The sequence below is a fragment of the Agrobacterium sp. A3-95 genome (genome assembly GCF_053521785.1).
Map to the genome: position 1 here is coordinate 57672 of NZ_JBNWDR010000002.1, position 57671 is coordinate 115342.

A 57671-nucleotide genomic window follows, 5' to 3' on the forward strand; every position below is an offset into this window, starting at 1 on the left:
CGCTCAGCGACACCGTCAGCTCCAGATCGACCAAGGGATAGAGGCGGATGAATTCTTCCAGAATGGCGGTGAGCCGGCTGGCGACGAAATCCTCGGAAACGCCGAGCCTTAAGCGCCCGCGCAGGCGATTTTCGCTGAACAGCGATGAAACCCTGCTGTCGATCTCCAGCATATTGCGGGCATAACCGAGCAGCGCCTCGCCTTCGCCCGTCAGCTTCACCTGATGGGTGCTGCGCGCAATCAACCGACGGCCAAGTGCCGCCTCAAGCCGCTGAATATGCTGGCTGACGGTGGATTGGCCGATGCCCAGCCGCTCCGCAGCCAGCGTGAAGCTGCCGGTTTGCTGAAGCATCACGAAGCTGGCAAGATGTTGAAGGTTCAGCATTTATCTCATATCGTGATAACTGTTAGTCTTTGCATCCGAATTCATGATGAGCGATAGTATGGGATATTTCAAGAAAAACCGATGTCGGAAAGACCTCCCATGACCCGCTTCCTGCCTGACCGTTTCACCATGATGCTGGTGGCCACCGTGATCCTGGCTTCCCTTTTGCCGATCAGCGGACAGCCAGCGGTGTATTTCGGGCTTGCCACGAAACTTGCAATCGCATTGCTGTTTTTTCTCCACGGCGCGCGGCTGTCGCGGGATGTGGTGATTGCGGGTATCTTGCACTGGCGCCTGCACATGGCGATCCTTCTCGTCACCTTCGGCCTTTTCCCATTGCTGGGCGTGGCGATCGGTTTCATTCCCGAGAGCATTCTGCCGGCACCGCTTTATATGGGTGTGCTGTTTCTCTGCGTCCTGCCGTCGACGGTGCAATCGTCCATCGCCTTCACATCCATGGCAGGCGGAAACGTGCCTGCCGCGATCTGTTCAGCCTCCGCCTCGAATATTTTCGGCATGGTGCTGACGCCGCTGCTGGTCGGGCTGCTGTTCACGGTCGGTGGCCATGGTGGTGGATTTTCGCTGGATGCGTTCCTGCAAATCTTCCTGCAACTGCTCTTGCCCTTCATCGCCGGCCAGGTGCTGCAGCCGTGGATCGGTGACTGGATCAGGGCACGCAAGAAATTGCTGTCGCCGGTCGATCGCGGTTCCATCCTGATGGTGGTCTATCTTGCCTTCTCCGAAGCAGTTATCGAAGGCATATGGCAGACGTTTTCCGTGCGCGATATCGGCGTTGTCATCGGCATCAATATCGTTCTTCTGGCGCTTGTTCTCTGCGTGACGATGTTCGGCAGCCGGGCGCTCGGTTTCGACAAGGCGGATGAAATCACCATCACCTTCTGCGGGTCGAAGAAGAGCCTTGCCAGCGGCGTGCCCATGGCAGGAGCGATCTTCGCCGGCCAGAGCATCGGCGCAATCGTATTGCCAATCATGCTCTTCCATCAGATTCAGCTGATGGTCTGCGCAGTGCTGGCCCAGCGTTATGCCCGCAAGGCCCATGAAAAAGCAGCGATAACGGAAACTGTCGCTGCGGAAGGCGCGGCAGTATCCACCCGCTGAGGGCTGAATTTTCGGCAAACAAAAACGGCCCCTTAACGGGGCCGTTCGTTTGATATCCGGATCGGCTTAGTTGACCTGGGCCGGCGTGATCTGTGCCTCGATCGTCTTCGGCGCATCTGCGCTGTCGGAGGAGATCGCGATACGGCGCGGTTTCATGGCTTCCGGAATATTGCGGACGAGATCGATGTGAAGCAGACCATTCTTCAGGGAAGCGGTCTGGACTTCGACATGATCAGCCATCTGGAAGCGGCGTTCGAAAGCGCGCGTGGCAATGCCGCGATACAGGAACTCGCCTTCAGACGACTTCTCATCTGCAGCCTTCTCGGCTTTCACCGTCAGCGTATTGGCACGGGATTCTATGCTGAGTTCCGTTTCATCGAAACCTGCAACCGCCATGGTTATACGATAGGCGTTTTCACCCGTCCGCTCGATGTTATAGGGCGGATAGGACTGGGCCTGTTCGGGCTGGCCGAGGCCGTCGAGCATCGAAAAAAGACGGTCGAAACCGACGGTGGAGCGATAGAGGGGGGAAAAATCGACGTGACGCATGGTGTCCTCCTTATGAAGCGACTGTTTGCGGTTGATCCGGCGTCCCTTTCTGGCGACGGCCGGACATATGGCGCGGCCCCGTTCTGGCGGCCGCATGAATGAGATGGGAATGGCTTGGCGCTCCGTCAAGGGGGCGCTTTAAAGCGGAAAGGGCGACAACAAGATGAACCATCGCTGAACATCCGGTTCCAGCATCGTTCAGTTTGAGAGCCATAAATATCCGTCATCGGAGACATGCTCCGTGGCAGAAGCAATAACGTCCCTTCTTCTTCTGTCCTATTCGCCGGAACCGCGACTGCTTTAACCGACGGTTCCGGCAATTTTTTCTTTGACCTTCCGCCGCCGCCGACCTATCCCGAAAAGGCAGAGAAGCCGGAAAAGACCGATGATCGAAGCCACATTACGCGAGAGCGAAGACAACCCGGTTCCCGGCAACCATACCGTCGGTTATTTCACCGGCCACGGCGGCAAACAGCTTCGATACGCGATCTTCCGCGCCAGCCGACACATTGCGCGCGGAACCGTGGTTCTGCTGCATGGTCGCAACGAATGTATCGAGAAATATTTCGAGACCGTCAGCGATCTGACGGCCATGGGATTCTGGGTCGCGACCTTCGATACGCGCGGGCAGGGCGGTTCCGAACGGCTGCTGAAGAAGCCAGGCGCCGGGCATGTACGACGTTTTTCCGACTACAAGCGCGATATAAGTTTGTTTCTCGAACAGGTGGTGCTGCCGGATACCCGGCTGCCATTCTTCATGATCGCGCATTCAACCGGCGCACTTGCAGCACTGGCCGCAGCACCCGGCCTGTCGAACAGGATCGACCGTCTGGCGCTTTGTTCGCCCTTTATCGAGCTGGACAGCCAGCAATCCGTTCCTTCGTCCGTCATCCGGCTGGTCGCGACCGCTTTAAGCCTGTTGGGTCTTGGAAAGCTTCAGCTCGGCAGGGATCAGCGCGAACGGGATTTCGATGGCAACCCGCTGACCTCTGACGCCAGACGTTTCGCCAGAAATCTTGCGCTGCATCGGCAATTTCCGGAACTCTTCATCGGCGCACCGACAGCGCGATGGGTTTATGAAGCGCTGAAAACGATGGGTCGGGTGACCCGTCAGGACCATCTAACGGACATAACCATTCCCACCCTCATTCTTGCGCCGATGCTGGATACGATCACGCCCTATAAGGCGCAGGAGGAACTCTCGCGCAACTTCCGCGCGGCGCAGCTTCTTCCCATAACCGGTGCTCGCCATGAATTGCTGCATGAGCGCGACGTTTTCCGCAAACAGGCGCTGGCGGCCATTGACGCCTTTTTCGCGCCGGAATGACGCGGCGATGACGGGGATGGCGCGGTTTGCGCCATCCCCGTCAGTCGTACCATCTACAGTTTTGAAAGAATGGCGAGCGCCTGTTCGTGCACGGCTTTGGAACCGGCTGCCAGAATGCGGCCGCCATTTTCCGGACGACCCCCATCCCAGGTGGTGATGATGCCACCTGCCTGTTCGATCACCGGAATGAGCGCGCCGACATCATAGGGCTTCAGGCCCGATTCGATCACCAGATCGACATGGCCGGCGGCAAGCAGGCAATAGGCGTAACAATCCACGCCATAACGGAAAAGGCGAACCTGATCCTGTACCTTGTCGTAAAGGGGCTTTTCTTCCGCCGTGAAGATATGGGGTGTCGTGGTGAACAGCACAGCATCCGACAGCGAAGCGCATTCGCGCGTGCGGATCTTGCGTTCACCATCCGGCCCGAAATACCATGCGGCCTCGCCGTCGGCGAAATAACGCTCTTTCGTGAAGGGCTGATCCATTATGCCCATCGAAGCGCGACCGGCCGACTGGAAGCCGATCAGCGTGCCCCAGACCGGCACGCCGGAAATGAAGGCGCGTGTGCCGTCAATCGGATCGATAACCCAGATATGTTCGCGATCGAGACCGACATTGCCGTGTTCTTCACCCAGAATGCCGTGTTGCGGGAAACGTGCCTCGATGAGGGCGCGAATGGCGCTTTCTGCTGCCTGATCGCCTTCCGTCACCGGATCATAGCCGCCGTCCTCCTTGTTGGTGACGGCAATGCCTGTGCGGAAGCGGGGAAGCGTTTCAGCGCTGGCGGCTTCGGCAAGTTTGAAGAAGAAATCCCGGTCGGGCAGCATGCGAAACCTCATTGCCTGAATTATTGGGCCTGAATTGTATGGCGAAATGCATAGACCGGAATTGCACCCGCCGTCCACACGTACGGATGCAAGCAAGGCCGATTCCAAATTTTCATCATAAGCCTAAAAAAAGTGCATAAAATAAAATGATTGACAATTGTGCATATAATGCGTAGCGTGACCCTGCAGTCTTTGACTGTAAATACCCTCCTTGGGTGTTTCCTCCCTAGACTTGACCGCGCCAAGGCGCGGTTTTTTTTGCCCGGCGCGTGGCCAGGCTGTCTGGAACAGAGGTCTGAAATATCCTGGAATTTGATGTGTTATTCGGCGGCGAGCGAGGTTTCGATCGCGTATTCCGAAACAAAAGCGCCGAGCTGGCGCATGAAGATTTCAAGCGATGCCTGAATGGCGGGAAAATCTGCTTTCTTCGAAAGCGTTTTTTCATCGACGTACAGCGCCCGATTGACCTCGATCTGGAGCGCGTGAAGAGAGCGGATCGGTCGCCCGTAATGTTCCGTGATGAAGCCGCCGGCATAGGGCTTGTTGCAGACCGCAACGAAACCCAGTTCTTCAAGAAAATGCAGGGCGGCGCGGGAGACCTCCTGGGAAGCACTGGTGCCGTAGCGATCGCCTATAATGACATCCGGCCGCAGGTTTGAGCCGGCAACGCGGATATTGCCCGGCATCGAATGGCAATCGATCAGTACCGCCATGCCGAAATTGGCGTGGGTGCGTGACAGCAGCCGGCGCAGGCAGGCGTGGTAGGGTTTGTAAATCGTCTCGATCCGTGACAGCGCCTCGTCGACCGGCAGGCGGTGGGCATAGATGTCCATATTCTCGGCGACGATACGGGGTACCGTTCCCAGGCCGCCGGCAACCCGCATGGAGCCGATATTGGCGTAGGGAGGCAGAGTGCCTTCGAACATGCGCGGATCAAGCTCGTAGGGCTCGCGATTGACGTCGAGATACGCGCGGGGAAAATTGGCTTTCAGCAGCGGCGCACCGATGTCGGGCGCAGCGGCGAACAGCTCGTCAACGAAATGATCTTCCGAGCGCCGGATCTCGTGCGAATCAAGCCGCGCCGATTCCAGAAAGGAGATGGGGTAACAGCGACCGCTATGGGGTGAATTATAGACGAATGGCAGGGTTTGAACGGCAGGTTCCGTTACTTCGAACAGCTCGTATTCACCCGTTATCCAGTCCATTCAGTGCCATTTACCATGTCGTAAACTATCAGGATGTTCATGTTGCCAGTTACGGTGCGGCAAGTCCATACTATCGACCATGCAGCGCTATACCGATTCTTGTGTTCACATGATATTTACCGTGAAAATCCTATAATCGGGCTAGGGTATCTCAAACATTGAGCAGTTACGGTCACTTATGATGAATCAGAAAATTCTTCTCGCTGAAGACGATAACGATATGCGCCGCTTTCTCGTCAAGGCGCTGGAAAAAGCCGGTTACAAGGTTTCTTCCTTCGACAATGGCGCAAGCGCTTACGACCGGCTTCGCGAAGAGCCTTTCTCGCTGTTGCTGACAGATATCGTCATGCCCGAAATGGATGGCATCGAGTTGGCCCGGCGCGCGACTGAACTCGACCCCGACCTGAAAGTCATGTTCATCACCGGCTTTGCGGCCGTCGCGCTGAACGCCGATTCGAAGGCTCCAAAGGATGCCAAGGTGCTTTCCAAGCCGTTCCATCTTCGCGATCTGGTGGATGAGGTCAACAAACTCCTTGTGGCGTAAGGGGTCTCAAAAAACCTTCACAAAACCGAAAAAAAGCAGTTGACGCATGAACCGGTTTTGTGGTCTATCCGCCGCCACGGAGGGCGTGTAGCTCAGCGGGAGAGCACTACGTTGACATCGTAGGGGTCACAGGTTCAATCCCTGTCACGCCCACCATCCGATTACCTGATTTATCAGGCGTTTGCGAGGTTGACGACATAACCCGCACTTCCTTTCCTATCGATTGCCCAAACTGTGCCCACGAAATCGCCTCTTGGCGTTCGGCATGGCGTCGGGGTGGTGGTGTCCATACACGTCACGAATCGTTTTCTCTGACGTGCCGGTGAAGCCTGCGACTTCCCAGATCGGAATGCCGCGTTGCATCGCCCAGGTGATGTATGTGTGCTTGAGGACGTGGGGCGTAACATCGTCGTCGAGACCAGCCAGAATGCGCGCCCGCTCGAAGCCCTTGCGCTCTTTCTGGATCAATCGCCCGTGATACTCGACAGGGCCGTTCACTGTGAGGCGGCACCAACGCTCAAGATGAGGTGCGAGGTTTTCCGCGATGGGAACCGCTGGCCTGCGCTTGTTGGTTTCTTTCTGGCCTTGGCCGCGCCGATACATGACGCCGCCGGCGAGATCGAACCAGCCGCCCTTTGTGGTTGCTTTCCAGCGCATGGCAAGGATGGCTTCGTGCCTCGTCGCCGTGTAGAGGCCGATCAGGATAAAACGCGCGACGTGATAGGAAGGGCGAAACATTCGCCCCCATTTGACCGGCTGGCGCGTTTTTACGTCGCAGGCGATCACAGTGAAGCCGAGCGCCCCGCCGATCAATCCGGCGACCTCTGAGCGTGTCAGCCAGCGTTGGCGCGCCTCCGCCTTCTCTGGAAACGTCAGATCGATATCAACCGAAAGTTTCTTCTCTTTACGGCAGAAGCGCAGCGCCGCTTGAAGCGTTTCCAGCTCGCGGCGCGCAGTCGTCGGCTGCACCTTGCGCCTGCCTATCTTTCCAGCTGCACGGCCAGCTACATATTGGCGGCAGGACGATGCGTCCAGCCAGTCGCACATGCTCTCCCCGAAGAATTCGAGCAGCGGGGTCATGTGGTATCCGACAAGCTCAGGATGCGCGTGAGTGACGGCCTTCTCAGTTCCGTAATAACCCAGCACATCCGCGATTGAGACTTCGTGAGGTTCGCCAGTGCGCCATTCCGGCTTGTGTTTGGCCGCTAGGTAATCTGCGAGGGATTTTTCAGCGCCTGTGCGATTAAGTTCGCCGCAGCCTGTGCTGATTTCAGGCTGTCCGCTGTCGAGGATGACCCAGATTGACGGCCTGCCCTTACGGCGGCGGAGGTAGAGGCGTGGCCCCTTGGATTTTCGCGGCATCTTGCCCTCATGTCTGCAATGTCGTTGAGCGTGACGTAGATTTTCCCCGCAATGATCTCACGCGCGAGATTGCCGCGCCGGATCTCCCGGCGCAGGCTGTTTTCCGTTATCGATCCATCGGGGAAAGCTAACTTGGCGGCTTCAGCCAGCCGCAACGGATCATTCGGCGCTGGACTGAGTGTCATTGATATCTCCCGCCTCCCTCATCCTGTCGCGAAATTCGAAAAGCTGCGAAGACAGACTGTTGGCAAGTTCTTCAAGTGCGCGACAGCGTTTAGCTGTGTCGTCGACCTGAAAAGTCAGATAGCGGCGCTCGTCACCAGAGATAAGGTGGTAACCGGCAAGCCGCTCATCTTTAGTAAACTTCGCAGCGTCACTGTTTCGAAACATCTGTTCGACAGAGTTTTCCAAGATCGTTGCCGAAGTGGCCGCATTGTAGACATCGCCCTCAAGAAATTCGCTAGCTGTAACGATCTCCCAAAGGTGATCGGCGGCACTTGCGCCACCGGCCATTTTCTGATTAATCTTCGTACGCATTATGTGACCTTTCCATAAGGTTAGGAAAAGCCCACGCTGGTTCTCAGGCCGTAGCGTGGGCTTTTTGCGTTTCAGGTTGCGCGTATGCGCGGCTCAACTGGAAAACAATCTCAGCATTCATCGACCGATTATTGCTGTCGGCCTCACACCGAATTTTGTCACGCATGCCATCCGGCAAACGTAAGGGGAATTGATCGCTCTCGCGGCCAGTCTTCATATTTGCGACTCCGATAGGACTACGGTGATATTAGTAGGACGGTAGTCCTATTGACGTCAAGCGAATAATATCACAGTGGTCCTATAGAGGTGCGATATGAAACAATCGACTGGCCGAGGATCTGACCAATTCAATCTGCGTTTCCCAGAAGGGATGCGCGACCGCATCGCTCAGGAGGCCGATAAGGCCGGACGTTCAATGAATGCAGAGATCGTTGCGCGCCTGAGCTTTACCCTCGACAGCAATCTAGGCGACAGGGAGAAACTGAACGCCGAAATTGACCGCTACCAAAAGATGATTCGTGAGTTCATCCAACAAATCGCGGGGCTAGTGACGACCAAGAACGCGTTGGCGCTTCTCAACGAACACAGCGAAGTTGCCCGAAAACAAAACCTGATTTTTCTCGAATCGCTTTGCCAAATGATCATCAGCGAACAGCAGGCACCGGAGAACTTGAAAGGATTCGCCAGCAAAACACTGGCATCCATCGAGTACCACAGCGAAACGGAGGATCTGAAGCAGGTTCTGCCGTCCGATGTGCCCAGCACGGAAGATGAGGTGCAGGCTATCATCCGCGATGTGACGGAGAACGCCGAAGAGCGCGCCAAGGGCGACCCTTGGGCTCAAGCTGTCGGCAATAACGGCTTTTACGCAACGGTCGATATTTCCCAGCGGGATCCGACAAAAATTCCTGATGCGCCCAAAGCGAAAAAAGTTAAGAGCAAAAAAGCAGATGACGCCGAGTAGGAAAACCGACGCGAAGCCAGAGCGCGCGCCTGGCTAAGTTGAAAGAGGATCTGAGGTAGTGGCGACAGCAGCCCTTGTGCGAAAACAAGACCTGATGCGCGCCGCCGAGGTGGCTAACGCCACTGGCTGCCGTATAGAAATAAAGATTGGTGATGTGACGATAACGGTCGTGCCCAAAACGGAAACAAAAGAAGCGGGGATCGATTACTCCCGACCATCCCTATGACAATCTTTTACCCACCTCGAGGAATGTCACGCGATGAAGCCGCCAGGTACATCGGCGTCGGCATAACGAAATTCGACCAGATGGTGAAGGATGGCCGCATGCCTAAGCCTAAGCGCGTTGATGGCCGCACTATATGGGACCGCATCAAACTGGACGACGCTTTCACCCGTCTTCCGGATGAAAACATGATCGACGCCATTCTGAATGGCAGATCATAACGTCATCAGATCGCCAACTTGGCGATCTGATCGAACGCAATGGGAACATTTGCTGTGTGAAACAGCGCGTGTATCGCAAAACGCCTGTGGATTGTTATCCTAGCTGATGACAAGCACAGCGATTCCAGAGTCATAATGTTCGCGTGCCGGAGAGCAGATGCGTTTAGAACCGCAACAAAGATCTGCTCCCCGTACACTGGCGACCCCGGAAGAGGGAGGACGGCGGCAACCGATCCTCCCTCACCTGTCCGGACAGGAACCATTCTTCAATAATCCGTCCGGCCTGCAAAGCCCTAGGCTACATTTTGCAAGCATTTTTGTTGAGAAACGAAACACGAAAGCGCCGTAGGCATAAGAATGGAAGATCCTGACGAATCCTTGTTGGTTGAGCATTGGACAGACGAAAAGCGCCGCGAGCGTTACCAGTACTATGCCCGTGAAAAGTACGAGTTTTATAAAGCTGCTCGCGAGGCGACGTTCAAGGCCAACATAGAATATGGCAAATGGCTGCTGGCGTCAGGCTTGGTAGTCCATGGCGGGGCTATTTACGCAATCAACACGATTAAAGACGCAGGCAAACCGCAACTCATGCAGGGACTAATGCTCGGGGCACAGTGGAACGTCGCAGGTATAGTCTTCATATTGATCGCTGGATTAGCAGCTTGGCTTAACTTTCAGGCTGCGACCTTGATTTATAACGAATGGGCCAATCCGCTGATGGTCTACAAGACAGATCAGTTTCCTACCGATCGAAAGAAGACGAATCCTGTCGGCGCAACCCGCTTGCTCTCGATTTTTTCCGGCCTATTTGCTTTGTGGGCCTTTATCGCCAGCGCGGCAACTGTGTTCCAAGCACTCAAGAATAGCTATTAATTCTTCATCATTAAGATCGCTAACACTGAAAAAGGGTTCGCAAAGTTTGCGAACCCTCAAACTGGTGGGGAATTTCCCCAGCAATCAACCGGGTATTTTCCCCAGTTGCGGCAACCGCAACACATGCGGATCTCCAAGCCTTCGCCTGACGATCAGATCGCCAGCACCCTCCGCCTTCAAGACCGCTGACATCGCCGTTGACTTGCCGACGCCGGCCAGCTGCGCCACCTCGATGTAGGAAAGCTCGCAGCGCCTGTTCTCGCGGATATGGGCGCGGATGACATCGAGGGCGCGGGTTTCGCCTTTGGTGTATTCAGTCATTTTTGCAGCCTCAAGGAAAAGGAATAGGTGAGAAAAAGGGTGCTCTAGCTGCCGGTCGCCGACCATCCGACTTGGATAGTTCCAGAGGTGAAATTGGTGTAGACCTTGAACCCAGTCTCAGTGATATCGTACGGCTTCACAACAACGGGTTCATTTGCTGCTCGATGCCAGCAAGAGACGATTGGGGCACCCACGAACCTGTGCGGAAACGTTATTGTTTCGCCATTTGCCTTATTGTCGTTCCCACCGATAGTCGTCTGATTACCCCGAAAGCCGCAGCCGGCAAGCAGCGGAGTGCTGATCAGCGTGGCGGGTCCAATGAAAAGTTTGTCGCGCAAGGCGGTTAGCGCGCCATGGCTTTCAACCAGGTTTCTCCAGTTGGCAAACTGCCCACCCTCGATCCTAGCCCAGTTCAACGCTGCTGCATCAGGAAACAGGAAACACGGCGCCGCCGTTGTGATGGTGTTGTAGCGCGTAAATGCGTTCGCTATCGAGGAGAAGCCATCGAGCTGCAGAAGTATATTGATGGCCGCTTCCAGTGGCGCAGGAGTAACATCCCCAAAATTCTGATGGAAGAAGTGGTTGAGCGCTAACCTCAGTCCACGAACTCTACCGGCTTTAATGCCCGCACGCGACGCATTCCAGTGGAAGTTAGAAATACTGATGCTATCGAAGTATTTTCCCGTGCCGCTCTCGACATCTTCGCGGATTGCATAAGCACAATTTACAGCTTCGCCATTTGTAAGCGTAAAGCCCTCTACAGTGCCATCTCCTATCCACGCATCCTTCTGTGAAATCAGGATGGCGTTCTGCGTTCGGGACGATCTGAAGTTATTCAGCTCAAACCCTGTAATGTTCGTGGCTTTGTCGCGGACGATCTCCAAACCTGCCACAGCCAAAGAAGCCTGATGGCCGTCCTGATTGTAAATATTGAGATTGCTTGCCCGGACCTGAGCGGCATCCACCAGCCTGACGCCCTTTTTCCACCATTTTCCGGGGCCTCCGCCTCTAACGACAACATCGTCCAGTACGATACGTTCAATTGTTCCAGAGCCGGTGTAAGACCACTCCGCCTCAAATCCCGTGCGGCCTTCACCAGCAGCAGAATGTACCTCTTCGCAAACGATAGACACCCCTCTGACATTAACCCGATGCGCGGAAGAGACCGTTTCGAGCGTATCAGTGGACAGAAATTTGAAGCCACCTTCTCCGGTGCACCGAATACGGGAGACGCCACTTCCGTCTCCCTCAATGGAAAGCGATCTGTCTTGTACGAAAATATTCTGGTCGAGAACGGTATCGCCAGGAGGGATTTTGAAGACGACATCCTTGCGAGGAAGCGCAGCAATCTTCGCAAGCCCTGCGGTATCCGAATTAATTCCGTCATGCGGAGAACCCGCTTGCTGCACTGATGGAACGGCCTCCGAAATTTCCCACCATCCACCGTTCACGGCATCAACAGTTCCATTCGGCACAAACCGGTCGACAGAACGCACCCTGAGACCGTGAGAAGGCTCTACTGCTACACGCACATACTGTGCGTGACCTCCGTCACCCATCACTGCATAGCCACGAGTTTCCAGCGAGTTCATACCGGCAGGAAATTCAATAGACTCCATCCCGTTGCGGGTGGCTGTGATCGGCACTTCCTTTTCCGACACGATATCGTTGACGTAGCCGGCAGCCTGATCCCGCGCAGACTCGGAGCCGGCGCGCGCCGCTTCCGACCGATCGGCCTCGACATCGGACCTGTCTGCATCCTCTTTACTTTTCGCAGCCCAGTGCTTCGCAGAGAAAGTCGTCGCGCCATCGCCGCCGAGGCTCGCTGGAAGCGGCGCATCTTCCTCGTTGTTCGCCCATGCCTTGGCGGACTGAAAATTGCGAAGCGAGTTCAAGTCAGAAATCAGACGGAATGTCGCTCCCGACACGAAGCCAGCAACCACGTCATTCTGCTGCATCTCACCCGCATCCGGATCTTCGCCGGTCCGCGTCTTGATGGTGAGCGCAGCTCCGCCATCGAAGGAAACTGTGACAGGCGACGTGATATTCGTGGTCGGTATGGCGAGGGTTACCAATGCGACTCCGTCCCCAGCCGGCAGACGCGGAGATGTCGATGCAATAATTGCGTTCGCCGTGCTGGCGTCAGTCGGAGAGGCCGTTACAAATTGGTAGCCTGGAAGGAACGACGTCAACTGCGTCCACGATCCAGACCCTGACGCACCAGTCTTGATGTAGAGGCCGTTGTTGGAAGCCGTTTCATCGTTGTAGACGATGGCAATGGTATTCGCTGCATAGACCAGCGTCATCGCTGCCCTTGTTGCAAACCATGGACCGGAAGACAGGACGCCCGATGTGACAAGAGTTTCCACCCAACCGGCCCAAGCGCGCGCATCTGCTTTTTTAGGATGGTTGAAGCCCGATGAGGGGATGCCGTCAGCGACGTAATCTCTCCAGACTTCCGAACCGCGAGGAGCATTCATTTTATTCTCCTAACAAGATGAGATTGTAATGTTGTCATCGGACGAACGCAGCGGCCTGTTTTTCAAGGACGGACGCCATAGCATGGACTGCGCTCTGTGCCTTTTTGTCGTCTCCTGCATCCTTCCTGATGCCTTCGGCAATTGCGCGAATAGTTGATGCGCCCTCGTTGGCCGTCAGAACGTTTTTTGCGACAAGGACATCTACCAGGCGAAACACGATCTCTGTTCCCAGATACATGTTAGCGGCAATCCCTCCCGCTAATACTCTTGATAATTCTGTCATTTTCAGATCCATTCGTTAGAGTAATGGCGGCCCCTGGGGGATCAGGAGCCGCCGCGCTTTCCCACCTTGACCCTTCGAGATTTCGGCGCAGGGAGGTGGTTTCCGTTATCGGCCGAGCGTCGGCCTCATAGGAGCGCGCCGAAATTACGGGTTGGCTGCAATCTTCATCAGGCGGATTGCGTTAGGATCCTTGACGCCGCCGCCTACCCGCTTCGTGATGTAGAACAGCACGTAAGGCTTGGCGGTGTAGGGGTCGCGCAGAACACGCTGGCCGATACGGTCATTGACGAGATAGCCCGCCTTGAAGTTGCCGAATGCGATCGGCAAGGCGTTGGCCGCGATGTTTGGCATGTTTTCATCGATCTCGACGGCGGAACCGAGCAGGGTTGCTGGCTGGCCGATGATGATACCAGGGCGCCAGAGATAGTTGCCCTGACCATCTTTCAGCAGGGCGATTTGCGCCGCAGTGCTGCTGTTCATCAGCCATGACGCGCCGTTACGGTAAGGAGCAGGCAGGCTGTAAGTGAAGCTGATAAGCGCGTCGGGAGAGATTGCCGCAGCCGATCCGCTATTCACCACTGTGAGATTTCCGCCCGGGTGCCTGTCAGCCGATGCGCCACCCTCGATGTAGGTGAGCAATCCACGCGGCTTGTTGACGCCATCGCCGGAAATGAAGGCAATACCCTCCTGCTTGGCGAAGGTGTCCGCTACTTCGTTCGCGACCCACTCTTCCACGTTAAATTGAGCGTCATCCAGAAGTTGCTGGGTGATAGCAGGGTTGGCGTAGATTTCGCCATTGTCGAAGATCAGGGGTTTCAGTTCTGTCGTCGATGTCTGTGGCCGGGCCGCAGTCTCGCCCACCCAGCCAGAACCCCATGCGGATGTATTCCAGACCGTCGAATAGGCGCGAACGCTTGTCGGAACAACATCGGCAATGCGCCGCATTGGGCTGACGTTTATCAGCGCCTTATTGACGCTGCGATCCCACTCTGTCGGTGCCAGATACCCGCCGTCGCCCGCCGATCCGGCAGACATTGCCGCATTGACGGAGGCTCGATGGCCGGAAGCGTTGGCGTTCTGGATCTCGTTTTCGCCCTGACCTTTGCGGACGAACGATGCAAACAGCTTGGAATATTCAGGATCCTCCGGCATTCCGAGAGAAACATTCATGCCTTGTCCAGCGATGCTGGCGCTGAGATCGTCGAGGGCCTTCTGCATGTTCGCCTGCAAACCATCGATACGGCCATCATTTTTCGTTTTGAAGGCTTCGAATGCCGTTGTCAGTTCGGCCAGCACACTCGCTGGGCCGCCGCTCGCAAGAACTCGGTTCGAAATGCAGCGCGGCGCGGCCAAAGGCGCAAGGCCGACCATGGCCGTGACAGTGTGGTGAATATCCGGCGCATACGCACCTACCATCATTGCTTCGGCGGGCGAGCCGAAAAAAGAGAAAATCAGGAAAGCGGACAGGAAAAGCAGAGCCGCAGCGCAAGCGAATTTAGGCATATGAGCCTCCAAATGGCCCACGAGATCGCGCAATAGCGCAGACACACGTCGAGCGATTAGATTGGGGAAAACTTGGAGGTAGCGCCTGGCGTACCTGTCCGCGCAGAGTAACTCATGCGCGCTGCTTATGCTTCGCTGATCCAGCCTGGCAGAGTAACGCTGCATACCAGGTGTCGCTTTGACGTGCCGGAAAGACGGCGAAGCAAGTAACGATACAAAAGCTGTCACAGGTCGTTCCCTTGGTCAAGCGTGGAAATAAATCTTCCGCTGTTTTCCAGCAATCGACCGACATCAGGCGCAGAAACACCGGCCGCCATCATCGCGGCGGCCGCGCCGCGCACGGCGCCCTCAAAAACGATTTCAGGCTCAAAATCTAGCTTCGAGAACAGGTTTGCCACGGCTCTTGCTACAGCTTTTGACTGCTGAGCACGAACCTCGTCAGTGAGTGGAATATTCATCGCATTTTCCTTGTTTTCATTGGGTTTCGGGTTGGCCAGATCAAACAAATCTCCGGCTTGATAGGGTTGATTTTCAGCGGAGAGTAAACAGCGGCGCGAGCAGTACTGCCGCGCTCGACCGGGGCCAGCGGCACGAATTTCGAGGGTCTGAGCGCAGCGACGGCACGCCGTGACTGGGATTGGCGGCGAGGCAGCGTTCCACTCCCGCCGCTGGCCGGCGGCATGAGCGCGGCGGCATTCTTCGCCGCAAAACCTCACGGGCCGACCCATTCGATGGACGCGCTGGAAGCCCAAGCCGCATTCCGCGCAGCGGTCTAGTGAAACCGTTGGCGCATCGGGCTTTTGAGCGATTTCTTTGCCGAAGAGGTCGCGGAAATTTAATGGCTCTAAACCGGGAATAATTCGGCCCAAATCACGCACTCCTTCGGTTTAAGCTATTGAAAATACTAGCATTTGTTTTCGGTGAGGTGTGGAATTGGGGGGCAGAAACGGGTTGACCGGCAAAAAACTCGCGCCGAGAATTAAAAATCTCCGAATGAGGGGGACGCGGGTGCGGGAGGAAGCGGGTTTCCAGACTTTTCATGCCCCCCCTCCCTTCGGCATCTGGGACACGCGCTCAACCACCACGGCGATGCCGCCGCCTTGGCGTTTCACTTCCGCAACGATGGCCTCTTGCTGGATCTCGGCTGTCATGCGCTCGTCGATGAAGCCACGCATGGTGTCGCCCAGTGCCGCAATCGCATCCTCAAGCCGATGCCTCGCCGCTTCCTGTGCTGCTACAACCGAAGGTAGTTGAGGCTTCGGGCGATGGGCTTTCCGCAGACTGTCTCTCAGAAGCCCTTGAACCCTATCCGCTGACACAGGTCTGACGGGTCTTGGCGATGAAAGAGGCTCGGCCCTTCCACTTGCTCCGTCGCTATCAGTTAGTTCCTTTAGTGAGTTTCTTATATTAGTTAGGGTGAACGTTTGTTCACTGTCTAAGTGAACGTTTGTGCACTGAGTATGTGCACGTTTGTTCACTATCTCAGCGGTCCCATCGTCCCTCGCAAACGCGTCAACAATCTCTCTCAGTTTGGTCCAGTTGGGCTGATAGCTGCTGCGAAAACCGTTCCCACCGTGACGCGTCTTTACAACCAGTCCGCTCTGGTGGAGGGCATTGGTGGCCTTCACAACGTTACGAGTGCTGATGCCAGCCTTGGCCGCAATGCGGTCCGTTCCGGGGTCGCACTGTCCGGTCTTGGCATTGAAATGTGCAAGCAGAACCGCGCCTACGGTCTTCGCATCGCCTGACAATCCACGGGCCAGCGCGATAGCTTTGAAGGCCATAGCGAAGTCATTCTTGCCGGGAAGTTCCGGCCTGTCATTCATCGATACGTCAGCCTGTGTGCCGCGTTGGCAGCGTCTGTTGCCTCGATGATAGTGAGGCTGAACTTTCGGCGCAGCGCGACCAGGACGTTACCTGACACAGTCGAGCGATTGAGATACAGCCACATCGCTGCCTCTCTGACACGCGGCTGATACTCGTCGAGCAGCCTTATCAGATCGTCCGTGGGCGCGTGTTGCCCGCCCAAACTACGCCCATGATATGCGTGATCAGAAAGAGAACATGCACCAGATTTGTCAAATCCCGTTCCCTGCGCTACAAGGGTGTCCGGAGGTTTCAACATGGTTGACATCGTAGGGGTCACAGGTTCAATCCCTGTCACGCCCACCATCCGAATTCTTAAATATCAAGGCCTTGCGAGAAATCGCAGGGCCTTTTTGCATAGTGGCCCCAGTGTCAATCGAACCTGTCCCCTATGGAGTACGCGTCAACGGTCCCATCACAGGAACACGCTGCGACACCGTCATAAATACCACTCCAACTAGGGCAAAGAGGATCGGCAGGAGGACTTAGCGGCCTTCCATGCGGCATGGACATGGAGAAGGGCGTGATGAACCGAAGCGTTTGCGCGCTACCCGCCATTTGGCGTCCTGAGTGCATCGCGCCTTGCCATCCCTTGGTCTTAAGACATCCGACTGCCGCCAGCTGATTGGTATAGGCACGCTGATTGACTGCCTATTCGATCCGCGGAGTTCGCTCGAGCGACGGGCTATCCTGTAGCAGCCTCCAAACTATCCATGCGCTCCGCAATAAATTTCACTCAAAAAAATAAAATGCAAACCGGATTGACGCTTGCCCGGTTTCCCGATATCTCAAACGTCGTGCAATAAATTACACGACTTAAAATTTATTGCGGATTGGTCATTGTCCTTGGGAGGGGAATATGTTGGCTTTTCTGAAATCGACCGTTGCCGCGGGTGTTTTAGCCGTGGCGATTTCCGCAGGCGCCGGCTCTCAGGCCGCTGCTGCGGGCAAATTCGCCTGTGAACCGGGCGAGACCTATGTGATGAACGTCATGGTTTCCAGCCACCCCTATTGGGTGCCGGTCTTTGAGGGTTTCAAGCAGGCCGCGAAGGCCTTGGGCTGCGAGGCCGTTTTTACCGGCACGCCCGAATACGACATCACCAAGCAGATCGCGTCCTTCGAGCAGGAGCTGGTGAAGAAGCCGAAAGGCATATTGCTGCATCCGATGCAGGCCGATCCCTTTATTGAACCGATCAACAAGGCGATCGACTCCGGTGTTTCGGTGACGACTTTTGCGGCGGATTCGCCCAAGTCGAAACGCACCGCCTATATCACCTCGGACAATGTTGCCGAGGCGAAATTTGCGGCTGACGAGATCGTCAAGAAGCTGGGCAAGAAGGGCGAATATGCCGTTCTCGAAAATCCGGGCCAAAGCAACCATGATCTGCGCGTCACTGCACTGATCGATTACATGGGGCGCACTTATCCGGAAATGAAGCTCGTCGGCCGCCAGGCGACCAACCAGGATGCAAACGTCGCCTATCAGGCGGTGGGTGCCCTGTTGCAGGCCAACCCCAATCTCGGCGCATTGTGGATTCCTGAAGCCGGCTCGGCTGAAGGCGCAACGACCGCTGTTCTCGAGGCCAAGAAGAAGGTCCTGATCCTGCATGCGGATATTACCCCGGCGACGCTGGAGCACATCAAGCAGGGCAACATCTACATGTCCATCAATCCCAATCAGGGCGTTCAGGGCTTCATGGGTTTCATGAATACCTTTCTGGGTGCCCATTCGGATCTGATCGACCCCTTCAACGACTACAAGGTATCAGGCTTCAACCCGATGCAGGTGCCTTCGATGGACAATGGTTTCGCCGTGATTACCAAGGCGAACGCCGCTTCCTTCGATCTCAATGACTATATGAAAGGGCGCTGACGCGCCGCCCTGAAACCGGCGAGGTTTACGCCTTGCCGGCAAAGGGGAGCCACGTTCGGGAGGGGCGTTATGGGCGAGGTCATCCTCAACATGACGAATATTCACAAGGCGTTCGGGCCCGTGCGGGCGTTGCGCACTGCTGCCTTTGAGCTGCGGCGGGGAGAAATCCATGCGCTCGCGGGTGAAAACGGCGCCGGTAAATCGACGCTGATGCATATTATCGATGGCATTTTGCAGCCTGATGGCGGCGAAATCCTGCTGGACGGCAAACCGGTCAAGATATCCTCGCCCAATGCGGCGAACCGGCTCGGTATCGGTTTCGTGCATCAGGAGATTGCGCTTTGCCCGGAAATTTCGGTTGCCGAAAACATGTTCATGTCGGAGACCGGCCAGAGCAAATCCTGGTTCATGAATTATCGCGATCTTGGCAAGCGGGCGGCAACCATCCTCAAGGAAATCGGCGATATCGATCCTGCCAGCCGTGCCGGTGATCTGTCGATTTCGCAACAGCAGATCGTCGAGATTGCAAAGGCGCTGACGCTGGACTGCCGTATCCTGATCCTTGATGAGCCGACGGCGGCTTTGACCGAAACCGAGGCCCAGACCCTTTTCCGGATCATGCACCGGTTGGCGGAACGCGGGATTGCGATCATCTATATCTCGCACCGGATGGCGGAGATTTTTGAGCATTGCGACCGCATTACGGTGATGCGCGACGGTTGCCACATCAGGACGGAGAATATCTCGGAGATTTCCCCGGAGGAAGTCGTCAACAGCATGGTGGGACGGGTGCTCGACAAGCTCTACCCACCGAAACTTGCAGAAGAAGAGAAATCGAGTGACGTCATTCTCTCTGTTCGGGGACTGAACGAGGGAAAGCGCGTTTTCGATGTCGATTTCGATCTGCGCCGGGGCGAAATCCTCGGGCTCGCCGGCCTGATCGGCGCAGGGCGAAGCGAAATTGTGCGGGCGGTCTGCCGGCTGGAGGGAAAACCAAAAGGCGAGGTCACGTTGCGCGGCCGGCCGCTGAGGCTCAAGGACTATCGCGACAGCATCCGCGAGGGGCTGGTCTATCTGTCGGAGGACCGCAAGGGCGACGGGCTGTTTCTCAACATGTCCATTGCCGCGAATGTCTCGGCGCTTGATGTCGGCAGGATATCAAACGGCATGGGCTTTATCGAACGGCGCAAGGAAATGAAGCGCGCCGACGAGTTGGGACGCCGGCTGAAATTGCGGGCAAACAGCGTCGGTGACGCTGTCTCTACCTTGAGCGGCGGCAACCAGCAGAAGGTGGCACTGGCAAAGATGCTGTCGGTGGAGCCACAGGTCGTCTTTCTCGACGAGCCGACACGCGGGGTGGATGTGGGCGCAAAGGCCGAAATCCACCGCCAGATCCGGGAACTGGCACGCGAGGGTGTGGGCGTGATCGTCATATCCTCTGAATTGCCGGAACTCATCGGTGTCAGCGACCGCGTACTGGTCGTGCGCGAGGGGCGCATTGCCGGCGAGGTTGAGGGTGAGGACATGACGGAAGAAAAGATCATGCAGCTTGCATCGATCAATATTGCAGAGAGCCCGGCAGGGGCCTGAGGGAGCGGGAAAATGGCAACATCGGAAACACCTTCGGGCATTGCAGAAGTGGCGGTTCGCCGCACAGGCTGGTGGGAACCGGCGCTCAAGGCACGGGAAACCGGACTTATCGTCATCATCCTCGCCCTTTTCGCGGTGATGTCTTTCATATCCCCGTATTTCCTGACGGTCGACAATCTGCGGGCCATGGCGATGGTTTTCGCCATCGAAAGCATCGTCGTGGTCGGCATGACGATCCTGTTAATCTCGGGCGGCATTGATCTATCCGTCGGTTCCGTCACGGCGCTTGCGATGGTTGCGGCTGGCTGGCTATTCCTCAACGGTGTCGATCCCTGGGTCGCGGCCGGGCTGGCAATCTGCCTCACCACGTTGGTCGGCATGGCCATGGGATTTCTGACAACGGTCATCGGCCTGCATCACTTCATCGTATCGCTCGGCGTCATGGTGATTGCGCGCGGCGTCTGCCTGCTCGCAACGGGCGGCCGGCCGCTCGGTCTCTACTCGCTGCCGCCGGAATTCAAATTCATCGGCCAGGGCGCGCTTGGCGGCATTCCGCTGGTGCTGATCATATTCGCGGTGGTGGTCGTCTGCTTCGATCTCTTGCTGCGGCGTACGACGGCATTCCGTAAGGTGTTCTATACCGGCAGCAATCCGAAAGCGGCGGCTTATTCCGGCATCCGCGTCGGCCGGGTGGTGTTTGCCACCACCACACTTTGTTCGATGCTGTGCGGTGTCGCAGGCGTGATCTACATGGCCCGCTTCGGGTCAGCACAGCCGAGCTTCGGAGTCGGCATGGAACTTAACGTGATTGCAGCCGCGGTCATCGGTGGCGCCAGCCTTTCGGGCGGCTCGGGCACCATTCTCGGCGCAATCCTCGGGGCGATCCTTCTGTCGGTCGTTTCCAGTTCGCTTGCCTTGCTCAATGTGTCTGTCTACTGGCAGGACATCATCAGGGGAAGCATATTGCTGACGGCGGTCCTGTTCGACCACTATCTTGTCAAGCGTCGCCGCTGAGCGCCTGTGGTAATTGGAGATATACGATCATGCTGGATACCAAGGACGATTTCGATCAACAGAGGCAGATGTACTCCGTCCTGGTGCTGCATTTCATCGAGGGCGTGAAGCAGTCGGAAATTGCCGAGCGGCTCAATCTTTCCCACACCAAGGTGAACCGCATGATAGCGGCGGGCCGCAAGGCAGGCATGGTAAAGATCACTATCGCCAGTCCCTATCAGAGGCTGGTGGACCTCGAAAACGAGATCACACGCCGCTTCGGCCTCAGACAGTCGGTGGTGACACCGACGGTGTCCGACAATCCGGAAACCGCGCTGCAGATGGTCGGACGCGTGGCCGCCAACCACTTGCTGGAGACTATCCGCGACGGCGACGTGATTGCGATTACCGGCGGCAAGGCGGTGAGTGCCGTCGTCGATAATCTGGAGGCCGAGCGCCGTTTCGATGTGCGGGTAGTGCCGCTGACCGGCGGTGTCCAGGGCAAGCACTATACGGATGTCAATCATCTGGCCACGCAACTGGCGGAGAAGCTCGGCGGCAGCGCGTCGCTCATTCATGCGCCGCTATTTGCCGAGGATGAAGAACAGCGTGATCTCCTGATGAATGTCGCTTCGATCCGCGAAGTGTTCGACTTAGCGCGACAGGCGCAGGTGGCACTGGTTGGCATCGGTTCCGTGGAGGCGCCCGGTTCCGGTTATTACGATCTGCTGCCGGATGCGGCCCGTGGCGGGCAGGCGCTGGTGGATGCGGGCATTGCCGGGGAATTCCTTGCCCATCTCACCATGGCGGATGGGCAGCTGGCGCGGATCGATCTCAACTCGCGCGTGGTGGCGCTGGACCCTGGGCAGCTTGCCCGGTGCCCGAACATCATCGGCGTGGCGGCCGGGGCCATCAAGGCCGGACCGGTGGCAGCCACGCTTGCCGGCCGCTATCTGACCTCGCTCGTCGTGGACGAGGCGATCGCCGGCTATTTACTGGATCAGGAAGAGGGGGAAACTTCGTGACGGACAATTCAATATTGACCCGGACGATTGGCGGCAGCGGTATCAGCGCATCAGCCGTGGGGCTGGGCACCTGGGCCATCGGCGGCTGGATGTGGGGCGGCACCGACGAGCGGCAATCCATCGCCGCTATCCACGCCTCCATTGACGCCGGCATTTCCCTGATAGATACCGCGCCAGCCTATGGCATGGGTCTTGCGGAAACCATCGTCGGCAAGGCGATTGCCGGCCGGCGCGACAAGGTGGTGCTGGTCACCAAATGCGGGCTGGTCTGGCATGTGAACGAGGGCGCCTATTTCTTCCACCAGGATGGCAAGCCCGTTCACCGTTATCTCGGCGCCGCTTCGATCCGGCATGAGGTCGAAGAGAGCCTGAAGCGGCTCGGAACCGACTATATCGACCACTATGTCACCCACTGGCAGGATGCGACGACGCCGATTGCCGAGACGGTGGAAACGCTTGTGCGCCTGAAGGATGAGGGCAAGATCCGTTCGATCGGCGCGAGCAACGTCTCGCCGGAGGATTTGGTAGCCTATATCGCCACCGGCGCGCTGGATGCCATCCAGGAAGAATATTCAATGGTGCGGCGGGACATCGAGACGACACTTCTGCCGCTTTGCCGCACGAGTGCTGTTTCGGTCCTGAGCTACTCGTCGCTGGCGCTCGGTCTTCTGTCCGGCAAGGTCGGACCTGAACGGGATTTTGCAGGGGATGATCAGCGCAAGGGCAACCCGCGTTTCAGCCAGGCAAACCGCGAGAAGATCGCGCGGCTGACGCGGGGTCTGGAGCCGGTGGCCAAAGCGCATGGCGCGTCGATTGCGCAGGTCGTGATTGCCTGGACGATTGCCCAGCCCGGCATAACATTCTCGCTGTGCGGGGCGCGCGATCCGGCTCAGGCGGTTGAAAACGCTGCTGCGGCCCGCCTGCGCCTCGCGGAAAATGAACTGGCTCTTATCAGCGCCGGCGTTGCCGAGCATCTCGTGGGGCTCGATGCGTAAATCATGTAGCTGAGACGGGGCTTCAGGCGAATATCGCATAATTTTCGCCACCCCTCTCTCTCGTCGCTTTAAACGTTTAACAACATTGGGACGCTGGTTGTTAGCCAGCGAACGGTATTCCTATGCCCAGTTTTCGCGAGGACGCTCTACGCCGCATCCGGCAAGACGGTGATTTCGACGCCGTCGTCATCGGCGGCGGTATCAATGGTATCGCCGCCTATCGCGATCTCGCTTTACAGGGACTGCGGGTGCTTCTGGTAGAGCGCAACGACTTCTCGTCCGGTTGCAGTGCTGCACCCTCGCGCATGATCCACGGCGGCCTGCGGTATCTCGAAAATGGTGAATTCGGCCTTGTGGCGGAATCGCTGCGGGAGCGTGATGCGCTTCTGACGCTGGCACCGCATATGGTTCATCCGCTGCCGACGACGATCCCGATATTTTCAACCTTCAGCGGCCTGTTCAATGCGGCTGCGACCTTTGTGGGTTCCGGCGGAAAACCCGCCAGCCGGGGGGCACTGGCCATCAAGGCGGGCCTCATGCTCTATGATTTCGTCACCCGCAAAAATCGCATCCTTCCCCGACACACCTTCCGTAACGCACGCAAGACGTTGCAACGCTGGCCGGGCCTGACGCCAGGCATCAGATATTCGGCCACCTATTACGATGCGTGGATCAGCCAGCCCGAACGGCTTGCGCTGGAGCTTCTGATCGACACCCGGGTCGATGCGCCGCAAAGCATTGCGCTGAACTATGCCGAGTTTCTCCGTGCGGGCGACGACTATCGTCTTAAGGTGGAGGGCACGGACGAAACCTTGCCCGTCCGGCCACGCATCATCGTCAATGCGACGGGCGCCTGGATCGATGAGACGATTGGAGCGCTAACGACCACACAGGTTGCGGGGAGGGCGAAACCGACCGTTTCCGGCACCAAGGGATCGCATCTGATCCTCGCCAACGAGGCGCTCTTTAAGGCCTTGAACGGCCATATGATTTTTTTCGAGAATGCCGACAACCGTGTCTGTATCCTCTTTCCCTATCTTGGCCGGGTTCTCGCTGGTTCGACAGATATCAAGGTGGATCGTCCCGAACGGGTGCGATGCGAACCGGAAGAGCGTGATTATATTCTCGATGCGGTCCGTCAGGTCTTTCCGCATATTTCCATCGACCATTCCGACATCGTCTACAGTTTCAGCGGCATACGCCCGCTGCCGCGCAGCGACGCGGCCTTTACCGGAAGAATATCCCGCAGCCATTTCATCCACCGCGTGGAGGGCGATCCGCCGCAGCTCTGCATGATCGGCGGCAAGTGGACGACGTTCAGAGCCTTTGGCGAACAGGTGACCGACGAGGCTCTGGCCTTTCTCGGACGCAAGCGGCTGACTGGCACAATGAACCGCCCGATCGGCGGCGGCAGGAACTTCCCCAGCGGTGCCGGGCGCCTGCCGGCCCTGCTGTCGGAGGAATTTTCGATCGACCGGGACCGGGCTGAGTATCTGGCATCGGCCTACGGTTCACGTGCCTTCGAGTTGATGGGTTTTTGTCGGGGCCGCCCGGATGACAGTCCGCTTTGCGAAAAACCGCCGATCACGGCGGCAGAGGTGGTCTGGCTGATCCGCTGCGAACATGTCCGCCATCTGACGGATCTCATCCTGCGCCGCACGACGCTTGCCATTACCGGCGTCATCGATGCCGATCTGATCGATGCGATCCTTGGCGTCGCAGCGCGCGAGCTGGGATGGGCGCCACAGCAGGCGGCGGACGAACGGCGGCGGCTCGTTGATGAATTGGAGACCTTTTACGGGGTCACGACGGCAATGCTTAAACACAGATGCAAGGAGAATGCATGATGATGCGGATTTCGAAAAAGGCGCGTATGAACCGGCTGTTCCGCAATGGTGGATGCTTGGACGTTGCCATTGATCACGGGGTTTGCAACGAGCCGAGCTTCCTCGTCGGGCTGGAGGATATGGCTCAAACTGTGGACAGGCTGGTCGAAGCAGCTCCCGATGCCATCCAGATGACCTACGGACAGGCGGACCTGTTGCAGCAAAGACCGCAGCGCGACAAGCCGGCGCTCGTCATGCGTATCGACATGGGCAACCCCTATAATTCAACGCGCCACAGAACCATGTGGTCGCAGCTCCAGAACTATCACGATCCGATCATCGGCGCGCTGGAGATGGACGCCGCCTGCGTCGTCGTGAACCTGTTCATGTTGCCGGACGAGCCGGAACTGTTTCGCCAATGCGTCGAGAATATCAGCCGCGTGCGCGCCGATTGCCATCGTTACGGCATGCCGCTGATGATCGAACCGCTGGTGATGTTGCCCAATGACGTGCGCGGCGGTTACCAGGTGGATGGCGATGCTGAAAAGATCGTCACCCTGGTGCGTCTTGCTTCGGAAATGGGAGCCGATATCATCAAGGCCGATCCCACCAGCAATCCGCTGGATTTTCACAAGGTCATCGAGGCAGCGCGGTGCCCGGTTCTGGTGCGGGGCGGGGGGCGTGAGGACTTGCGCAACGTGCTGGCGAAATCAGCGGCACTGGTGGCCGAAGGTGCGAACGGGATGGTCTATGGACGCAATATCTACCAGCATGACAACCCCAAGGCCGTCGTTGCGGCCTTGATGGCTATCATCCATCAGGGTGCGGGCAGCGAAGAAGCATGGGACATCTATAATCGTGGCTGATAAAAATCATATATTGGGTCTGGATGTCGGCAACACGGTTATCAAGGCGGTGCTGTTCGACACGGCCGGCCGGCAGGTCGCGCAACACGCCATCGACGGCCATTCGACATTTCCGCAGCCCGGTTACGTCGAGCGCGATCTGGAGGAGTTGTGGCGCAACGGATGCGAGGCGATCCGCCAGCTTCTGGCAAAATCGTCCGTCGATCCCCGGAGCATCCTTGCCGTCGGTTGCGCTGGCCACGGCAACGGTCTCTACCTGCTGGACAAGGATCAGCAGCCCCTGATCGGTATCCAGTCGCTTGACAGCCGAGCCGCCGATGTGGCGGTAGAGCTTGACCGGAAAAGCGGCGCGCAACTACAGAACCGTTGTCTGCAACGGCCTTGGCCCGCGCAAACGCCTACCCTGCTGGCCTGGGTGAAAAGGCATGCGCCCGATACATATGCCCAGATCGGAACGGTGCTGTTCTGCAAGGATTTCCTGAACTTCCGCCTGACCGGTTGTCTTGCCAATGATATTTCCGATCTCAGTGGTGCGGGGTTGCTTGCCTTCCCCGAAGCGAAGCTCGACCGGGAACTCCTGTCGCTCTACGGGCTTGAGGATGCCGTCGCCTTTTTTCCGCGCCTCGTAGAATCGGCGGATATCGTCGGCCATGTGACAGCTGAGGCTTCGGCTCTGACGGGGCTTTCCGAGGGCTCACCCGTTATCGGTGGTTTTTTCGATGTCGTCTCCAGCGCCATGGGGTCGGGCGTCATCAACGCCGGGGAGGCTTCTATCATCGCCGGCACCTGGAGCATTAATCAGGTTTTCGCGGATAAACCGGTCATCAGCCCCGATGTCTTCATGGTCACGACCTTTGGACGTGGCCGCTATGTCAATATCGAGTCCAGCGCCACCTCTGCGGCCAATCTTGAATGGTACGTGCACCGTGTTCGCGGTGACCATGGTGACCATGCCTTCGAGCGCTGCAACGATCTGGTCGGTTCCGTTTCGCAACGCGCCGACGATCCGTTCTTCCACCCGTTCATCTTCGGCTCGCGACTGGGCGCGGAATTTCGGGGCGGGTTTAATGGTCTGGCGGGATGGCATGGCGAAGGCCACATGCTGAGAGCCCTGTTCGAGGGTGTGTGTTTCGAACACCGCCGCCATATCGGCGTTCTCAGGGAAGCGGGGCTGCCGGTCGACAGTGCCGTCATGTCCGGCGGCGGTTCCCGCAGCCAGCATTGGCCGCAGATCATGGCGGACGTTCTTGAAATCCCGCTGCGTGTCGCGGAGGCCCGCGAGACCGGCGCGCTTGGTGCGGCCATCGGCGCGGCCGTGGCGGTCGGTCTCTATCCCGGCTATGAAGCGGCGGTCGCAGCGATGACCCGCGTGGCCAGTGCCTACCGGCCGGATGCGGGGCAACTCCCGCATTATAGGCGGCGCTACGGCCTCTACACACAATTGACCGACCAGTTGCGCGGCTTCTGGAGTGATCTGCGTTTGCAGGACTAAAGGCTCCCGGTTTTCCTGATCAGCGGCACGCAATGATGCGTGCCGCATGAGCTTGCTCGTAGCTTGCAATATATGCTGGCGTTTCGGAAGGTTCGGATATCGCGTAATATTTTGTTTGTACTGTAATATTACGGTTTTATAATTTATTTCTGTTTTCTTAATTGCGCTAAAAATATGAATTAAAGTAATTTTTAAGCATAGTTTTCTAATATTATCGTCTGGTCTGGTTGCTGACATTTTGGGCTTGCGCGCAGCGACCTCAGCCGTCGCGGCCGGGATTTTTTGTGGGGATGTGACATGCTGTTTAAATCGACAACGGGCCGTAATATCTTCGCAGTCGCCGCATGCGGCGTCGTTGCAACGATCGCGGCTTCGGCCGTGCTGTTTTATCGGTCCTTTGAGGATACAAGGGCCAACAGTATGGAGCGTATGCAGCAGATCGCGCAAGCCGAAGCCTTGACGACCGAGAAAAATATCGGCGGCATGATTCACATCGTCAATAGCCTCGGCTCGGTTCTGGAATCGATGAAGCAGTCGGGCGATGCCGATCGGAGCAAGGCCGATCAGCTTATCCGGCACATGCTGGCGAACAATCCCGATTTGCTTGGTCTCTGGACCGGATGGGAGCCCAATGCCTTCGATGGCAAGGATGCGGACTTCGTCAACAAGGAGGGATATGATGCGACTGGTCGTTATGTACCCTATTGGGTGCGGAGCGGAGGCAAAATAAGCAACACCGCATTGACGGATTATACCACCGCGGGTCCAGGCGATTATTATCAGTTGCCCTTCACATTGAAGAAAACAGTCGTCATCGAACCCTATTCTTACGCAATCGATGGCAAGGAGGTTCTGATTACCTCGGTCGCGAAACCTGTCATCGTCGACGGTAAAACTCTGGGCGTCGCTGGCCTCGATCTGTCGCTGGAGGAAACGAACAAGGCGTTGTCAGCCGTCCGGCCGATGGGAACGGGCTTCATGAGCCTTGTGAGTGGCGGCGGCAAGATCATCAGCCATCCCGATGCGACGATAATGGGTAAGAACCTCGCAGATGGCGGCGCACAAACCGCAGGCTGGGATAAACTGATCGCCAATCCCGGAAAAGAGCTGGAAATGACGGCACAGGACGGCACGGTTTCCCTTGCCGTCGCCTTGCCGGTCATGCTCACGGGCGACATGAAATGGTACGCAATCGTCTCGGTTCCGGAAGACACGGTCTTTGCGCAGCTGCATGCAATGATGCGTGACGCCGTCCTGACGATCGTAACGGCGGCGGTGCTGCTGGCGATGGCCGGCTGGTTTATTGCACGGCGGTTCATCAACCGCATCACGAATGTCATCGATGAGACCGCCCAGATCGCTCGGGGAAATCTCCAGCTGACATTGAAGGATATCGAGACCAGGGACGAGATCGGCGATCTTGCCCGCTCGCTTGACGTTTTGCGCGAAAACAATCGTGAAAAAGCCTTGCTGGAGCAGGAAGCGGAAGCCAACCGAACTCTTGGCGAACAGGAGCGGGTGGCCCGCGAACACAAGGCGGCCGATGAGGCGAGCGGCATCCGTTTCGCAGTTGACAGTCTGGCTCAGGCGTTGGCCAGGCTCGCAGATGGCGACGTGTCCTGTCGTATCAACGATCCCTTTGTCGAGCGGTTCGATGCCGTGCGTAACGATTTTAACGGTTCTGCCGGGAAGTTGCAGAACGCGCTTCTGCGGGTATCGGATAATGCCGCCGGTATTGATGCCGGCGCTAATGAAATCAAGGCAGCCTCCGATGATCTGGCAAGGCGGACGGAACAGCAGGCTGCTGCCGTGGAGGAAACCGCCGCAGCTCTTGAAGAGATCACAATAACCGTGAAAGATGCCGCGAACCGTGCGCATGAGGCGGGCCGTCTGGTTTCCCGCACGCGCATCGGTGCGGAACGATCGGGCGAAGTCGTGCGTCAGGCCGTGATCGCGATGGAGCGGATCGAAAAATCCTCGAACGAGATTTCCAGTATCATCGGTGTGATCGACGAGATTGCATTCCAGACCAACTTGCTAGCGCTCAATGCCGGCGTGGAAGCCGCGCGAGCCGGCGAGGCGGGTAAGGGTTTTGCCGTGGTGGCGCAGGAGGTGCGCGAACTTGCGCAGCGTTCTGCCGGCGCGGCGAAGGAAATCAAGTCGCTGATCACAAAATCGAACCAGCAGGTCGAAGAGGGTGTGCATCTTGTCGGCGACACCGGCAAGGCACTCGACGCGATTGTCGCCGAAGTGCAGGAGATCAACCAGCACGTCGCCGCGATCGTCGAATCCGCGCAAGAGCAGTCGTCCGGCCTTCAGCAGATCAATACCGCCGTGAACCAGATGGATCAGGACACGCAGAAAAATGCCGCGATGGTGGAAGAAATGACCGCCGCAAGCCACAATCTTGCAGGCGAGGTCGATGCGCTGAACCGGTTGCTCGGCCAGTTCGAGCTGGGTTCAGGCGCACTTGCTCATCGGGGGGCTCTCAAGGCGGCTTGATCGGCCGCCACGGGGTTTAGTTCGCTTCACGTCCAGCGCCGCCAACCACAGGAAGCGGCCTGACAAAGCGCTGTTCCAGAACCTCGCTTCCCCACTGGCTGCCGGGACGTTCTTCTACACACGTAAAACCCTGGGCCTCGTAAAGATGCCGTGCCGCCAAAAGTCCGTTGAAAGTCCATAGATGGGTTTCGGCGAACGCTTTTTCGTCCGTGAACGCAAGGGCGGTTGCCAATAGCCTTCGCCCGACGCCGCCGCCACGCACGCCATCATCGACGATGAACCAGCGCAGATGCGCGGTTCCCGGTCCCAGATCTTCACCGTCGATTGCGATGGAGCCGATGACATCGTCTCCACGCATTGCCACCCAGATCGCATTTTGCGGGCTTTTGAGGCGGTTGCAAAAGGAGGCGAGACCTTCGGCAACAACGGATTCGAAGCGCTGGCCGAAGCCTGATGTCCGGCCATAATAAAGCGCATGCATTTGCGTGATACGGGCAATAAGGCCGGGCCTGTAGCCCCTGACGATTTCGATCGGGGAAGCCGCGGCGTCGGCCCGGTCCCCCAGCGCGTCGGCATAAAGGCGAAGCCCGTCAAAGATTTTTTGGCCATCCGCAGGCGCGAGCCGCGACAGTGCGTTTGATACCTGTCGGTTGGCAAAAGTGTGGATGGCTTCGACCCGCTTCTGTCCTCGCCCGGCGAGGCGCAACCGCTTGATACGACTATCCTCTTCGTCCGTTTCTTCCAGAACATCGCCCGAAAGAACCAGTTTGCGAAGCATGCGGCTGATGCTCGACTTTTCAAGCCGAAGCATCTTTCCCAGATCGCGTGCGGTAATGCGTGGGCATGCCTCGATCTCGATCAGGGCGTGCACGGCGGAGGGCGGCAGATCGGTGCCGGCAAAGTCTCCACCCATGAAGCCGAGTTCGCGCACGAGCCGACGCGAGGTGGAGCGGATATCGTTTATGGGAAAGGGTCTTTCGGACATGCCAAAATCCATTATGGTTGCATCATGCAACCATAATCATATTCGATCGGTCTTGCCAAGGTCACCACTGCGCAGCGCCGATAGCGTGAAAACCTCTCGAAACCGCTGTGGTGGTTTCAAAGGGGTCATTCGGTACGGGTGATTATCCGACTATATTGTCGATAAGCTCGACAGGCCTCGATTTTCTCGCGCTGACACCGCTCTAGTTACGAAACCGCAGGTTCCGGCGTGTCAGTTGGTCGACGGTGGTGCAGCCCATCAGCTTCATGCCGCGCTCGATTTCGATGCGCATCAGCTCGAGCGCCCGCTCGACACCCGGCTGTCCGGCGGCGGCAAGCGGGAAAAGGTAATAGCGGCCAAGCCCGACGGCCTTCGCCCCCAGAGACAGGGCTTTGAGGACGTGCGTTCCGCGCTGAACCCCGCCATCCATCATGACATCGATACGGTCACCGACTGCGTCGACAATCTCGGCCAGTTGGTCGAAGGCGCTACGCGAACCATCGAGCTGGCGACCGCCGTGATTGGAAAGCACGATGCCGCTGCAACCGATATCGACGGCGCGTCTGGCGTCCTCCACGGACATGACACCCTTCAGACAAAAAGGGCCGCCCCATTCACGCACCATCTGTGCGACGTCGTCCCACGTCATGGATGGGTCGAGCATTTCGGTGAAATAGCGACTGATGGAGAGCGCGCCGCCGTCCATTTTGATGTGGCCGTCGAGCTGGGGCAGGCTGAAGCGCTCATGCGTCAGATAATTGATCCCCCAGGCCGGCTTGATGGCGAATTGCGCAATGCCGGAAAGATTGAGCTTGAACGGAATGGCAAAACCGGTGCGCTTGTCGCGCTCACGGTTCCCACCCGTGATGCTGTCCACCGTCAGCATCATCGTCTGCACACCCGCAGTCTTGGCGCGCGCCATCATATCGCGGTTGAGACCACGGTCCTTGTGGAAATAAAACTGATAGACCTGTGGGCCGCCGCTGATCCGGCGCGCTTCCTCGAGGCTGGTGGTGCCGAGTGAAGAAACGCCGAACATCGTGCCGAATTTTCCGGCTGCGGCCGCAACCGCCCGCTCCCCCTGATGGTGGAAGAGACGCTGAAGCGCCGTCGGGGAACAATAGACCGGCATCGCCAGCTTCTGCCCCATGACGGTGACAGACATGTCCACATCGGCCACGCCCCGCAGCACGTCGGGAACGAGATCGCAATTCTCGAAGGCGGCCGTGTTTCTCCGGTACGTCACCTCATCGTCGGCAGCACCGTCGATGTAGTTGAAGATCGGTCCGGGAAGACGCTGTTTTGCCATTCGGCGAAAATCGTGGAAATTGTAGCAGTCTTTAAGTTGCATTTGTTAGTCCACCGATCCGCTCTGCAAACGTTAAAAGATGAAACCTGTCCCGGGAATTCTGCGTCTCATACGTCCGTCAAGCTGCCTCAGCTGCGCAGGCCCGGCGCTTCCTGTCCGGTGCTTTCGACATATTCCGTATATCCGCCGCCAAATTGGTGGATACCGTCAGGCGTCAGTTCCAGCACCCGGTTGGAAAGGGCGGCCAGGAAATGGCGGTCATGTGAAACGAAAAGCATCGTGCCTTCATATTCCGACAGGGCCTTGATCAGCATTTCCTTGGTGTCGAGGTCGAGATGGTTCGTCGGCTCGTCCAGCACGAGGAAATTCGGCGGGTCGAACAGCATGGCAGCCATGACCAGACGGGCCTTCTCACCGCCGGACAAAACGCGGCAGCGCTTCTCCACATCGTCACCGGAAAACCCGAAGCAGCCGGCAAGGGCGCGCAGCGGTGCCTGCCCGGCTTTCGGGAAACGTTCCTCCAGCCATTCCAGAATGGTGCTGTCGCCGTCCAGAACATCCATGGCGTGCTGGGCGAAATAACCGAGCTTGACGCTGGCGCCGAGAGTGACATTGCCGGAATCCGGCGTGGTCGTGCCAGTCACGAGTTTCAGCAAGGTGGATTTTCCGGCACCATTGACACCCATGATGCACCAGCGTTCCTTGCGCCGCACCATGAAGTCAAGTTCGCCATAGATCGTGCGGCTGCCATAGGCCTTGTTCACTTTCTTCAGCGCGACGACATCCTCGCCGGATCTCGGCGCCGGCGCAAATTCGAAAGCGACCGTCTGGCGCCGCTTGGGCGGCTCGACGCGGTCAATCTTTTCGAGTTTCTTGACGCGGCTCTGCACCTGTGAGGCATGCGAGGCACGCGCCTTGAAGCGCTCGATGAACTTGATTTCCTTGGCGAGCATCGCCTGCTGGCGTTCGAACTGCGCCTGCTGCTGCTTTTCGTTCTGCGCACGCTGCTGTTCGTAAAAGCCGTAGTCGCCGGAATAGGTGGTGAGGTTGCCAGCGTCAATTTCGATGATCTTGGTAACGATGCGGTTCATGAATTCGCGGTCGTGCGAGGTCATCAAAAGCGCGCCGTCGTAGTTCTTCAGAAAATCTTCGAGCCAGATCAGGCTTTCGAGATCGAGATGGTTCGATGGTTCGTCGAGCAGCATCACGTCCGGGCGCATCAGAAGGATGCGGGCGAGCGCTACGCGCATCTTCCAGCCGCCGGAAAGTTTGGCGACATCGCCATCCATCATTTCCTGACTGAAGCTCAACCCGTCCAGAACCTCGCGCGCGCGGCCCTCCAGCGCGTAGCCGTCCAGTTCTTCATACCGCGCCTGCACTTCGCCGTAACGCTCGATGATGGCATCCATTTCGTCCATCCGGTCGGGATCGGACATGGCGGCTTCCAGCTGCCGGAGTTCGGCCGCGACTTCGCTGACCGGGCCGGCGCCTTCCATGACTTCGGCCACGGCGGAACGGCCAGACATTTCGCCGACGTCCTGGTTGAAATAACCGACTGTCATGCCCTTTTCGACGACGACCTGTCCCTCGTCGGGCTGTTCCTCGCCGGTCATCATTCGGAACAGTGTGGTCTTGCCAGAACCGTTGGGGCCGACAAGGCCGATCTTCTCGCCGCGATTGAGCGCAGCGGAGGCCTCGATGTAGAGAATGCGGTGACTGTTCGACTTGCTGATATTTTCGATGCGGATCATGACAGGGGCCTGTGAATGGGAGCGGCTCTCCTATGCCATGTGTCGCCGGCGCTGTCACCTGCCGCGCACGCCGTGCCAGCCATGCAACCCGGCAAGGTCGCCCCGGGAACATCGCTCCCCGGAAGCGGGGTCGTTTCCGGGGGATGCTGGCTTGATTTTCCGTTAATTGGTCAGCGTTGCCAAACTGCCGGCAGCCTTGCGGGCAATTTCCCCGAAGGCGGTAACGATCTGCTCCATGTTTTCAGGCGCGTAATAATTGTCGAGACTGGACGCACAATGTTGCAGCAGCGACTTGCCCTTGTCCGGCGCCATGAACGCGACGCTGAAAATCTTGATACCGTCTTTCTTGGCCGTATCGCAGGTATTGCGCACAGTCTGGTCGATGCTGGAACTCCAGGAGGAGCTGTTCCCCGTCATTTCGCCATCCGTCATGAGAACGATGTATCGCTCGAAGGATTCGCTTTTCTTGTCCTTGTGTTCTTTCGCTTCAACGGTATTCGCTTTTTTAAGGGCGTTGTATGCGGCATTCAGACTGCTGCGGGCATCCGTACCGCCAGACGGAAACTCCGGGATCTGTTTGTCGACATAGGTGGCAACGCTGCTAGTACCCCAGGTGATAGGCTGGGCCGCGTAGGTCTCATGCGTATAGACCGAGGCTCCTGTTCGAACCAGTTCGGAACCGCCGTTGGCGGTATAAGTGGGATCGGCCTTGTTCAACGTCGCGACGAGATAGCCGACCGCGGTTTTTAGCGAAGTAGCCTTGTTGACGTAGCAGGGCGATGTATTTTTGAGATTGGGATAACTCCCCCAGTTATCGACCGTGTAGTTCTGGCAAGACGTTTTCTTGGTGTTGAGCGTATCGGTCTTGAAGGACATCGAACCCGAGCGGTCGAGCACCAGATACATGGAGATCGGCGCGCCCTTGTTGACAGTGCTTACCGCGGTGCCTGTCGCGGCAAGGTCGAGTGTTTTCGCCCCGAAGAACCCAAAGAGCGGATTAAGCTGCATCTGGTAGTTTATCGTGGTCTGGATGGTGTAGGTCTTGCCGCGCGCATCGTCCGTTGTGCCAATATTGACTGGAGAGTTTTTCTCGAGCGCCTTCTTCTCCTCCTCGGTCAGGGTCTTTTCCATCTGGCTGGCGATGAAGGCCTTGGCGATTTCCTTGATTTGTTCGTCCGTCAGAGCGCCTTCTTTCAAGCGGGCCTCGGTCGCCGCCGCGAGAGCCGCCGAATCCGCCGTGTTCTGCAGGTCCGCTTTCACCTGCATCACATTCGCCAGCTCCATGCCGGCTCCGGCAAAACCAAGCAGCACCGGCAGCAATATTGCCGTCATCATGCCAAAATTGCCGCCCGTATCGGCAAGGAAACGGCGCGTCATTTTTTGATATGCGGAGGAGATCATAACGGGCTCACTAATTAGAACATTAGACTGAGCGCAGGAAACCCGCAAACGATGTAGAATCCACTAATGTAGACGGTTAAATTTTATACGTCGTTCAAATTGGTGCAGTTTTTCAAGTATTAATTCGAGTATGCTCATAATAACACGTAATGTATCATTACTGGACGGGAATGACGTCGACGGCCTGTTTGATCTGCTGGTTGCCGTAGCTCTTCAATACGCCGATCACCGGCGCGACATCGGAATAGTCCCGGCCATAGCCAACGACGATATGGTCGCTGCCGGCAACGATATCGTTTGTGGGGTCGAGCTCCAGATAACCGGCGGCCTCACCGCACCATACGCGAACCCAGGCATGCATCGCATCGGCACCTTCCAGACGTTCCTTGCCCGGCGGGGGGATGGTGCGCAGGAAGCCGCTGACGTAACCGGCGGGAATGCCGAGGCTGCGCAGCGCCATGATCATGATATGCGAAAAGTCTTGGCATACGCCGCGTTTCAGCTTGAAGGCTTCCGACGGTGTCGTATCGACAGTCGTCGCTTCACCGTCATAGGTGAAGTCCTTGTGTATGCGTTTGCACATCGAGAGTGCGATTTCGCGAATGGTCATTCCGGGCTTCAGCAATTCCCGCGCATAGGCCGATATCGCCGTATCCGTCCCCAGTCTCGGGCTGGCGCCGATGAAGTGATGCGGTGACTGGAAGTCAACCGACCAGACGTCGGCAAGGTCTTGCGGCAGGCGTGAAAGCTCGGGTGAAAAATCTGCCGTCAGCGCAGGTGCCTCCACCATCACACGCGCCTGCATGCGGATATCCAGCTTTTCGTGCGGCGCGCGCAGATGCACTGAGGTGGCCGATTGATGAAAGAAATCTTCAAAGACCGCCCGTTCTTCCGGCACCGGCGAAACATCTATGGTGCCGGCGATGAAGCGCTGACGGCCCGGGATCGACAGGGGCAGCACGCGGATGATGTGACGCGCGCCATGGGCCGGCGTGTCGTAGGTGTAACCCATATGCAGGGAAAGGTCATAAAGCATCGGGTTATCCGAGATATGTCTGGGCCAGAACATCGGAGAGATGTTCCATGTCCGTTTCGAGCTGGCGGTAGATCGCGCCGTTCATGTTTTCCGGCGTCATGACGGCAAGGCCGGAATGCAGCCGCATTGCCTCGCGGTAAAAGGGCGACATCTGGCCGTTCGTAAAGGCGTTCGGCAGCTGCTCCACCTCGGTACGAATCTCGTTCAGCTGAAACAGGATGGACCGTGGGTTGAGCGGATCGAGCGCCAGAAGATCGGTGACGGTCAGACCCGCCGTGCTGACATTGTAGCGGCGGCGATGGGTCATGACGCTATCACCGATTTCGAGCAGCATGTCATAGGATCCATCTGGCGCATCCGGTCCGGTCATGTGGCCGAGAAGCCTTGTCATATGCAGGCCACGTTCGAGATAGCGGCCGATCGACAGGAAACGCCAGCCGGTGAAACGATACATGTTTTCGTGCACGAGACCGGCGAAGCCTGCAAGTTTGCGAAGGAGGATCGTCATGGCATGGGTCGCGTCGTCGCCCGGCGAAACCTTTGCGTGGAACCGACGGGCAGTCTTGGCAAGGTCATTCAGCGCAAGCCATCCGTCCGGCGAAAAACGGTCTCGGATGTTGCTGGCGGAATAAAGCGCGCTGTTGATGTTGTTCAGCAGGCTTTCCGGCACGGCATCGTTCATTTCCACATCCAGCGCTTCGAGATAACGCGTCACATGCGCAAGCAAGGGCTGACGTGGGTCGGCGGATTCGGCATAACGTCCGTGCCAGGCGCGCAAGATGCGCAATGCGCCTTCCGAACGTTCGATATAGCGGCCGAGCCAGAAGAGATTGTCCGCCGCACGGCTCGGCAGGCTGCCCGGCATATTTCGGGTGAAGCTTTCTTCCGCCGGTAAAAGCGTAGTGCGTTCCACCGGCTTGTCGCTGACGATCCAGACATCCGCGGCACTGCCGCCTGATTGCATGGCGATGGCCGATACATCGTTGCTGCTGCCGATCCGCGCAAAGCCGCCCGGCATGATCTGCCAGCCATCCTGGGTGCGGGCGGCAAAAACGCGAAGGCTCATCGGGCGCGGCACGAGCTTGTTGTCGATATAGGCCGGCGTGGTGGAAAGCGTCACCACCTCTTGGCCGACAAGCCTGTGGCCATCGGAAGCGAGCCAGTCGCTGATCGATTCCTTCGCCGTTTCACGCAAGGACGAGCCGAGCACGGACTGACCGTTGTCTTCGAAGAAGGGCAGCCGGGAATAGGCCGGGCCGATGACCATGCCCTCGATATTGCCGGCAACGTGGCGGCGCTCGGATTCCTGTCCGCACCACCAGGTCGCGATGGACGGCAGTTTCAGGTCTTCGCCAAGCAGGTGGCGACAGACGCGCGGCATGAAGGACAGCAGGGCCCGTGTTTCGAGAATGCCGGTGCCGAGCGCGTTGACGATTGTCAGTGCTTCATTGCGCAGCGCCTGGACCATGCCGGGCGTGCCGATGTGGGATTGCTGGTTCAGTTCCAGCGGATCGGAATAGGAGGCATCGAGGCGCCGCCAAAGCACGCCGATCGGTTTCAGTCCGGCCACGGTCCTTACCATCACGCGGCCGTTGACCACGGTCAGATCCTCACCCTCTAGCAGCATGAAGCCGAGATAGCGGGCGATATAGGCGTGTTCGAAATAGGTTTCGTTGGCGGGGCCGGGCGTCAGCACCGCGATGCGGTCATCCGGATGTTTTCTGTGCGACTGCAAGGTGTCGCGGAAAGCGCCGAAAAATGAAGCGAGACGGTGAACATGGGTTTCGGCATAGATGTCGGAAAGCGCGCGCGTGGTCGCCACCCGGTTTTCCAGCGCAAACCCTGCGCCGGAAGGCGCCTGTGTCCTGTCGGCCAGTACCCACCAGTTGCCATCAGGTCCGCGTCCAATCTCGAACGAGCAGAAATGCAGATAATGGCCGCTTGCCGGTTTTACGCCGACCATCGGCCGCAGATATTCCGGATTGGAGGCGATCAGTGCCGGCGGTACGTAACCTTCCTTCACCAGCCGGTTTTCGCCGTAAAAATCGGCGACCATGGCTTCCAGAAGATTGGCGCGCTGTTTAAGCCCTTCGGAAAGAACCGTCCATTCCTTGTCGTCGATCAGCACCGGGATATGGGAGATCGGCCAGTTTCTTTCGCTGCTGCCCTTGCTGTAATCGCGGTAAAACACGCCCGCATCGCGCAGATAGCGGTCGGTGCGGGCAAAGCGCTCATGCAGTTCGCGTTCCGACATGCGCGACAGGGCACCGAGCAGGGTTTTCCAGACCGGTCTGACCTTGCCGTTGGTATCGAGCATCTCATCGGCCACGCCGGGCAAGGTGGAGTAGTCAAGCCCGCGCGATTGCGCGCTCGTTTCCGTCTTGCGTTCCGTGGCCGGGGCTTTGGACAATTTATACTCCGTATGGCCGGCGCAGATCGAGCGTCAGCGGAAATTCTGGCGACACGGTTTCCGCCATCAACGGATATTGCCCGGCCGTATGTCCCCATGGTTCGAAACGGGCAAGGCGGCGTGCCTCGGCCTCGTTGCCGTTGACGGGAAAGGTCTCGTAATTGCGACCGCCCGGATGAGCAACATGGTAGATGCATCCGCCGATCGATCGTCCCGACCATGTATCATAAATGTCAAAGGTCAAGGGCGAATTGACCGGCAGAACGGGATGCAGGCCGGAAGAGGGCTGCCACGCCTTGAAACGAACACCGGCCACCGCAACGCTTCGGTTTTCCGTCGGAGTTAGCGGAACGGCGCGACCGTTGCACGCCACGGTATAGCGCGCAGGGTTGGAGGTTTCGAGGCGGACCTGCATACGCTCGACGGAGCTGTCGACAAAACGCACGGTTCCCCCGATGGCACCCTGTTCGCCCATAACATGCCAGGGCTCCAGAGCCTGGCGCAATTCCAGCTTCGCGCCTTCGTATTCCACCTCACCGAAGAAGGGGAAACGGAACTCCTGCTGGGCTGTGAACCATTCCGGCTTCAGGTCGAAGCCATTTTCCCTCAGGTCTCCGAGCACGTCCATAAAGTCCGCCCAGATGTAGTGCGGCAGCATGAATCGGTCTGCAAGTGCCGTGCCCCAGCGCACGAATTTGCCGGCGGCGGGGTTTTTCCAGAAACGGGCGATGAGGGCGCGCACCAGCAATTGCTGGGCGAGCGACATGCGGGCATTCGGCGGCATTTCGAAGCCGCGGAACTCCACAAGGCCAAGGCGGCCGGTCGGCCCATCCGGAGAAAACAGCTTGTCAATGCAGATTTCGGCGCGGTGGGTGTTGCCCGTCACATCCGTCAGGAGGTTGCGGAACAGGCGGTCGACCAGCCATGGCAGCGGCGGCGCACCCTGGCCAGGGGCAGGCACCTGCGCCAGCGCGATCTCCAGTTCGTAAAGACTGTCGTGGCGGGCTTCGTCGATGCGGGGCGCCTGACTCGTCGGTCCGATGAACAGGCCGGAGAACAGGTAGGAAAGCGACGGGTGCCGCTGCCAGTGCAAGACAAGGCTTTTCAGAAGGTCGGGACGGCGCAGGAAAGGGCTGTCATTCGGGTTGGCCCCGCCCACGACCACATGGTTGCCACCACCGGTGCCGGTGTGACGACCATCGATCATGAATTTGTCAGCGCCCAGACGCGTCTGTCGCGCCTCTTCATAGACCGCCGTGGTGATGTCGACACAATCCTTCCAGCTTGCGGCCGGGTGGATGTTGACCTCGATGACGCCGGGATCGGGCGCGACACGGATGACATTGATACGCTCGTCATGCGGTGGAGCATAACCTTCGATATGGACGGGCAGCCCGAGCTCGGCCGCTGCCGCTTCTGCCGCTGCGACCAGTTCCAGATAATCCTCGATGCGTTCGACAGGCGGCATGAAGACGCAGAGCCGTCCATCGCGCGGTTCCACCGACATGGCTGTGCGCACCGCGCCGCCGATTTCACCAAGCGTCTGCTCGATGCGTTCCTGGCCGGATGCCTCATCCGCATGGAAAGACGCTTCCGGCATGGTGCGTCCGGAGGGCTGGAATTTCGCGGGAAGCGGCCCTCGCGGGATCCAAGGGTCAGCTTCATGGATATAAGGATAAGCGGATGGCGGCACATGGGGCAGGGTGCCAAGCGGCAGGCGGTAGCCTACCGGGCTATCACCCGGAACGAGGAAAATCTTGCCGCGCCGTGTTTTCCATTTCTCGCTGACCCAGCGTTTGTCTGTGGTGGGCTTGGCGTTCCACGCCTGCACCGGAAGAATATAACCCGTCGGTGTCGTCAGCCCGCGTTCGAACACGCGGGCAAGGCGATTGCGTTCTTCCGGGTCTTTCAGTTTCGAGTTGGACGGATCGACATTTTCGGGAAGACTACCTTCCTTGATGATCCATTCGGCCGGATCCTCATAGGCCGGAAGCACAAGATCCGGCTCCACACCGAGATGAGTGGCGATACCGCTCAGTAGCTTTTGCGCGTCGTCGGCCGCAACACCGGTATTTGCGCCTTCTTCGGCAATCAGCGCAGGGTTCTGCCAGATCGGCAGACCGTCCTTTCGCCAGTAGAGCGAAAATGTCCAACGCGGCAGGCTTTCGCCCGGATACCATTTTCCCTGCCCGTAGTGCAGGAAGCCGCCGGGCGCGAAACGTTCGCGCAGGCGGCGGATCAACACGTCCGCTTTTTCGCGTTTCGTCGGTCCAACCGCGCCGGTATTCCATTCCTCGGATTCGAAATCGTCGATGGAAACGAAGGTCGGCTCGCCGCCCATGGTCAGCCTGACGTCATGGGCGTTCAGAACCTGATCGACCTTTTCGCCGAGTGCATTGAGGCTCTCCCAGCTCTCATCGGAGAAGGGTTTGGTGATGCGCGGGGTCTCGGCAACGCGCCGAACCTGCATGTCGAAAGCGAATTCCGTATTGGCCTCGCCGAAATAACCGCCGGAAATCGGTGCGGCATTGCGGAAATGCGGCGTTGCCGCCAGCGGAATATGGCTCTCGCCGGTCAAAAGCCCCGAAGTGGGGTCGAGACCGACCCAGCCGGCGCCCGGCATATAGACCTCGGCCCAGGCATGCAGATCGGTGAAATCGACCTCTGTCCCTGACGGGCCATCCAATGCCTTGAGATCCGGTGTCAGCTGAATGAGGTATCCCGACACGAAACGTGCGGCAAGGCCAAGATGTCTCAAGATCTGGACGAACAGCCAGCTGGTGTCGCGGCATGAACCCTTGCCGGAAGCCAGCGTTTCTTCCGGCGTCTGAACACCCGGCTCCATGCGGATGACGTAACCGATTTCCTGCTGCAGACGGGCGTTGAGGCCGACGACCATATCCACCGTTGGCTGTCCGGGTGTGTGGTCCACGGTGGCCATGAAGGCGGAAAGCAGGGGGCCGGTCGGTTCCGGTTTCATGTAGATGGACAGATCTTCCCGCAGCTCTTGCGGATAATCGAACGGCCACTTGGTCGCCTCTTCCTCAACGAAGAAATCGAACGGATTGTAAACCGTCATATCGGCGACAAGATCGACCTCGATCTTGAATTCCGTCGCCGGCTCGGGAAAAACGAAACGGGCGAGATAATTGCCGTATGGGTCCTGTTGAAGGTTCACGAAATGATTTGACGGCGAAACCTTGAGAGAATGGCTGATAACATGGGTTCTGGAGTGCGAGGCGGGCTTCAATCTTATGATTTGCGGTCCAAGGCGAACCGGATTGTCGTATTTATAATGCGTCAGATGATAGATGCTCGCTTTGATCGCCATTAATCTGCCTTGCCCGGTTTTCCGGTTTATGCGGTTTGTCCGCCCCTCTGAAATTATTTGGATTTTGTGCAATGCAGGAAAAGAAAGCAAGGATCATTTCCGGAGGCAACCGCATTGTTGGCGGAGGCGCCGATGTTTGCCGGCGCGAAGAATTGCCGCGGCTTTTTAATTGTCTCCCTGAGGATTTCTCCGCGGTTGTGGACAAGGTCGAACGGCGTGTTATTGCTGGGCATCGCAAGGTGCAGGATCGCAAACCGCTTTCTTTGCCGACTGACGTTTCGGAATGGAATGAATGGCAACAACGGTGACCGACGATCAGCGCAAGAGTGCGGCGAACCTTTCGGGCTTCGATCTCGATTTTCGTTCGCAACTGCGCATGATGGGCAATGCCTTCTGGACGTCGCCGGTTCGCAACCGGCTGATATTGCTGTCGATTGCCCTGCTCACGGTGATATTGCTCACCGCTTACGGGCAGATCAGGCTCAATGAGTGGAACGCGCCGTTTTACAATGCGCTGGAGCGGCGCGATCTTGACGCCTTCCTCCACCAGCTCGAAGTCTTCGCGATCATTGCCGGGCTGTTGTTGCTTCTTAATGTCATTCAGACTTGGCTTAACCAGATGACGGCGCTGAACATGCGCGAGGGTCTTGCCAAGGATATGGTGGACCAGTGGCTGAAACCGGGGCGCGCCGCCCGCCTTGCCGGTTTCGGCACGATTGCGATCAATCCGGACCAGCGTTTGCACGACGATGTCCGCAACCTTGCGGAAAGCAGCACGGCGCTTTCCATCGGCCTTGTGAATGCGACGATCCTGCTCATCAGCTTCATCGGCGTTCTGTGGACATTGTCGGCAGGCTTTTCCATCACGATCAACGGCGATCCGGTTGCGATTCCCGGATACATGGTCTGGGCGGCGATCCTTTATGCGGGCTCGGCGTCCCTGCTCAGCAACCTTGTCGGCTATCGTCTGGTCGGCCTGAATGCTGAACGTTATTCAAAAGAGGCCGAACTACGCTTTTCCCTGATGCGGGCCAGCGAAAATCTGGCGGCGATTGCGCTTGCGCGTGGTGAAAAAAACGAGCGGCGGCGGATCGGCGTCGATATCGATGCCGTGCTCGGCGTAATCCGCGGGCTCGCTTTAGCAATGACGCATCTGACCTGGGTGTCGTCGGGCTACGGCTGGTTGGCGGTTGTGGCGCCCATTCTTATCGCAGCACCAGTTTATTTTTCCGGCAACCTCACCTTCGGCGGGCTGATGATGGCCGTCGGCGCCTTCAACCAGGTCAATACCGCACTTCGCTGGTATATCGACAATTTCGGGCCGATTGCCAGCTGGAAGGCGACGTTGCAGCGTGTTTCTGTGTTCCGCAACGCTCTGATCCAGATGGACAGCGTTGAACAGCACGGCCTCGCAATCGATCTTCAACGGAGTGCCGACAACGAAAAAATCCGCCTTCGGTCGGTGACTATCTGCCGTGATGCGGGCGGGCAGGATCTGGAGCGTGGTTTCCGGCTGCGTGAGGCCGAGGTTGAAATCGGGCGGGGTGATCGTCTGATGATCAATGGCGAACAGGGCGTGAACCGGCGGCTGCTGTTTGCCGCCATGGCCGGCCTGTGGCCATGGGGGCAGGGCAGGATCGAAATGCCCGAACAGTCCGACACGCTTTTCATTGCCCAGCACGGCTATTTGCCAACAGGTACGCTGCGCGAAATTCTGGCCTATCCGCGCGCGCCCCAGCGGTTTGCGGAGGCAGACTATGTCGCGGCGCTGACCGCTTGCGGTCTCGGTGAAATGGCGCCCCGGCTTGATGAACACATTCGCTGGGACAAGAAGCTGGATTCGGATGAACAGGCCAGCATCAGGATCGCCAATGCCCTGTTGTTGAAGCCGAAATTCATCGTCATCGACGATTTGCTGGAAGGGCTGGAAAAACAGACACAGGATACGCTGGCGGAGGTTTTGAATGGGATCGACGGCGTAGCGATTATCTATATCGGCAGATCAGAGACATTTTTGTCGGTTCTTACCCCGGCTTTGGCCCATCTGGACCATGCCCCCATGAAGGAAAATACCGTAAAGCCGGATATCGCTCCAAAATAAGCCGCCGGGTTATGCTGCTGTTGACATTATCGTGCGGATCAAAGCCGCAAATGCCATTTTTCGAGGTCCAGCCGTTGCTGTTTGGCAAGGCTTATGGTGCCGTCCGGCTCCATCTGCGAGCGCAGAACAAAGGTGCCGGTCGCCAGGCTGATGGCAATGACGCTGGCAACCGCGAGAATGATACGGTCGTAGCGCTGCTGTATCTTATTGTTTCCACTCCAGTCATAGGCCATTCGCACGCCCTCGCGGTTTTTTGGAATCGTGCCGCATCATGGTTAACCGAAGCTTACGATGGCTTCGTGATTCCTTGCTGTTTTGGAAGGGCTGCCGCGAAAAATCGGCTATTGGCTGAGGGGGCGCGGTTGTTTAAATCCGGCGGCGGGAGGTTCTTGAAAGGAATTTGATATGGAACAGCAACCGCCCGCCGATATGGAACTCACGCTCAGAACGCTTGCCATGCCGGCTGACGCCAATCCGGCCGGCGACATTTTCGGCGGTTGGGTGATGTCGCAGATGGACCTTGCCGCCTTCGTCCGCGCCAATGATGTGGCAGGCGGGCGTACCGTCACAGTGGCGGTTCATGAAATCGTCTTCAAGAAACCGGTCAAGATCGGCGATACATTGTGTGTCTATACCAGGATCGAAAAGGTTGGGCGCACCTCCGTCACGCTCAAGATCGAGGCCTGGACCCGCAGGCACTATCAGGATTCCCGGGAAAAGGTTACGGAGGCCGTCTTCATCATGGTAGCGGTGGATGACAAAGGCGAGCCGCGCCCTGTGCGCAAAGAGGCGTAAGGCGCTTGCCTTCGAAGCAAACTTCCAACCGTTCGCAGGCAGCCGAAAGAGCATGAGGCTCTTCGGCTCCGCCAATTCGATCTCCGAACGCGCAATACTTTAGAAATATCCAATTTATTTATCAATTTTTGCGATCAAGGTATGGAATAGGGCGGGGATCAGGCTGTGACCATTCCAGGTGTTGTTATTGTTGGTGGCGCTCACGGCACGCTTGCCCTTGCCCGCAGCCTTGGCGCCCTTGATGTGCCCGTGCACTATATCACCCATGATTCACCGCTGCCGGGCTGGTCGCGTTTCGTGAAGAACACGATCCGCTGGTCCGGTCCTCATGATGCAGGGGCGATGGCGTTTTTACGCGATATGGCAGAGAAGCATCATCTGAAAGGGTGTCTTCTGGTGCCATCAGGGGATGGCGAGGTTCAGCTCGTTTCACAACATCGCGATGAGCTTTCCGCCCTTTACAAAATCGTCCTGCCTGATTGGTCCTCCCTTCAATGGTTGTGCGAGAAACCGCTGCTCTACAAACGCGCGGCGGAACTCGGTGTCAGCTTCCCCAGGACCTATGCCATGGTCTCGTCCGATGACGCCGATGCGCTGGACGTGACGTTTCCCGTTATCCTGAAGCCGAATATGGGCGGCGGCGATACCGCGATTTCCCGGGCGAAGGTTATCCGCGCCGATGACAGGCAGGCGCTGAAAGCCGCTTTTGCCGCTGCGAGCGGCGAGATCGGCGCGGGCAATGTCGTCGTGCAGGAGCTCATTCCCGGCGGGGGAGAAAGCCAGTTTTCCTATGCGGCGCTCTGGCGCGATGGCGAGCCTGTTGCAGAATTCACCGCCCGGCGCCTGCGTCAGTATCCCGTCGATTTTGGTTACACCAGCACCTGTGTCGAGGTTGTCGACAACCCTCAAGCGATCGATGCGGCAAGGAAAATATTGAAATCGGCCGGTCACAGCGGGTTGGTCGAGGTGGAGTTCAAGCGGGATGGCAGGGATGGATCGCTGAAACTTCTCGATGTCAATCCGCGCCCATGGTCGTGGTTTGGCCTGTGTTCAGCGGCCGGCATCGATCTCGGCGCGCTGCTGTGGCAGGTTGCCAACGACATGCCGACCGGCCAGATGCTCGATGCGCGGCAAGGTGTGTCATGGTCCTATCTTGTCCGTGATGCCATTGCCGCATTGACGTTAAATCGACGGGGACAGGCGGGAATTGGGGACTATGTCGCCTCTCTGCGCACAATCCGCAGCTGGGCGGCATTTGCGGCGAACGATCCTTTGCCGGGCCTTATCGACCTGCCGCTCACGGTCTGGAGAGTCATCAAAAAACGGGTTCTGCCCGGTTTGAAGTTGCGGTAATCGGTAATGGTGTTCTTGCGGTCGGTAAAACGCTCTCTGAAATATGGGGTCATAAGGGCGGGGCTGGAGATAGCTTCCCTGCCGGCGGTTCGTGCGGCTTTTCCGGCTCTTGCCGGGCGTGGCGTGATCTTCACGCTGCACCATGTTCGTCCTGACGAGGAAGCCTCAGCTTTTGCGCCGAATGCACACTTGTCGATCACGCCACAATTTCTGGAAGAGGCGATAGAGGCGGCGCTCGAATGTGGTCTCATTCCCGTTCATCTACACGATCTGCCGGGCCTACTCGCCGATAATTCCGAGAAACGGTCGTTCTGCGCTTTCACGCTTGATGACGGCTATCGCAACAATGCCGAATATGCTGCACCGATTTTCCAGAAATATGCTGTTCCCTATACGATTTTCATCACGCCGGGTTTTGTGGAGCGGACGCGTAGCGTGTGGTGGGAAACCACTGCCGCGCTGACGCAGAAAGCCACGTCCTTTGAATTCGATTTCGGGACAGGGCCGGAGGAGATTAAATCCGGCAGCCTTCCACAAAAAGCGGAAGCCTTTGCGCGTCTGGAAAACTTCGTCCAGATATTCGCGGAGGACGAGGCGGTGGAGAGGATCGACCGTGTCGCGGGGCAACATGGTATCGATCCGATCGCGATCGTGGAAAAACTCGTTATGGATGCGGCCGAACTCAAGGCGCTGTCGAGCGATCCCCTGGTCCATCTCGGCGCGCATACCATGATGCATGTGAACATGCGCAAGATCGATGCGGCGCGTCTGGCCTACGAAATCGAGGAATCGACAAGACGGGTGGAGACCTATGTCGGCCGTCGGCCGAGGTCCTTTTCCTATCCCTATGGCTGGATAAAGGCCGTGGGAGAACGCGAAGCGAAAGCGGTGTTTGATGCGGGATTTCCCGTAGCTGTTACCACGCAGGCCGGTGTTCTTGGGGCCCATAGCCTTGAAAAGCCGATGCTGTTGCCGCGCGTTTCGCTGAACGGCCGCTTTCAGAAAAAGCGCTTTGTCAAAGCGCTCATCTCAGGCCTGCCTTTCCGCTTCGTCTAGCGATCAACCTCTCCCTGCCATCTTTCGCCGATGACGACGACATGTGTCGGTGCGGCTAATCGAGCTGTCGTGTCATTTTTGTTATTCACATCCATTTATCTATTGATTATAAATAAATTTATCGAAGGAAAACATTACAACTTTTCTTAAGGTTTCGCCCGTGCTGTTGATTTTTTCCGATGACCTGACCGGCGCGCTTGATGCGGCCGCCCCCTTCGCCGGGCGCGGGCTTTCGACTGAAGTTGCGATTGGTCTTGAGGGCGTCCCTGCAGCGGTGGCCGATGCGCCGGCCGTCCTCAGCGTCAATCTGGGTTGTCGGGATGGTAAGGCGGATGAAGCCCGCCGCCGCACGCAGGAACTGATGGCACTGGTTCCGGCCGATACAATTCTGTTCAAGAAGATCGATTCCCGCCTGAAAGGACATATCGCCGCGGAAATGGATGCTGTTTCCTATCGGCATGCGCTTGTAGCGCCAGCCATTCCAGATTTTGGACGCATCGTCGTAGACGGTTCCGTGTCCGGCTTTGGCGTTGACGGCACGATTTCGGTTCATGAAAGACTGGGCGGTCACGCCAGCCGCTGCGCAATCCCCGACACCCTATCGCATGCGGACATCAGGGAGGCTTTGCTTGCCGGGCGCGCAAACGGGGTTGATCTTCTGGTGGGCGCGCGAGGGCTGGCCGAGGCGCTGGCCGAAATGATGACAGCGCAGGCAGTGCCCGAAGCGGCATCTATTCCCGTGGGTAAGGGGCTTTTCGTCATAGGTTCGCGCGACCCGATCACCGTTGAACAAATTGAAATCCTTAAAGGAACGGGGTTGGTATCGGTCACCGATGCACCCAATGGCGTCGTGCCCTTTCACGCGCATGCTCGTTCCAGCCTGACGCTCGTTTACGCGACGCAAGGGGCGGAAAATCTTTCCCCGCTCGAGGTTTCAGACCAGCTGGCGTATGGCGTCGTGCCGCTTTTCACTACCGGGACCGACACGTTGCTTTTGTCCGGCGGCGCCACGGCCGAAGCGGTGCTGCTTGCCATGGGGGTATCGCGTCTGCGCCTTGCCGGCGAGTGCCTCCCCGGTCTTGGTGTCGGCTGGTCCGGCGACCAATGTATCATTGCGAAGTCAGGTGGTTTTGGGCAAGCTGACACGTTGAAACGGATTGCGAAAATGATGCTTGGCGAAAATGACGCTGGAGAAAGCTGACCAGATGGGGCTGATGAAAGAAACGGCGCGCAAGGCACTTCCGGACATTATTTTCGAGAGAATGCACCGGGCGATCAAATCCGGCGCCTACAAGCCGGATGAACGGCTTCCGACCGAACATGAACTCGCCATGGAATTCGAAGTGTCGCGACCGGTGGTCCGCGAGGCGCTTCGGCGGCTGCGCGAACAGGGGTTCATCTATTCGCGAAGGGGTTCCGGCAGCTATGTGCGGGCATTCGGCCTGCGCGAGCCGCTGGGCTTCGGCCAGCTCGAAAATGTCGCTGACCTGCTGAACTGTTATGAATTCAGGCTGACTCTGGAGCCGGCAGCTGCGGCGGCGGCGGCCTTGCGGCATGATGGCGAGAGGCTCGTCGCAATCAAAAAGGCGCTCGAGCTGATGCGGGACGCCACCAATCGCCAGTCCCACCGTGAGGATGCCGATTATCAGTTCCACCTTGCCATCGCGCGGGCGGCACGGAATAGCTATTTCTCGACTGCGATGGAGGCTCTCAAGGACCACATTGCGGTGGGAATGAAGTTTCACGGCATGTCGGTGAAGCGCGAGGCATCCGGCCTTACCCGCGTGTTTGCCGAGCACGAGGCGATTGCGGTGGCGATTGCCGAAGGAGATGCCGAGGCCGCGCGGCGGCTGATGCACGACCATCTGACGGGATCACGTGACCGCCTCTTCGAGTCTTCGCATACGGATTGAGGGAAGTGACGGCGAGCCGGTGCGCGCGATAGCGCACCGGACTTTCGATTAGAAAGCGCGGCGGTAAATGCCGAGCACGTCATCAAGGCTCATATCGACGGGATTGTTGTCCATCAGCCGGCGGATTGCGTGAGCGTCTTGCGCATAACGGGGAAGGTCGGTTTCGCTTGCCCCGTGCCGCGCAAGGGACATTTCAATGCCGAGGCCCGCGCAGAAATCTGTCGCTGCCTTGCAAAGATCATCGGATGAAAGATGCTCGCGAAGCCCAAGCGCTCCGGCCACCTCCGCCGTCTTTGCCGAAACCGCGTGCTGGTTGAAAGCCAGAACATGCGGGAAGACGATAGCGTTTGCCAACCCGTGCGGCAGGTTGAGAAGCGTGCCGAGCGGATAGGCGATGGCGTGACCCGCCGCGGTATTGACCGGGCCAAGGCAGATGCCGCCATAGTAGGAGGCGAGCATCATTCCTTCGCGGGCTTCGGTATCCGCGCCGTCGCGAACGGCGCGCGCCAGATATTTGCCCACCAGCGAAAAGCCCATGCGGGCAAAACCGTCGATCATCGGATGGGCCTTGCGATTGGTGAAAGCCTCCACGCAATGCGCCATGGCATCCACCCCCGTCGCCGCTGTCACAGCTGATGGCACGGAATACGTGAGTTCCGGATCGAGCACCGCGAAATCGGCAATCAGATGAGGGCTTTCGACCGCGACCTTGCTGCCCTTGACGGGATCGGTGATGAGCGAGCGAATCCCGGCTTCCGAGCCGGTTCCGGCGGTGGTGGCAATCTGGACGAGCCTGGTGTCGCGCCCTGCGACTCTGTTCGGTCCTGCCACATCCTCAAGCGTCTGGCTGGAATTCCAGAGTGCGGCGACGAGCTTCGCCACATCCATCACCGAGCCACCGCCGAGGCCGATGACGAGATCGGGTTTGGCGGCGCGCGCTGCGGCCAGTGCTGCATCGAGCGTCCCTGTGTCCGGTTCGCCGGGAATGGCGTCGAAGACAGTGAAAGGACCCTGCAATTGCAGCCGGTCGGCAAATTTCGCTGTCAGCGGCGTGGCGATCACCAGGGTCGAAGCGGTTTTGCCGGCCCAGGCGCCGACCTGGGAAATGGTGCCGGCGCCAACGGCAAGCCTGCGCGGCTGATGGATGAGAATGGAGGCTGTGGACATGGTGTTCATCCTCTTGCGCCCTTGCCCGCCACGAGCTTGCGCGCATAGGCTATGGCCTCATTCATGTTGCCGTGATTGGCGATGCCTTTGCCGGCGATGTCGAAGGCCGTTCCATGATCGACCGAAGTGCGATCAATCGGCAGATCGACCGAGACATTGACGGCGGTATCGAAGGCGACGAGCTTGATCGGGATATGGCCCTGATCGTGATATTGCGCGACAACCAGATCGAAAGTGCCCGAATAGGCGCGGTGGAACACGGTATCGGCGGAGATCGGCCCGTGTACCTCGATGCCTTCAGCGCGCGCGGCGGCAACCGCTGGCGCAATCTGGTCATCATCCTCGGTGCCAAACAGACCGTTTTCGCCGCAATGCGGATTGATACCGGCAACCGCGATGCGCGGCCGCTCGTAACCGATGCGCTTTAAATGAGCATTGCCAGCGCGGATGGTCGCCAGCACCCGCTCCGTCGTTGCCCGGCGAATGGCTTCCTGCAGGGACACGTGGGTCGAGACGTGAATGACCTTCAGCCGCTCGGAGGCAAGCAACATGTAGGCGGCTGAAGAACCGGTTAGGCTGCGCAGCATGCCGGTGTGGCCGTCATAATGGTGGCCCGCAAGATTGAGGGCCTCCTTGTTAATCGGAGCAGTGACGATGCAGCCGATTGCGCCCGCTTCGGCATCCCGCACCGCTTTTTCAATGAAACGGAAAGCGGCGTCTCCGGCAACCGGCGACAGCGTGCCCCATGGCAGCGGCGCACCCTCCACCGGCAGATCGACCACATTCCGAGTAAGATCGATGTCGATGCCAAGCGCACCCCGCGCCGCTTCCAGCGTGGCAAGGTTGCCATAAATCCGCGTTGCTTCCCTATCCGGGGCGGACATTTCCGCAAGCGCGCGGACGGTGATTTCCGGGCCGACGCCGCAGGGGTCACCCATGGTGATACCAATGATGTTGCTCATCCGATTCTCCCGTCCTTGGCGTCTGCCCAGCCGGGCGCCAACCGGACATATTTGATTGCGCGGCGATGATAGGTGTAGCTTGCGTGCAGGGTACCGTCCGCTGCCTCCAGAAGCCATGGATAGGACATTTCCAGATTGCGGCCGTCGGTCGAATCGTTGGACAGACAGGTGCCCGGCCCGTCCTCGATCAAAATCCGGGTAGGAAAGCTGCGGCCGTCGTCATCGGACAGGCAGATGGAAACCGGCGCGCGCGGCACGCCCCATATGGGCACACATCCACCGCTCGGATCGGCATCCGGTCTGTCGTCTTCCTCGCCCAGTTCATCATAAAGCGAGGCGCGACGGTCGCTGGATTGCGCGGCGTTGACGGGGTTGCAGATCATCGCCAGCCTGCCGTGTGCGAGCCTGATCGCGGCGATGGAGGAATTATTGTTCGGTACGTCGGTCGGCAGCGGTTCTGTCCATGAGCGACCGCCATCTGTGCTTTCCGTGCGGTAAACGAAATCGGCCTGACGGCGGCGAAAAAAAGCGAAGTAGCGCCCATTCGCGCCCGCAACCGGGCTCATATGAACGCAGCCGGTCGAGCCCGCCAGCTCCTGCAATTGCCATGTGAGGCCGTTATCTTTCGATATGCCGAGTGCTGCGGTATCGTGGCTGCCGTTCCATTTCTGGCCGGGGCGTTGGACGCAGCGGAAGATCGGCAGAAGCCATGCGCCGTCATCGCGGATGCGAAGCGGCGCACGGATGAAGCAGCCTTTCGGAAGATCGAGAAAACGGCCATCTTCGGCGGACAGCTTTTCCGGCGTTGCCGGATCGCGTACGACCCGCGCCATGCGGATGCGGCATTCGTCCTGATTACCGGAGGGCTGGGCGGTGTGAAACAGCCAGAGAGTGCCATCAGGTGCGGTGAAACTAACCGGGTTCTGTTCGGAATGGGCGGGATCGTTGCTCAGGCGCTGCGGCGCTCCCCACCGGCTCGCGCCGGGTGTGAGCGCGGACGCGAAGATCGAAATATCCGATTTTCCCTCCAGCGTTCCGCCAAACCAGGCGCACAGCAGGGTGCCGTCCTGCAGAAGGTGCAGAAAGCTCGCATGGTTCTGGATCATCGGCGATGGCAGGAAAGCTTCGTGCCGGTTTTCCGAAACAGCATGGATGGCTCCGGTCATGGCGTGAGCAATGTCATCAGGGGTCATCGTGGTCTCCTCTTGGTCTGATGAAAATGACATATTCAAAAAGTTGTCAAGTTTATTTAAGACAAAAAGAGGTCCTAAAATTTTTGGTGACTTAAAATAAATGTATGTTTTATAACGATAAAACTTCTGTACTAGGCCTCAATAAAAAATCCTTCTGAAAAATAATTTGACAAAAAATGTTATAGCGTCGATGCTTTGATAACGGGTGGAGGAGACGATCATCCGCACGCCATGCTCCTCAATGCAGGAGACGGGGCTTTTGAATGCCTCTTGCGGCACGCCGCCATGTTGCTGAATTTCTGATCTGGGAGGAGAACGGAATGAAGAAGTCATTGATTGCGGGCGCCCTTGTTATGGGTTGCCTTAGCGCCGCGGTTTCGCCGGCGCTTGCGGCGTCGGGGCCGATCAAGATCGTGCTGGCGGAAGAGGCTGACCTGCTGGAGCCTTGCATGGCGACCCGCTCCAATATTGGTCGTATCATCATGGAAAATGTCAGCGAGACGCTGACCGAGCTTGATGTGCGCGGCAAGAACGGCGTGCAGCCGCGCCTCGCTGAAAAATGGGAGCAGAACGCGGATGGCAGCTGGCGTTTCCACCTGCGTGAAGGCGTGAAGTTTTCCGACGGCACGGGTTTCGATGCCAAGGATGTCAAGCATAGCTTCGAACGCATCATGAGCGACAAGAATGCATGCGAATCCCGTCGTTACTTCGGCGGTATGACCGTCACCCCCACGATTGTCGATGACCATACGATCGACTTCAAGACAGAGCCAGCCCAGCCCATTCTGCCGCTCCTGATGTCGCTCGTCACCATCGTGCCCGAAGAAACCAAGATGGAGTTTATCCGCGAGCCTGTTGGCACCGGACCTTACAAGCTGACCAACTGGACACCGGGCCAGCAGATTGTTTTGACTGCACGTGACGACTATTGGGGCGCCAAGCCGCAGGTGACGGAAGCGACCTATCTTTTCCGCGCTGATCCCTCGGTTCGCGCCGCCATGGTGCAGACCGGCGAAGCCGATCTTTCACCCTCCATTTCGCAGCTCGACGCGACAAACCCGAAGACCGACTTTTCCTATCTCGACAGCGAGACGGTCTACATGCGCCTCGACCACAACATCGCGCCGCTGAATGACGTGCGGGTGCGCCGTGCACTCAACCTCGCCATCGACCGGCAGGCTTTCCTCGGCACGCTGGTTCCCGAAGGTGCTGTGCTGGCCACCGCACTCGTTCCGCCGACCACGCTCGGCTGGAACCCTGATGTCAAGGTTTTCCCCTACGACCCTGATGGCGCGAAGAAGTTGCTGGAGGAGGCAAAAGCTGCTGGTGTGAAGGTGGATACGCCGATCACCATCATCGCGCGCACTGCGAACTTCCCTAATGTCACCGAGATCATGGAGGCGATCCAGCAGCAATTGCAGGAAGTCGGCTTCAAGATCGACCTCAAATTCGTGGAAGTGGCCGAGCACGAAAGCTATTATTCCAAGCCCTTCAAGGAAGGCCGGGGACCGCAGATCGTCGCTGCCATGCACGACAATTCCAAGGGTGATCCGTCCTTCACCATGTTCTTCAAATATGCCACCAAGGGCACGCAATCCGGCTTCTCGGACCCCAAGGTGGATGACTTGATCGAAAGAGCATCCGCAGCCGTCGGCGATGAACGCGCCAAGCTCTGGTCCGAGCTCATCGCCTACCTGCATGACGATGTCGTGGCGGATGTGCTGCTGTTCCACATGGTTGGCTTCTCACGCGTCTCCGAACGGCTGGACTTCAAGCCCACCATCGCCACCAATTCGATGCTGCAGCTTTCGGAAATCGGCATCAAGTAAGCCGGTATCTCATCTGCCAAAGAGCGGCGGCGGAGCTTTAGCTTCGCCGTCGTGCTGAACACCGGAGGTAACCATGCTGAGCTTCATCCGAAAACGTTCCGTTGCGAGCCTGATCTCCCTGGTCGGCCTCATCGTAATGGTTTTCTTCCTCTCCCGCCTGACGGGCGACCCGGCCGCACTATTTTTGCCGGTGGAGGCTTCGGAGGAATTGAAGCAGCAGTTTCGTGCGCTGCATGGGCTGAACGATCCGCTGATGGTGCAGTTCCTGCGCTACGCGGGCGACGTGATGACGGGGGATCTGGGTGAATCGCTCAGGAAAGCCCGCCCTGCGCTGGATGTGGTGCTGGAGGCTTTCGTCTGGACGCTGTGGCTTGCGGTCATCACCATGTCGCTCGTCACCACAGCAGCAATCGTCGTCGGTTCGCTTGCCGCTTTCCGCTCCGGTGGCTTCTTCGATCGCATGGCCTCCACCATTTCGCTCATCGGCGCTTCCGTGCCGGATTTCTGGCTCGCGATCGTGGCGATCGTGGTGTTTTCCGTCAATCTCGCCTGGCTGCCCACCTCCGGCACCGGCTCGGTGCTGCACTGGATATTGCCGATCTCGGTTCTGTTCGTGCGCCCCTTCGGCATCATCGTTCAGGTGGTGCGCGGCTCGATGATCGGTGCGTTGTCCTCTGCCTATGTCAAAACGGCGCGCGCCAAGGGTGTGAAATCGGGTCCGATCATCTTCATCCACGCCTTGCGAAACGCCATGCTCCCGGTCATCACCGTCATCGGCGATCAGGCGGCAAGCCTTCTCAACGGCGCAGTCATCGTCGAAACCATCTTTGGTTTCCCCGGGGTTGGCAAGCTGATGATCGATTCCATTCTTCAGCGCGATTTCAACGTCGTGCTGGCAGCAATACTTGTGACCGCGCTTGCGATCTTCCTGATGAATCTTCTGATCGATATCGCCTATGCGTTGCTCGATCCACGTATCCGGCACTGAGGAGACGTTCAGCCATGAGCCTTTCAAACGCCGATACAGAAATCATTGATGAGCCATCCTTTGCAACGCGCATGCTGCGCATGTTGTGGGCGGATAAATTCGCCCTCTGCGCCGCGATCTTCCTCGTCGTCGTCATCATTCTCGCCTTTGTCGGCCCGGCGTGGCTTGGCGAGCTGGCGACGAAGCAGAACCTGCGTGGACGCAACCTTGCCCCGTTCGAATGGCAACGCGAATGGTATTTCTGGCTGGGGGCGGATGCGCTCGGTCGCCCGCTGCTGGCGCGCATCGTCGCCGCCACGCAAAATACACTGATGATCGCCGCCGGTGCCGTTTTCCTTTCCGCCGTCACCGGCACCGTGCTTGGCCTGATCGCCGGTTTTTCCTCCAACCGTGTTGGCCAGATCATCATGAGGCTCGCGGACGTGATCATGTCGTTTCCGTCACTGTTGATCGCGGTCATCGTGCTTTATCTGCTCGGCTCATCCATCCTCAACCTAATGCTGGTTCTGGCGATAACCCGCATCCCCGTTTACATCCGCACCACAAGGGCCGAAGTGCTGGAGGTGCGTGAACGCATGTTCGTACAGGCGGCGCGCGTGATGGGCGCATCGGGCAAACGTATCCTGTTCCGCCATATTCTACCCGTGGTCCTGCCGACACTGACAACGCTTGCGACGCTCGATTTCGCCTATGTGATGCTGGCGGAAAGCGCGCTGTCTTTCCTTGGTATCGGCATTCAGCCGCCGGAAATCACCTGGGGCCTGATGATCTCGCAGGGGCGGCAGTACCTCACCAATGCCTGGTGGCTGTCCTTCTGGCCGGGCCTTGCCATCATACTCACCACTCTGTCGCTCAACCTGCTGTCCAACTGGCTGCGCATTGCGCTCGACCCCGTGCAGCGCTGGAGGCTGGAAATGAAAGGCCGCAAACATGGCTGACCATCTTCTCGATGTGCGCAACCTTTCCGTGGAGTTTCACACCGCAGGCGGTGTCGTGCATGCGGTGAAGGATGTTTCCTATCATATCGACCGTGGTGAAACGCTTGCGATCCTCGGTGAAAGCGGCTCGGGCAAATCGGTATCGTCCTCGGCCATCATGAACCTCATCGACATGCCGCCCGGACGTATCAGCGGCGGCCAGATATTTCTTGATGGCAAAGACCTTCTGACAATGCCGGCTGAGGCCCGCCGCGAGATCAATGGCCGGCGCATCGCCATGATCTTTCAGGACCCGCTCAGCCATCTCAATCCGGTCTATACCGTCGGCTGGCAGATCCGCGAGGCGATGACCACCCATGGAATGGACAGGGTGAAAGCCGAAGCGGAGGCGAGGCGGCTTGTCGCGCGCGTTGGAATTCCTGATCCGGACGGAGCCTTGAAGAAATATCCGCATGAATTTTCTGGCGGCCAGCGCCAGCGTGTGATGATCGCCATGGCGCTTGCGCTCCGGCCCGATCTCCTGATCGCCGACGAGCCGACCACGGCACTCGATGTGACGGTTCAGGCTGAAGTTCTTGCCCTGCTCAAGGAATTGCAGCGGGAAACCGGTATGGCCGTTCTCATCATCACCCATGATCTTGGCGTCGTCGCCGAAATCGCCGACCGCGTGGTCGTGATGGAAAAGGGCGTGCTGGTGGAGGCAGGCACGGTTCGCGAGGTCTATCGCAACCCAAAGCATCCCTATACCCGCAAGCTCATCAGCGCCGCCCCCGGCAGGGGCGAAATGCACGAGCCGAATGCGACCGGCGGACCGCTGCTCCGTGTGCGCGATGTGCGCAAACGTTATGGGGCTTTCGAGGCACTGAAGGGCGTTTCCTTCGACCTTATGGCGGGGGAAACCATAGCTGTCGTTGGCGAAAGCGGTTCCGGCAAATCGACACTCGCGCGCATTCTGCTCCGGCTCGACGAGCCGGATGCCGGCAGCGCCGAGTGGAAGGGGCGTGATCTCTTCAAGCTTTCGCCTGCCGAACTCTTTGCCCTCAGGCGTGATTTACAGATGGTGTTTCAGGATCCAACCCAGTCGCTGAACCCCCGCATGACTGTGTTCCAGCTGGTTTCCGAAGCCTGGGTGATCCATCCGGACATACTACCCAAAGCGAAATGGCGCGAACGGGTCGCTGAATTGCTGCATCAGGTCGGCCTCTCGCCGGAACATATGCGCCGTTATCCGCATCAGTTTTCCGGTGGGCAGCGGCAGAGGATCGCGATTGCCCGCGCGCTGGCGCTGGAGCCGAAGCTCATCATCTGCGATGAAGCGGTCTCGGCGCTCGACGTGTCTGTCCAGGCGCAGGTTGTTGCACTTCTTGACAAGCTGCGCCGTGAAATGGGCCTCTCCTTC

General features: G+C 58.1%; 50 protein-coding genes, 1 tRNA gene and 1 pseudogene (2 of these 52 cut by a window edge). 27 read left to right on the forward strand and 25 right to left on the reverse strand.

The window, feature by feature from the left end:
- Window positions 1–385: the beginning of a LysR substrate-binding domain-containing protein gene (locus ACQZ5Y_RS05770; protein ID WP_003511576.1), read on the reverse strand. 476 nt of this gene lie to the left of the window's left edge; the window shows 385 of its 861 coding nt (coding positions 1–385); it begins with the start codon at window positions 383–385; its stop codon lies off the left edge, out of view.
- 99 nt (window positions 386–484) lie between these two features.
- On the opposite strand from ACQZ5Y_RS05770, the gene ACQZ5Y_RS05775 reads away from it, so the two are divergent.
- A complete protein-coding gene (locus ACQZ5Y_RS05775) occupies window positions 485–1504 on the forward strand; it encodes a bile acid:sodium symporter family protein (RefSeq protein WP_025595317.1) in 1020 nt (339 codons plus the stop codon).
- A 66-nt stretch (window positions 1505–1570) separates the two neighbouring features.
- Here ACQZ5Y_RS05775 and hspL read toward each other — a convergent pair whose 3' ends face one another.
- Window positions 1571–2053 carry a heat shock protein HspL gene (gene hspL, locus ACQZ5Y_RS05780; protein ID WP_019564988.1) on the reverse strand — a complete coding sequence of 161 codons (483 nt, stop codon included), beginning with the start codon at window positions 2051–2053 and terminating at the stop codon, window positions 1571–1573.
- Between the two features lie 385 nt (window positions 2054–2438).
- On the opposite strand from hspL, the gene ACQZ5Y_RS05785 reads away from it, so the two are divergent.
- Complete coding sequence (locus tag ACQZ5Y_RS05785) at window positions 2439–3380, forward strand: alpha/beta fold hydrolase (RefSeq protein ID WP_003511570.1); 942 nt, start codon at window positions 2439–2441, stop codon at window positions 3378–3380.
- A 53-nt stretch (window positions 3381–3433) separates the two neighbouring features.
- Here ACQZ5Y_RS05785 and hisN read toward each other — a convergent pair whose 3' ends face one another.
- Both hisN and ACQZ5Y_RS05795 read right to left on the reverse strand, forming a co-directional pair.
- A complete protein-coding gene (hisN, locus tag ACQZ5Y_RS05790) occupies window positions 3434–4210 on the reverse strand; it encodes a histidinol-phosphatase (RefSeq protein ID WP_003511569.1) in 777 nt (258 codons plus the stop codon).
- 320 nt (window positions 4211–4530) lie between these two features.
- Complete coding sequence (locus ACQZ5Y_RS05795) at window positions 4531–5415, reverse strand: N-formylglutamate amidohydrolase (RefSeq protein ID WP_003511568.1); 885 nt, start codon at window positions 5413–5415, stop codon at window positions 4531–4533.
- 181 nt (window positions 5416–5596) lie between these two features.
- On the opposite strand from ACQZ5Y_RS05795, the gene cpdR reads away from it, so the two are divergent.
- Together cpdR and ACQZ5Y_RS05805 are read left to right on the forward strand one after the other, a co-directional pair.
- Window positions 5597–5959 (forward strand): cell cycle two-component system response regulator CpdR, encoded by a 363-nt coding sequence (gene cpdR, locus ACQZ5Y_RS05800; protein ID WP_003497910.1) that lies wholly within the window; start codon window positions 5597–5599, stop codon window positions 5957–5959.
- Window positions 5960–6040: 81 nt separating this feature from the next.
- Window positions 6041–6115: transfer RNA gene (locus ACQZ5Y_RS05805), tRNA-Val, on the forward strand.
- Window positions 6116–6175: 60 nt separating this feature from the next.
- Here ACQZ5Y_RS05805 and ACQZ5Y_RS05810 read toward each other — a convergent pair.
- The 3 genes from ACQZ5Y_RS05810 to ACQZ5Y_RS05820 all read right to left on the reverse strand — a co-directional run bounded on the left by ACQZ5Y_RS05810 (window position 6176) and on the right by ACQZ5Y_RS05820 (window position 8075).
- Window positions 6176–7321, reverse strand: coding sequence for a site-specific integrase (locus ACQZ5Y_RS05810; protein ID WP_174060167.1), 1146 nt, complete (start codon window positions 7319–7321; stop codon window positions 6176–6178).
- Window positions 7322–7480: 159 nt separating this feature from the next.
- Window positions 7481–7858, reverse strand: a complete 378-nt coding sequence (locus ACQZ5Y_RS05815; RefSeq protein WP_174060166.1) for a hypothetical protein — start codon at window positions 7856–7858, stop codon at window positions 7481–7483.
- 43 nt (window positions 7859–7901) lie between these two features.
- Complete coding sequence (locus tag ACQZ5Y_RS05820; protein WP_174060165.1) at window positions 7902–8075, reverse strand: Arc family DNA-binding protein; 174 nt, start codon at window positions 8073–8075, stop codon at window positions 7902–7904.
- Between the two features lie 96 nt (window positions 8076–8171).
- Between ACQZ5Y_RS05820 and ACQZ5Y_RS05825 the strand changes: the two genes are divergently transcribed.
- The 3 genes from ACQZ5Y_RS05825 to ACQZ5Y_RS05835 all read left to right on the forward strand — a co-directional run bounded on the left by ACQZ5Y_RS05825 (window position 8172) and on the right by ACQZ5Y_RS05835 (window position 10139).
- Window positions 8172–8822 carry an Arc family DNA-binding protein gene (locus ACQZ5Y_RS05825; protein WP_174060164.1) on the forward strand — a complete coding sequence of 217 codons (651 nt, stop codon included), beginning with the start codon at window positions 8172–8174 and terminating at the stop codon, window positions 8820–8822.
- A 222-nt stretch (window positions 8823–9044) separates the two neighbouring features.
- A complete protein-coding gene (locus tag ACQZ5Y_RS05830) occupies window positions 9045–9266 on the forward strand; it encodes a helix-turn-helix transcriptional regulator (protein WP_174060163.1) in 222 nt (73 codons plus the stop codon).
- Window positions 9267–9623: 357 nt separating this feature from the next.
- Entirely contained in the window at window positions 9624–10139 is a 516-nt protein-coding gene (locus ACQZ5Y_RS05835; protein ID WP_113291630.1) for a hypothetical protein, read from the forward strand.
- Window positions 10140–10223: 84 nt separating this feature from the next.
- On the opposite strand, the gene ACQZ5Y_RS05840 is transcribed toward ACQZ5Y_RS05835, so the two are convergent.
- The 7 genes and pseudogenes from ACQZ5Y_RS05840 to ACQZ5Y_RS05870 all read right to left on the reverse strand — a co-directional run.
- Entirely contained in the window at window positions 10224–10460 is a 237-nt protein-coding gene (locus tag ACQZ5Y_RS05840) for a hypothetical protein (protein WP_174060162.1), read from the reverse strand.
- A gap of 44 nt (window positions 10461–10504) precedes the next feature.
- Entirely contained in the window at window positions 10505–12940 is a 2436-nt protein-coding gene (locus ACQZ5Y_RS05845; protein WP_174060161.1) for a hypothetical protein, read from the reverse strand.
- Between the two features lie 34 nt (window positions 12941–12974).
- Window positions 12975–13223, reverse strand: a complete 249-nt coding sequence (locus ACQZ5Y_RS05850; RefSeq protein WP_174060160.1) for a hypothetical protein — start codon at window positions 13221–13223, stop codon at window positions 12975–12977.
- Between the two features lie 144 nt (window positions 13224–13367).
- On the reverse strand, window positions 13368–14726 hold the full coding sequence (locus tag ACQZ5Y_RS05855; RefSeq protein WP_174060159.1) for a phage major capsid protein: 1359 nt from the start codon (window positions 14724–14726) through the stop codon (window positions 13368–13370).
- Window positions 14727–14950: 224 nt separating this feature from the next.
- Window positions 14951–15595 carry a hypothetical protein gene (locus tag ACQZ5Y_RS05860; protein WP_174060158.1) on the reverse strand — a complete coding sequence of 215 codons (645 nt, stop codon included), beginning with the start codon at window positions 15593–15595 and terminating at the stop codon, window positions 14951–14953.
- Between the two features lie 168 nt (window positions 15596–15763).
- Window positions 15764–16045, reverse strand: a complete 282-nt coding sequence (locus ACQZ5Y_RS05865) for a hypothetical protein (protein ID WP_174060157.1) — start codon at window positions 16043–16045, stop codon at window positions 15764–15766.
- 330 nt (window positions 16046–16375) lie between these two features.
- Window positions 16376–16552, reverse strand: a pseudogene (locus ACQZ5Y_RS05870) (hypothetical protein); the annotation flags it as partial.
- 899 nt (window positions 16553–17451) lie between these two features.
- On the opposite strand from ACQZ5Y_RS05870, the gene ACQZ5Y_RS05875 reads away from it, so the two are divergent.
- The 9 genes from ACQZ5Y_RS05875 (at window position 17452) to ACQZ5Y_RS05915 (ending at window position 29754) form a co-directional block, all read left to right on the forward strand.
- Complete coding sequence (locus tag ACQZ5Y_RS05875) at window positions 17452–18465, forward strand: substrate-binding domain-containing protein (RefSeq protein ID WP_003511565.1); 1014 nt, start codon at window positions 17452–17454, stop codon at window positions 18463–18465.
- A 69-nt stretch (window positions 18466–18534) separates the two neighbouring features.
- A complete protein-coding gene (locus ACQZ5Y_RS05880) occupies window positions 18535–20055 on the forward strand; it encodes a sugar ABC transporter ATP-binding protein (RefSeq protein ID WP_174060155.1) in 1521 nt (506 codons plus the stop codon).
- Between the two features lie 12 nt (window positions 20056–20067).
- On the forward strand, window positions 20068–21069 hold the full coding sequence (locus ACQZ5Y_RS05885; RefSeq protein WP_003511562.1) for an ABC transporter permease: 1002 nt from the start codon (window positions 20068–20070) through the stop codon (window positions 21067–21069).
- A gap of 29 nt (window positions 21070–21098) precedes the next feature.
- Window positions 21099–22073 carry a sugar-binding transcriptional regulator gene (locus ACQZ5Y_RS05890; RefSeq protein WP_038494403.1) on the forward strand — a complete coding sequence of 325 codons (975 nt, stop codon included), beginning with the start codon at window positions 21099–21101 and terminating at the stop codon, window positions 22071–22073.
- A complete protein-coding gene (locus ACQZ5Y_RS05895) occupies window positions 22070–23068 on the forward strand; it encodes an aldo/keto reductase (RefSeq protein ID WP_174060154.1) in 999 nt (332 codons plus the stop codon). Before ACQZ5Y_RS05890 ends, ACQZ5Y_RS05895 begins: the two co-directional genes overlap by 4 nt.
- Window positions 23069–23190: 122 nt before the next feature.
- Window positions 23191–24915 (forward strand): glycerol-3-phosphate dehydrogenase/oxidase, encoded by a 1725-nt coding sequence (locus ACQZ5Y_RS05900; RefSeq protein ID WP_174060153.1) that lies wholly within the window; start codon window positions 23191–23193, stop codon window positions 24913–24915.
- A 2-nt stretch (window positions 24916–24917) separates the two neighbouring features.
- Complete coding sequence (locus ACQZ5Y_RS05905; RefSeq protein ID WP_003511545.1) at window positions 24918–25760, forward strand: class I fructose-bisphosphate aldolase; 843 nt, start codon at window positions 24918–24920, stop codon at window positions 25758–25760.
- A complete protein-coding gene (locus tag ACQZ5Y_RS05910) occupies window positions 25753–27252 on the forward strand; it encodes an FGGY family carbohydrate kinase (RefSeq protein WP_162705257.1) in 1500 nt (499 codons plus the stop codon). The genes ACQZ5Y_RS05905 and ACQZ5Y_RS05910 overlap by 8 nt, the downstream gene beginning before the upstream one ends.
- A 297-nt stretch (window positions 27253–27549) precedes the next feature.
- A complete protein-coding gene (locus ACQZ5Y_RS05915; protein ID WP_076845417.1) occupies window positions 27550–29754 on the forward strand; it encodes a methyl-accepting chemotaxis protein in 2205 nt (734 codons plus the stop codon).
- A gap of 16 nt (window positions 29755–29770) precedes the next feature.
- Here the strand turns inward: ACQZ5Y_RS05915 and ACQZ5Y_RS05920 are convergent, their stop codons facing one another.
- The 7 genes from ACQZ5Y_RS05920 to ACQZ5Y_RS05950 all read right to left on the reverse strand — a co-directional run bounded on the left by ACQZ5Y_RS05920 (window position 29771) and on the right by ACQZ5Y_RS05950 (window position 41977).
- A complete protein-coding gene (locus tag ACQZ5Y_RS05920) occupies window positions 29771–30739 on the reverse strand; it encodes a GNAT family N-acetyltransferase (RefSeq protein ID WP_174060152.1) in 969 nt (322 codons plus the stop codon).
- 202 nt (window positions 30740–30941) lie between these two features.
- Window positions 30942–32090 (reverse strand): alpha-hydroxy acid oxidase, encoded by a 1149-nt coding sequence (locus tag ACQZ5Y_RS05925; protein WP_065704468.1) that lies wholly within the window; start codon window positions 32088–32090, stop codon window positions 30942–30944.
- Between the two features lie 86 nt (window positions 32091–32176).
- Window positions 32177–33799 carry an ABC-F family ATP-binding cassette domain-containing protein gene (locus ACQZ5Y_RS05930; RefSeq protein WP_003511539.1) on the reverse strand — a complete coding sequence of 541 codons (1623 nt, stop codon included), beginning with the start codon at window positions 33797–33799 and terminating at the stop codon, window positions 32177–32179.
- 162 nt (window positions 33800–33961) lie between these two features.
- The gene (locus ACQZ5Y_RS05935) at window positions 33962–35200 is read right to left on the reverse strand and encodes a vWA domain-containing protein (RefSeq protein WP_038494383.1); all 1239 of its coding nucleotides are present in this window, start codon (window positions 35198–35200) and stop codon (window positions 33962–33964) included.
- A gap of 157 nt (window positions 35201–35357) precedes the next feature.
- On the reverse strand, window positions 35358–36236 hold the full coding sequence (locus ACQZ5Y_RS05940) for a transglutaminase family protein (RefSeq protein WP_003511536.1): 879 nt from the start codon (window positions 36234–36236) through the stop codon (window positions 35358–35360).
- Window positions 36237–36240: 4 nt separating this feature from the next.
- Window positions 36241–38646 (reverse strand): circularly permuted type 2 ATP-grasp protein, encoded by a 2406-nt coding sequence (locus ACQZ5Y_RS05945; protein WP_003511535.1) that lies wholly within the window; start codon window positions 38644–38646, stop codon window positions 36241–36243.
- 1 nt (window position 38647) lies between these two features.
- Window positions 38648–41977 (reverse strand): transglutaminase family protein, encoded by a 3330-nt coding sequence (locus tag ACQZ5Y_RS05950; RefSeq protein WP_174060151.1) that lies wholly within the window; start codon window positions 41975–41977, stop codon window positions 38648–38650.
- 71 nt (window positions 41978–42048) lie between these two features.
- Between ACQZ5Y_RS05950 and ACQZ5Y_RS05955 the strand changes: the two genes are divergently transcribed.
- Window positions 42049–42285 carry a hypothetical protein gene (locus ACQZ5Y_RS05955; RefSeq protein ID WP_162693136.1) on the forward strand — a complete coding sequence of 79 codons (237 nt, stop codon included), beginning with the start codon at window positions 42049–42051 and terminating at the stop codon, window positions 42283–42285.
- A complete protein-coding gene (locus ACQZ5Y_RS05960; RefSeq protein ID WP_025595330.1) occupies window positions 42270–44078 on the forward strand; it encodes an ABC transporter ATP-binding protein/permease in 1809 nt (602 codons plus the stop codon). Before ACQZ5Y_RS05955 ends, ACQZ5Y_RS05960 begins: the two co-directional genes overlap by 16 nt.
- 38 nt (window positions 44079–44116) lie before the next feature.
- Here the strand turns inward: ACQZ5Y_RS05960 and ACQZ5Y_RS05965 are convergent, their stop codons facing one another.
- Entirely contained in the window at window positions 44117–44311 is a 195-nt protein-coding gene (locus ACQZ5Y_RS05965; RefSeq protein WP_013761913.1) for a hypothetical protein, read from the reverse strand.
- Between the two features lie 172 nt (window positions 44312–44483).
- Here ACQZ5Y_RS05965 and ACQZ5Y_RS05970 point away from each other — a divergent pair, with 172 nt between their 5' ends.
- The 5 genes from ACQZ5Y_RS05970 to ACQZ5Y_RS05990 all read left to right on the forward strand — a co-directional run bounded on the left by ACQZ5Y_RS05970 (window position 44484) and on the right by ACQZ5Y_RS05990 (window position 49195).
- Window positions 44484–44873, forward strand: a complete 390-nt coding sequence (locus ACQZ5Y_RS05970) for an acyl-CoA thioesterase (RefSeq protein ID WP_003511527.1) — start codon at window positions 44484–44486, stop codon at window positions 44871–44873.
- Between the two features lie 165 nt (window positions 44874–45038).
- Window positions 45039–46226 (forward strand): carboxylate--amine ligase, encoded by a 1188-nt coding sequence (locus ACQZ5Y_RS05975; RefSeq protein ID WP_336510364.1) that lies wholly within the window; start codon window positions 45039–45041, stop codon window positions 46224–46226.
- A gap of 6 nt (window positions 46227–46232) precedes the next feature.
- Window positions 46233–47282: a polysaccharide deacetylase family protein gene (locus tag ACQZ5Y_RS05980; RefSeq protein WP_236763007.1), complete on the forward strand. Its 1050-nt coding sequence runs from the start codon at window positions 46233–46235 to the stop codon at window positions 47280–47282.
- 160 nt (window positions 47283–47442) lie between these two features.
- Window positions 47443–48483 (forward strand): four-carbon acid sugar kinase family protein, encoded by a 1041-nt coding sequence (locus ACQZ5Y_RS05985; RefSeq protein ID WP_174060150.1) that lies wholly within the window; start codon window positions 47443–47445, stop codon window positions 48481–48483.
- A 4-nt stretch (window positions 48484–48487) separates the two neighbouring features.
- A complete protein-coding gene (locus ACQZ5Y_RS05990; protein WP_003511522.1) occupies window positions 48488–49195 on the forward strand; it encodes a FadR/GntR family transcriptional regulator in 708 nt (235 codons plus the stop codon).
- 48 nt (window positions 49196–49243) lie between these two features.
- Here ACQZ5Y_RS05990 and ACQZ5Y_RS05995 read toward each other — a convergent pair whose 3' ends face one another.
- From ACQZ5Y_RS05995 to ACQZ5Y_RS06005, 3 genes are read right to left on the reverse strand one after another with little or no spacing between them, the layout of a single operon-like run.
- The gene (locus ACQZ5Y_RS05995; RefSeq protein ID WP_174060149.1) at window positions 49244–50371 is read right to left on the reverse strand and encodes an iron-containing alcohol dehydrogenase; all 1128 of its coding nucleotides are present in this window, start codon (window positions 50369–50371) and stop codon (window positions 49244–49246) included.
- Complete coding sequence (gene pdxA, locus ACQZ5Y_RS06000; RefSeq protein WP_003511520.1) at window positions 50368–51324, reverse strand: 4-hydroxythreonine-4-phosphate dehydrogenase PdxA; 957 nt, start codon at window positions 51322–51324, stop codon at window positions 50368–50370. The genes ACQZ5Y_RS05995 and pdxA overlap by 4 nt, the downstream gene beginning before the upstream one ends.
- Complete coding sequence (locus tag ACQZ5Y_RS06005; RefSeq protein ID WP_174060148.1) at window positions 51321–52517, reverse strand: sialidase family protein; 1197 nt, start codon at window positions 52515–52517, stop codon at window positions 51321–51323. The genes pdxA and ACQZ5Y_RS06005 overlap by 4 nt, the downstream gene beginning before the upstream one ends.
- Before the next feature lie 320 nt (window positions 52518–52837).
- Here ACQZ5Y_RS06005 and ACQZ5Y_RS06010 point away from each other — a divergent pair, with 320 nt between their 5' ends.
- From ACQZ5Y_RS06010 to ACQZ5Y_RS06025, 4 genes are all read left to right on the forward strand, one after another.
- The gene (locus ACQZ5Y_RS06010; protein ID WP_026330723.1) at window positions 52838–54346 is read left to right on the forward strand and encodes an ABC transporter substrate-binding protein; all 1509 of its coding nucleotides are present in this window, start codon (window positions 52838–52840) and stop codon (window positions 54344–54346) included.
- A 73-nt stretch (window positions 54347–54419) separates the two neighbouring features.
- The gene (locus ACQZ5Y_RS06015; RefSeq protein ID WP_173994147.1) at window positions 54420–55334 is read left to right on the forward strand and encodes an ABC transporter permease; all 915 of its coding nucleotides are present in this window, start codon (window positions 54420–54422) and stop codon (window positions 55332–55334) included.
- A gap of 14 nt (window positions 55335–55348) precedes the next feature.
- The gene (locus tag ACQZ5Y_RS06020) at window positions 55349–56272 is read left to right on the forward strand and encodes an ABC transporter permease (RefSeq protein WP_065660432.1); all 924 of its coding nucleotides are present in this window, start codon (window positions 55349–55351) and stop codon (window positions 56270–56272) included.
- Window positions 56265–57671, forward strand: partial view of an ABC transporter ATP-binding protein gene (locus ACQZ5Y_RS06025; protein WP_174060147.1) — the 5' portion only. 234 nt of this gene lie beyond the right edge of the window; 1407 of the gene's 1641 nt are visible here — the first part of the coding sequence; its start codon is at window positions 56265–56267; its stop codon lies beyond the right edge, outside the window. The genes ACQZ5Y_RS06020 and ACQZ5Y_RS06025 overlap by 8 nt, the downstream gene beginning before the upstream one ends.

Coding starts and splice junctions, on each gene's coding strand:
- ACQZ5Y_RS05900 (WP_174060153.1), top strand. CDS start 23,191: ATGCCCAGTTTTCGCGAGGACGCTCTACGCCGCATCCGGCAAGACGGT.
- ACQZ5Y_RS06020 (WP_065660432.1), top strand. CDS start 55,349: ATGAGCCTTTCAAACGCCGATACAGAAATCATTGATGAGCCATCCTTT.
- ACQZ5Y_RS06015 (WP_173994147.1), top strand. CDS start 54,420: ATGCTGAGCTTCATCCGAAAACGTTCCGTTGCGAGCCTGATCTCCCTG.
- ACQZ5Y_RS05845 (WP_174060161.1), bottom strand. CDS start 12,940: ATGAATGCTCCTCGCGGTTCGGAAGTCTGGAGAGATTACGTCGCTGAC.
- pdxA (WP_003511520.1), bottom strand. CDS start 51,324: ATGAGCAACATCATTGGTATCACCATGGGTGACCCCTGCGGCGTCGGC.
- ACQZ5Y_RS05815 (WP_174060166.1), bottom strand. CDS start 7,858: ATGCGTACGAAGATTAATCAGAAAATGGCCGGTGGCGCAAGTGCCGCC.
- ACQZ5Y_RS05970 (WP_003511527.1), top strand. CDS start 44,484: ATGGAACAGCAACCGCCCGCCGATATGGAACTCACGCTCAGAACGCTT.
- ACQZ5Y_RS05885 (WP_003511562.1), top strand. CDS start 20,068: ATGGCAACATCGGAAACACCTTCGGGCATTGCAGAAGTGGCGGTTCGC.
- ACQZ5Y_RS05810 (WP_174060167.1), bottom strand. CDS start 7,321: ATGCCGCGAAAATCCAAGGGGCCACGCCTCTACCTCCGCCGCCGTAAG.
- ACQZ5Y_RS05930 (WP_003511539.1), bottom strand. CDS start 33,799: ATGATCCGCATCGAAAATATCAGCAAGTCGAACAGTCACCGCATTCTC.
- ACQZ5Y_RS05830 (WP_174060163.1), top strand. CDS start 9,045: ATGACAATCTTTTACCCACCTCGAGGAATGTCACGCGATGAAGCCGCC.
- ACQZ5Y_RS05835 (WP_113291630.1), top strand. CDS start 9,624: ATGGAAGATCCTGACGAATCCTTGTTGGTTGAGCATTGGACAGACGAA.
- ACQZ5Y_RS05915 (WP_076845417.1), top strand. CDS start 27,550: ATGCTGTTTAAATCGACAACGGGCCGTAATATCTTCGCAGTCGCCGCA.
- cpdR (WP_003497910.1), top strand. CDS start 5,597: ATGAATCAGAAAATTCTTCTCGCTGAAGACGATAACGATATGCGCCGC.
- ACQZ5Y_RS05990 (WP_003511522.1), top strand. CDS start 48,488: ATGGGGCTGATGAAAGAAACGGCGCGCAAGGCACTTCCGGACATTATT.
- ACQZ5Y_RS05955 (WP_162693136.1), top strand. CDS start 42,049: ATGCAGGAAAAGAAAGCAAGGATCATTTCCGGAGGCAACCGCATTGTT.
- ACQZ5Y_RS05785 (WP_003511570.1), top strand. CDS start 2,439: ATGATCGAAGCCACATTACGCGAGAGCGAAGACAACCCGGTTCCCGGC.
- ACQZ5Y_RS05840 (WP_174060162.1), bottom strand. CDS start 10,460: ATGACTGAATACACCAAAGGCGAAACCCGCGCCCTCGATGTCATCCGC.
- ACQZ5Y_RS05875 (WP_003511565.1), top strand. CDS start 17,452: ATGTTGGCTTTTCTGAAATCGACCGTTGCCGCGGGTGTTTTAGCCGTG.
- ACQZ5Y_RS05825 (WP_174060164.1), top strand. CDS start 8,172: ATGAAACAATCGACTGGCCGAGGATCTGACCAATTCAATCTGCGTTTC.
- ACQZ5Y_RS05890 (WP_038494403.1), top strand. CDS start 21,099: ATGCTGGATACCAAGGACGATTTCGATCAACAGAGGCAGATGTACTCC.
- ACQZ5Y_RS05995 (WP_174060149.1), bottom strand. CDS start 50,371: ATGAACACCATGTCCACAGCCTCCATTCTCATCCATCAGCCGCGCAGG.
- hspL (WP_019564988.1), bottom strand. CDS start 2,053: ATGCGTCACGTCGATTTTTCCCCCCTCTATCGCTCCACCGTCGGTTTC.
- ACQZ5Y_RS05965 (WP_013761913.1), bottom strand. CDS start 44,311: ATGGCCTATGACTGGAGTGGAAACAATAAGATACAGCAGCGCTACGAC.
- ACQZ5Y_RS06005 (WP_174060148.1), bottom strand. CDS start 52,517: ATGACCCCTGATGACATTGCTCACGCCATGACCGGAGCCATCCATGCT.
- ACQZ5Y_RS05775 (WP_025595317.1), top strand. CDS start 485: ATGACCCGCTTCCTGCCTGACCGTTTCACCATGATGCTGGTGGCCACC.
- ACQZ5Y_RS05855 (WP_174060159.1), bottom strand. CDS start 14,726: ATGCCTAAATTCGCTTGCGCTGCGGCTCTGCTTTTCCTGTCCGCTTTC.
- ACQZ5Y_RS05795 (WP_003511568.1), bottom strand. CDS start 5,415: ATGGACTGGATAACGGGTGAATACGAGCTGTTCGAAGTAACGGAACCT.
- ACQZ5Y_RS05920 (WP_174060152.1), bottom strand. CDS start 30,739: ATGTCCGAAAGACCCTTTCCCATAAACGATATCCGCTCCACCTCGCGT.
- ACQZ5Y_RS05950 (WP_174060151.1), bottom strand. CDS start 41,977: ATGGCGATCAAAGCGAGCATCTATCATCTGACGCATTATAAATACGAC.
- ACQZ5Y_RS05980 (WP_236763007.1), top strand. CDS start 46,233: ATGGTGTTCTTGCGGTCGGTAAAACGCTCTCTGAAATATGGGGTCATA.
- ACQZ5Y_RS06010 (WP_026330723.1), top strand. CDS start 52,838: ATGAAGAAGTCATTGATTGCGGGCGCCCTTGTTATGGGTTGCCTTAGC.
- ACQZ5Y_RS05960 (WP_025595330.1), top strand. CDS start 42,270: ATGGCAACAACGGTGACCGACGATCAGCGCAAGAGTGCGGCGAACCTT.
- ACQZ5Y_RS05880 (WP_174060155.1), top strand. CDS start 18,535: ATGGGCGAGGTCATCCTCAACATGACGAATATTCACAAGGCGTTCGGG.
- ACQZ5Y_RS05820 (WP_174060165.1), bottom strand. CDS start 8,075: ATGAAGACTGGCCGCGAGAGCGATCAATTCCCCTTACGTTTGCCGGAT.
- ACQZ5Y_RS05935 (WP_038494383.1), bottom strand. CDS start 35,200: ATGATCTCCTCCGCATATCAAAAAATGACGCGCCGTTTCCTTGCCGAT.
- ACQZ5Y_RS05940 (WP_003511536.1), bottom strand. CDS start 36,236: ATGCTTTATGACCTTTCCCTGCATATGGGTTACACCTACGACACGCCG.
- ACQZ5Y_RS05850 (WP_174060160.1), bottom strand. CDS start 13,223: ATGACAGAATTATCAAGAGTATTAGCGGGAGGGATTGCCGCTAACATG.
- ACQZ5Y_RS05905 (WP_003511545.1), top strand. CDS start 24,918: ATGCGGATTTCGAAAAAGGCGCGTATGAACCGGCTGTTCCGCAATGGT.
- hisN (WP_003511569.1), bottom strand. CDS start 4,210: ATGCTGCCCGACCGGGATTTCTTCTTCAAACTTGCCGAAGCCGCCAGC.
- ACQZ5Y_RS05925 (WP_065704468.1), bottom strand. CDS start 32,090: ATGCAACTTAAAGACTGCTACAATTTCCACGATTTTCGCCGAATGGCA.